Here is a 56,173-nt window from a genome sequence, read left to right on the forward strand (position 1 = left end):
GACGATGCGGTCGGTTTCCTCGCCCAGCGCGGTCAGCATCAATACCGGCACGTTGCGCCATTTGCCGGCGCGCAGGTCGCGGCACAGCGTCAGGCCGTCTTCGCCGGGCAGCATGCGGTCCAGGATGATCAGGTCGACCGGACCCTGTTCCAGGATAGCGCGCATCTGGCGCCCGCTGGCGGCCACCGAGGCCAGCATGCCGTTCTTTTCCAGATAGGCCGCCACCAGGGTGCGGATTTCGCGGTCGTCGTCGACGATCAGCACATGGTCATTGGTTTCCATCGACATATCATAACTCACGGCGTTTGCTCCATGAACGGCTGCTGGAAATCAGATTGCACTGGGCCAGCGGCTTGCTTAATTCGGCGCACAAACCGCCGCCCAGTATGGCGAGAATCGCGAGCAGGCGTTTCATGCGGGCTCCCTCATCAAGGTGATCAAAAAAGTGTGCGACATGGTCTTGTCCTGATAGTCAATGGCGTAGTTATAGCCGATGCCGCGAGCGCTTTGTATCACCGTGTATCTGGACCCGTCCCTGATACAAAAGATTGCAGTTTTTTATATTCAAATGGACACAAAGCGGATACATCGGCGGGTTGTAATGCTCACATCTTCTTTTCCGGAGCTGTGCCATGCTGATGCATAACCTGATCGAAGCGCCGCTAGCGTTGCTGGCCGGCGTCTTCACCATCGCCTCGCCCTGCGTGCTGCCGATCCTGCCGATCCTGCTCGGCACGGCTGTCGCGCAATCGAGCCGCAAGCGGCCGCTGTTCGTGGTGGCCGGCTTTGTGCTGGCCTTCGCCGCGCTGGGCATGCTGCTCGGCGTGGTGTCGAGCACGGTCGAACTGGCCCAGGACGCGCTGCGCAATACCGCGCTGGCCCTGCTGGCGCTGTCCGGCCTGTTCCAGTTATGGCCGCGTCCCTACCGCTGGCTGGCCGCCCGTTTCGAAGGCCCGCTGCAGCGCATAGGCGCATTCGGCGGCAACGCCGGTTCGGGCAATGCCGGCGGCTTCGTGCTCGGCGTGTCGCTGGGCGCCGTGTGGACCCCGTGCGCCGGGCCGGTGCTGGCGTCTATCCTGTCGCTGGTGGCCCGCGCGCAAGACGTGCAATGGTCGGCCCTGCTGCTGATCCTGTATGCGCTGGGCGCCGGCGTCCCGATGCTGGCCATCGCCTACGGCGGCCAGTTCATGCGCGGCCGGGTGCGCCAGCTGGCGCGCCACACGGTCCGCTTGCAGCAAGTGTTCGGCGCGCTGGTGCTGCTGACCGCTTGCGCGATTTATTTTCATTACGATGTCCAGGCCTATGCCTGGCTGACGGATTTCTCGATTAACCTGAAAGGTCTTTGATATGCACTCCCCACTGAAAAAACTGCTGTCCGCCGCCGCCGTCTCGCTCACCGTCTTGTTCGGCGCCTTGCTGGCTTCCGGGCCGGGCCATGCCGACGCGCTGGCCAAGCCGATCCCGGCGCCGGCCTTCACCGGCCTCGACACCTGGCTCAATTCGGCGCCGCTGACCATCGAACAATTGCGCGGCAAGGTGGTGCTGGTCGATTTCTGGACCTACACCTGCATCAATTGCATCCACACGCTGCCGTATGTCAAAGCCTGGTACGACAAATACAAGGACCAGGGCCTGGTGGTGGTCGGCGTGCATACCCCGGAATATCCGTTCGAGCGCTCCACCGCGAACGTCAAGGATGCGCTGAAGCGCTTCGATATCCGCTATCCGGTCGCGCAAGACAACCGTTATGCGACATGGGAGGCATACAACAACCAGTTCTGGCCGGCGTTTTACCTGATCGACAAGAGCGGCCGTATCGTCTACACCCATTTTGGCGAAGGCAAGTATGATGAAACCGAGGCCACCATCCGTCGCCTGCTGGCGCAGCCAGGTTGAATCGACACATGCCAGAATCGACACATTCCAGATACATCAGACCCTTACGATGGGGCCATCTGTTGTCAACTTTATCAAGGAGCTTGTATGTCTGAAGTCAATCTGAAGCGCCGGCGCCTGCTGGGCAGCGCCAGCGCCGGGATCGCCGCCACCGGACTGGTCCTGATGGGCATGCAGGCCGGCCCGGCCCGCGCCGCCATGACGCCGGCCGATGGGCCTGACCCGCTGGCGCCGCTGAAATACATCGACGCCGGCGTGCTCAACGTCGCCTACTACGAGGCCGGTCCGGCCGACGGTCCGGCGGTGCTGCTGCTGCATGGCTTTCCCTACGATATGCACTCGTATGTCGACGTCGCGCCGATCCTGGCGGCGCGCGGCTGCCGCGTCATCGTGCCGCATTTGCGCGGCCACGGCGAAACCCGTTTCCTCGATCCGGCCACGCCGCGCAGCGGCCAGCAGGCGGCCGTCGCGGCCGACATGCTCGAATTGATGAATGCGCTGAAGATCGAGCGCGCGGTGGTGGCCGGCTACGACTGGGGCGCGCGCACCGCCTGCGCGATGGCGGCGCTGTGGCCGCAGCGCTGCATCGGCATCGTCTCGGTGAACGGCTACCTGGTGCAGGACATCGCCCATGCGGCGCAGCCGATCCCGGCCAGGATCGAGGCCGGCCTGTGGTACCAGTATTATTTTGCGACCGAACGCGGTCGCACGGCGCTGCAAGCCAACCGGCGCGATATCGCGCGCGTGATCTGGAGCTACAACTCGCCGTCGTGGCACTACGACGAAGCGACCTTCCAGCGCAGCATGGCCTCGCTCGACAATCCCGATTATGTCGCTGTGGTGATCCATAATTACCGCTTCCGCCTGGGTTTGCTGCCCGGTTATCCGGAATACCAGGATCTGGAGCGCGTGCTGGCCACGCTGCCGGTGATCACGGTGCCGGCGGTGACGCTGGACGGCCAGGCCGACGGCGTGGTGCCGGCCAACGACGGCACCGGGTATGCGGCAAAATTCAGCGGACCACGCACGCATCACATCGTGCCGGACGCCGGCCATAACCTGCCGCAGGAAGCGCCGCAGGCGTTTGCCGACGCGGTGCTGGAATTGCTGCCGGCGCGGCGCTGAGATGAAAGCATCGTGGATGCTTGGCGCCGTGCTGCTGGTCGCCGCCGCGTCGAGCGGCACGGCGTGGGCGCAGTCGGCTGCCGCGCCGGCCGCCAGGCCGTTCGCCTGCGCCGACGCGCTGTGCGGCGCCGGCGGCCATTTGCGCGGTATCGACCTGGGCGATCTGCGGCCGGCCGCCAGGCCGGCGCAGCAATTCAAGCGTACCGGTGGCGGCCAGCCGGCGCCGTCAATGAGCTTGCGCGACCATGCCGAAACCTTCGATTGCCCGGTCAGCTTTGCCTTTGGCGGCGAGCTGGGCGCGAAGGGGAGCAAGGCCGCGAAAGTGCTGGGCCAGACAACGACCTGGCCATAGCCGGCTTGGCTTGAATTGGGCTTAATTAAGCGGTATCCAGGTATACGACTTGCCTGTCTTGCGCAGATGCCCAATGCCGGGGAAGGGAATATGCGCCGCCGCGATCAGCGCGCCGCTTTTTTCCGCCGCCGAGAATATGCGGTCGCGGCTGGCGCTGGCGGCCTTGGAATCGGTATCGGCGCTGATCGTCACTTCGGGATGCGGGAATTGCACCGGGCCGACATGGATTGTGTCGCCGACGATGTACATCGTCGCGCCGTCGCTTTCGACCACATACACGGTGTGGCCGGGCGTATGGCCGTAGGCCGCGTCCGCTCGCACGCCCGGGTAAAACTCGGTGCTGCCCTGGAATGGCAGGAACCGCGAGGCGGCGGCATATGGCGGAAACGCGATGCCGGCCTGTTCAAACCACGGTTGCATCTCCTTGGCCACCGATGCCGCGTTGGCCGGGTTGAGCCAGTAATCCGCGTCATGCTGGTCGACGTGGATTTTCGCGTTAGGAAAACGCATTTTTCCGTCGGCGATCAAGCCGCCGAAATGGTCCGGATGCAGGTGCGTGATAAAAATATCATCGACCTGTTCCGGCTTGTAGCCGGACGCTTCCAGGTTGGCGACGAAGCGGCCCAGCGTCGGCCCGACGAAGGCGCCGGCCCCGGCGTCGATCAGGATCAGCTTGTCGCCGGTGTTCACCACATACGCGTTAAACGACATGTCATACGGCAGCTTGATAAACGACCGGGCCAGTTCGCGGCGGGTCTTTTCGGGCGCTTGCGATAAAAAGGCGTCGACCGGCAGCGCCAGCGTACCGTCGCTGATCGCGGTAATTTCGAAGCTGCCCAGCATGGTACGGTAAAAACCGGGAGCGGCCGTCTTTGCCATCGGCGCCGCCGCCGATGCCGGATGGGGGGCCAGGACGCCTGACAGCAGGGTCGACAACAGCAGCATCAGCGCCGCTACCTTACTTTTTTTAGTGTTGTGCATGGGGACTTTATTTTCAGTGATGGGCCGGCGCCGATCGCCGGGTCCAGGATGGAATTCAGGTCCCAGTGTCGGCCATGCAGGGCAGGATGACAATCATATAAAATGCATTTCAGGCATACAAAAAAGCATGAGTGAACATGGACTGGGATGACGTGAGAATATTTTTGGCAATCGCCAGGAATGGATCGCTGGGCGGCGCCGCGCGGCAACTGGGCCAGACCCAGCCGACCATGGGCCGCCGCCTGAGTGCGCTGGAAGACGAGGTCGGGCACAAACTGTTCCAGCGCACGGCGCACGGTTTCATGCTGAGCGACGAGGGCGCGTCGGTGTTCAATCATGCCGAGCGCGCCGAAGAGGAAATGCTGCGCTTCGAACGGGTGCTGGCCGGCGCCGACGACCAGGTCAGCGGCTTGTTGCGGGTGTCGTCGTCCGACTGGTTCGGCACCTACATGCTGACGCCGATCCTGGTGGAACTCGGCATGCTGCATCCGCAGGTCGTGACCGAACTGCTGACCGATACGCGGCTGTACAACTTGTCCCGGCGCGAGGCCGATATCGCATTCCGCATCGTGCCGTTTACCGAGCAGGACGTGGTGTCGAAACGCCTGCTGACGATGCCGTACGGACTGTATGCAAAAAAGGGATCGGCGCCGCGCATCGCCGCCGATGGCGAGGGCGCGCGCGTGGTCACCATGCATCTGGCGTTCGAGGACTTGCCGGATGCCAGATGGCTGCGTGAAACGCTGCCCAGGGCGACCATCGCATTTCGCAGCAATAACCGTCTATCGCAGGCACAACTGTGCGCGCAGGGCGGCTGCCTGGCGGTCTTGCCGAAACCGCTGGCAACCGCGCTGGGCACGCTGGAAGAAGTGCCGATGCCTGTTGCGCCGCCGAGCCGCGATACCTATGTCGGCTATCACCGCGACTTGCGCAGCGTCGCGCGCCTGCGCGCGCTGCTCGACCTGGTGTTTGCGCGCTTGCATAATTGACGGGCATCGGCGCATGGCGTGATACCGGCGCCAATTTAAGCATAGCTTAATTTAAATCGCTTGCTATTTAATAGTTCTCTATGTATAGTGCGCTCATCAATCGCACACTACCCATTAATATTGAACTGAACCACTCACTTGACAAGGACCCGACCATGAAACAACTGCACCAATTTGCCCTCGCCGCCGCCGCGGCCCTGACCCTGAATGGCGCCGCGATGCTGCCGTCCCAGGCCGCCGAAGCCGCCGCCAAGCCGACCATCGTGCTGGTGCACGGCGCGTTTGCCGATTCGTCGAGCTGGGATGGCGTGACCGCCAAGTTGCTGGCCGATGGCTACAGCGTGGTCGGCGCCGCCAATCCGCTGCGCAGCGTCAAGGGCGACGCGGTGACCGTGTCGGGCATCGTGAAAGGCATCAAAGGCCCGGTCGTGCTGGTTGGCCACTCGTACGGCGGCTCGGTCATTTCGGCGGCGGCGAACGGCAATGGCAACGTCAAGAGCCTGGTGTATGTCGCCGCGTTTGCGCCGGAAGCCGGTGAAAATGCGATCGGACTGTCCGGCCGCTTCCCGGGCAGCACGCTGGGACCGACGCTGGCGCCGCCCGTGATCCTGGCCGACGGCAGCAAGGACCTGTATATCCAGCAAGCGCAATTTCCGCAGCAATTCGCCGCCGACGTGCCGCTGGCGCAGGCGCAGCTGATGGCCGCCGGACAGCGCCCGATCGCCGAAGCCGCGCTGACCGAAGCGGCCGGCGCGCCAGCCTGGAAAACCGTGCCCTCCTATTTTGTGTATGGCAGCGCGGACAAGAACATTCCCGCCGCGGCGCTCGGTTTCATGGCGCAGCGCGCCAAGTCGGTCAAGACACTGGTGATTCCCGGTGCTTCGCACGTGGTGATGACGTCGCATCCAGCCGAAGTGGCCGGCCTGATCGAAGAAGCCGCCAAGGCCCGATAAACCCGACAGGCGGCACTGATAATTAGTGCGCTAAACAATAGCCAATTATTCAAAATGAACAGGAATACCATCATGAGCAACGATCTTCACAACGCCGCCCCGCTCAACCGCGCGCGCCGTTCGGCGCTGTTCGGCGGCGCCGGCCTGGCTGCCGTGGCGGCGGCCATCGCCGCGCCGCTGGCCGGCCTGAGCGGTTCGGCGCAAGCCGCATCGTCGTACGACCATCTGCCCGAGGCGCCGCTGCGCAAGACCGCCAGCACCTTCACCACCCGCGACGGGGTGGACATTTATTACAAGGATTGGGGCCATGGCCAGCCCATCGTGTTTTGCCACGGCTGGCCGCTCAATTCGGATAGCTGGGAATCGCAAATGTTCCATCTGGCTAATAACGGTTTCCGCGTCATCGCCCATGACCGGCGCGGCCACGGCCGTTCCAGCCAGCCGTGGGACGGCAACGACATGGACCATTACGCCGACGACCTGGCCCAATTGATCGACGTGCTGAACTTGAAGAACGTCATCCTGCTCGGTTTCTCGACCGGCGGCGGCGAAGTGGCGCGTTATGTCGGCCGCCACGGCACCAGACGGGTCGCCAAGCTGGGCCTGATTTCCGCCGTGCCGCCGCTGATGCTGAAAACCGCCGACAATCCGGACGGCTTGCCGCTGTCGGTGTTCGACGGCATCCGCGCCGCGTCGCAGGCGAATCGTTCGCAGCTCTACCTGGACCTCGCCTCCGGTCCGTTCTACGGCTACAACCGCCCCGGCGCCAAGCCGTCGCAAGGCATCATCCAGTCGTGGTGGATGCAGGGCATGATGGGCGGCCACAAGAATACCTATGACTCGATCAAGGCATTCTCGGAAACCGACTTCCGCGCCGACTTGCAGAAATTCGACAAGCCGACGCTGATCATCCACGGCGACGACGACCAGATCGTGCCGATCGGCGCGGCCGGCAAGGCGTCCGCCGCGATCGTCAAGCACGCCAGGCTGCTGGTGTATGCGGGCGCGCCGCACGGCCTGACCGATACCCACAAGGACAAGGTCAACGCCGACCTGCTGGCGTTCGCCAGGTCTTGAGCGCAGGCCGGCCCGATGCAAAAGGGCGCTGATACACTGGCGTTTGCCGTACAGTGTGGTATCCGGGAGTAATCGGCCCGGATTGAATCAGCGTACCCTTACACCTAGCCGATGGCCTACATGTTTTCCAGATCAAGCTCCTCCAACTCCTCATTCTCCGCTGGCGCGCTGCTGCGCGCCATCCTGCTGTCGCTGCTGCTGGCGCTGTCGTTTGCGCCCGGCGCGGCCTGGTCGCAGATCGACGCCGCCAGCGCCGACGCCACGCTCGATGGCTTGCGCAAGCAAATCACCGCCATCCAGACCGCGCTCAAGGGCGACGACGATCTCGACGAAGCGACGCTGACGCGCATGAAGGCCGATGCGCTGGCGGCCGGCGCCGACGCGTCCAAGGTGGCCACCGCACTGGCGCCGCTGCTGGCCAGCGTGCAGGCGCGGCTGGCCGAGCTGGGCACGCCCGCCGCCGGCATCAAGGAAGCGCCCGACGTGGCGGCCCAGCGCGCCCAGCTGGACCGCGACGGCGGCGCGCTCGACACCCAGGTCAAACTGGCGCGGCTGCTGGCGGTCGAAGCCGACCAGGCCACCGAACAGGTGGCCACGGTGCGCCGCGCCCAATTGCAGGCGCGCCTCGGCGAACGCACCGCGTCGATCCTGGCCGGCTCGTTCTGGACCCAGCTGCATGCGGAATTGCCGCAAAACGTGCAGCGCCTGCGCAACCTGGGGAGCGAGATCGGCAATTCGGCGCGCAACACGCCGTGGCAAGTGTGGACCGGCCTGGCGCTGGCGATGCTGGCGCTGGGCCTGGCCGGCATGCGCGCCGAGCGCTACCTGCTGCTGCTGACCTCGACCCGCGTGCCGCACGGCCGCCTGCGGCGCTCGCTGCATGCGCTGGTGGTGATCTTGCTGGCGCTGGCCGTGCCGGCGCTGATCGCCGAATTGCTGGCGCTCGGCGTGCGCTGGGACACCACGCTGTCCGACAAGACCTCGGCCTTCCTCAGCGGCGCGGTCGGCATCATCTGCTTCGCCGGCTATATCGCCGGCCTGGGCCATGCGCTGCTGTCGCCGAAGCGGCCGTCGTGGCGGCTGCTGCCGCTGGCCGATGCGCTGGCGCACCGCATGCGCCAGTTCCCCGCCGTGTTCGCGGTGGTGGTGGTGCTGGTCTGGACCGCCGAGCGCATGTCGGCGGTGGTCAACGCCGGCCTGTCGACGGCGGTGGCGGTCAATTGCATCGTCGCGCTGGTGTTGAGCGTCACCGTGGCGCTCGGCCTGCTGCGCGCCGAGCGCTGCTGGCGCCAGGTGCGCGCCGCCGACCCGCAGTCGCCGTCGACGCCGTTCTGGCTGCGCTGCGTGGTGGTGGTGCTGTGGCTGGTGCTGGCGACTTCCCTGATCAGCCTGCTGGTTGGCTATGTCGCATTCGGCAGTTTCATCGCCAAGCAAGTCAGCTGGGTGCTGGTGGTGGTGTGCAGCACCTATCTGCTGACGGTGCTGGTGGACGATCTCTGCATGCTGCTGTCGTCGACCGCGCCCGACCCGGACGCCGCCAATCCGGTGCTGGCCACGCCGAAGGCGCGCGACCAGGCGGCGGTGCTGCTGTCCGGCGTCGGCCGCGCCATCGTCGTGATGCTGGCGGCGATGATCTTGCTGGCGCCGTTCGGCGAAGGGCCGGGCGAATTGTTCCACCGGGTCGGCCAGATCCAGGATGGCCTGGCGGTCGGCGAAATCAAGATCCGCCCGGCCGCCGTGATCCAGGCGCTGAGCGTGCTGGTGCTGGGTTTCCTCGGCCTGGGCCTGTTCAAGCGCTGGCTGAAAACCAGCTACCTGCCGACCACCAACCTCGACGCCGGCATGCAAGTGTCGGCGCTGACGCTGTTCGGCTACGCCGGCGGCATCATCGCCGTGGCGATGGCGCTGTCGGCCGCCGGCATCGGCCTGGAACGCATCGCATGGGTCGCCAGCGCGCTGTCGGTCGGTATCGGTTTCGGCTTGCAGGCGGTGGTGCAAAACTTCGTGTCGGGCCTGATCCTGCTGGCCGAGCGGCCGGTCAAGGTCGGCGACTGGGTCTCGCTGGGCGGGGTCGAGGGCGATATCCGGCGCATCAACGTGCGCGCCACCGAAATCCAGATGGGCGACCGTTCGACGGTGATCGTGCCGAACTCGGAATTCATCACCAAGACGGTGCGCAACGTGACCCACGCCAGCCCGCTGGGGCTGGTGCAGATCAAGTTGCCGCTGCCGCTGTCGACCGACGCCGAACAGGCCCGCGCGCTGATCCTGGCGGCCTTCGTCGACAGCGCCGACGTGCTCGATACGCCGGCGCCGAACGTGCAGCTGGACGGCATCGACAACGGCTTCCTGATGTTCAACGCGACCGGTTTTGTGCCGTCGCCGCGGCTGGCCTACGGCGTGCGCAGCAGCTTGCTGTTCGACTTGCTGAAACGCTTGCGCGCGGCCGACATGCCGATTTCGAAACCGAGCACGATGATCCTCAGCAGCGCGCCGGCGCCGGCCGCCCAGCCGGCCATGCCGGGCCTGGTGGCCGCGGCGGCGCCGCCCGGCACGGCTTGAGAGGCGGCAAACTGCAACGCCGCCATCGGCGTTGTGTCAGGCGCTCCCGCTGCAGCCGGGATTGCAGGCGCGCAGGTTGTCGCTCAAATAGTCGATGAACGCCATCGCCCTGCGGCTGGGATTTTCCTTCGGATAGACGGCGTACAGGTCGATGTGGCTGGAGACAAAATCTTCCAGCGCCGTTTCCAGCCTGCCGTCGGCCAGTTCGGCGCGGATGTCCCATTCATTCTTCAGCATCACCCCTTTTCCGCCGATCGCCCACTGGCGCAGCACGGCGCCGTCGCTGGCGTTGCGGTCGCCGCCGACCTTGACCGGCGTGCGCTTGCCGTCGACCACGAACGGCCATGCCGACAGCGGCGCGCTATGCCGCGTCAGCACCAGGCAGTTATGGCTGGCCAGTTCGGATGGATGGCGCGGCTTGCCATGCTCGCGCCAATAGGACGGCGCGGCGCACACCAGGTGCCTGCCGCGCACCAGCAAGCGGGCCTTCAGGTTCGAATCCTGCAGCGGCCCGCTGCGGACCGCGATATCGAGCTGCTGCTCCAGCAGGTTTTCCAGCGAATCGCTGAGCACCAGGCCGATCTTGACGCCGGGATGCAGCAGCATGAAACGGTCGATCAGCGGCAGCAGGCTGTTGCGCCCGAAATCGTTGCTGGCGGCGATGCGTATCGGTCCCTGCAGCACGCCGTCCTGGGCAATCTCGCCCAGCGTCGCTTCCCACGCGTCGAGCATCCTGCGCGCGCCGGCCAGCAGCAGGTCGCCTTCATGCGTCAGCGCCAGCCTGCGCGTCGAGCGCGTGACGAGGCGCACGCCGACCTCGTTTTCAAGCTGCTGCAGCGCCAGCGTGACGGTCGACGTCGCCTTGCCACGCAAGCGGGCCGCCGCCGAAAAGCTGCCGGTGTCGGTGATATCGATCAGCAGGTGCAAGGTAGCCAGTGTGTCCATTATTCATGATAGTCGAAAGATGATTTCACATTCTAGTGGATTATCAACGAGATTGTTGAGGACTAGGATGAAGCCATAGTTCAGGGACTGGTTTTTCTTTCTTCCCTCGTTTAACCGACAGGAATCATCATGCATATCAATTTGAGCGGCAAGACCGCCATCGTCACCGGCTCCACCCGCGGCATCGGCCGCGCCATCGCACTGGGCCTGGCCGGCGCCGGCGCCAGCGTGGTCGTCACGGGCCGCCAGCAGGCCGACGTCGAGCGCGCGGTGGCCGGCATCCGCCAGGCGGTGCCCGGCGCCGACGTGCGCGGCGTGGCCGCCGACCTCGGCACCGCGGCCGGCTTCCAGCTGCTGCAGGATGCCGAGCCGCGCGCCGACATCCTGGTCAACAATATCGGCATCTTCGGACCGCAGCCGTTCGCCGACATCGCCGACCAGGAATGGACCCGCTTCTTCGAGCTGAACATCATGTCCGGCGTGCGCGCCAGCCGCGCCTACCTGCCCGGCATGCAGCGGCGGGACTGGGGCCGCATCGTCTTCATCTCGTCCGAATCAGCGTTGAACATCCCGGCCGACATGATCCATTACGGCTTCACCAAGACCGGCAACCTGGCCATTTCGCGCGGCCTGGCCAAGAGCCTGGCCGGCACCGGCATCACCGTCAACGCGGTATTGCCGGGACCGACCTTGTCCGAAGGCGTGCACCACATGGTGGCGCCCGGCGCCGACCACGCCACCGCCGTCGGCGTGGCCAATGCCTTCGTCAGGGAACACCGCAGTTCGTCGATCCTCCAGCGCGTCGCCACGCCGGAAGAAGTGGCGAACATGGTGGTCTACGTGTGCTCGCCGCAAGCATCGGCCACCACCGGCGCCGCGCTGCGCGTCGATGGCGGCGTGGTCGACAGCATCGCCTGATGCGGTTTTCATTTCCTCTCACTCTTTGAAAGACACAATAATGAGCAATCTGATCAACAAGCTGGAATGGCGCTACGCCACTAAAAAATTCGACCCGAGCAAGGTCGTGCCGCGCGAAAAGCTCGACCGCATCCTGGAAGCGGTGCGCCTGTCGGCCAGTTCCAGCGGCTTGCAGCCATACGAAGTGCTGGTGGTGACCAATCCGGCGATTCGCGCACAGATCAAGCCGATCGCCAACCACCAGTCGCAAATCACCGACAGCAGCTATCTGCTGGTGTTCGCCGCGTGGGACGACGTGACGGCCGGGCGCATCAACATGATGTTCGACCTGATCAACAAGGAGCGCGGCCTGGCCGCCGATGCATCGCAAGACTACCGGCAATACCTGCTGACGACCTACGCCGCGGCGGGCGCCGAAGCGAACTTCCAGCACGCGGCCGGCCAGGCCTATATCGGTCTCGGCTCGGGGCTGATCGCCGCCGCGTTCGAAGAAGTCGACTCGACGCCGATGGGCGGTTTCGATCCGGCCGCGCTGGACCGTATCCTCGGCCTGCGCGAAAAAAACCTGCGCAGCGTGGCGCTGCTGGCGGTCGGCTACCGTGAAACGGGCGCCGACTGGCTGGAGCCGCTGAAAAAAGTGCGCCGCAGCCGCGAGGACTTCATCACGGAAGTGAACTAGGCAGTAGCCGGGCCAGCCGCCTGCACGGCGGCTGGCCTGTCTGTGGCATCGGCGCCCATGTCGGCCGATTGCGGCCTTGGGCGCCGCGATTTCAGCGATAATAGGCGGCTTGCCAGAACGGCATAGGCAAGCACGCCAGGTCAGCCATCGTCACGAAAGCCCGCCTTTGTCATCACGGGATGCCGCATCCCCCCTATTTTGCACACATCGTGGTCGCTCGTTATTACCGAGAACTGTTGAACTTCCTGGCCCGCGCGCTGAATGACCGCGACGCCGCCGCCGACCTGGCGCAGGAGAGCTACGCCCGGGTATTGGAAGTGCAGCGGTCGGGCGCCGCCATCGCCGAACCGCGCGCGCTGCTGTACCGCACCGCGCGCAACCTGGTGATCGACCGCCACCGGCGCAACGCAGTGCGCGGCGCGGCGCACCACGCCGAGGCCGGGCCGGCGGATCGGCAGATCGATGCGCTGGCCGCGCCCAGCGCGTCGGAACCGGAAGCCGTCGCCGCGTCGGCGCAGGCGGTCGAGGCGATCCTGGCCGCCATCGGCGCATTGCCGCTGCGTTGCCGCCAGGCGTTCATCCTGCATAAATTCGACGGCCTGTCGCAAGCCGAGGTGGCGCGCAGCATGGGCATTTCCATCAAAATGGTCGAACGCCATATCAAGCTGGGGCTGGAGGCATGCCGCCGCTGCCGCGACCGGCTCGACGGCGCGGCCCAGGAATGACTGCCATGAATTCACTCCCATCCCGATCCGCCGACAGCCAGGCGCTGGACTGGTTCGTGCGCCGCGGCGCCGGCCTGGACGCCGCCGAGGAGGCGTTATTCCAGGATTGGCTGGCCGCCGATGCCACGCACCAGGCCGCGTTGGCCCGCCGCCAGCACGACTGGGATGCGCTCGACGCCTTGCCGGCCGCTGGCGTCGAGCGCCTGCGGCGCCAGCTGGCCGCCGACCTGCGTGCTGAAAAACCTGAGGTAGCGTCGTCGCGGCGCGCGTGGTTCGGCATGCTGGCCGGCCTGGCCCCCCGCGCCGCGCTGGTCCTGGCGGTCCTGTGCGCGGCTGGCGGCGGCTACCTGGCCTGGGATTACCAGCAAGGCCAGCCGCTCTACACCGGACAGTTTGCCACCCGGCGCGGCGAACAGCTCGATGTCGCGCTGCCGGACGGCAGCCGCTTGCGGCTCGACACCGGCACCCACATCGCGGTGGCGCTGTACCGCCAGCGCCGCGAAGTGCGGCTGGCCGAAGGCCAGGCCGTCTTCCAGGTGCGGGGCGACCGCACGCGTCCGTTCGAAGTGCTGGCCGGGCCGCTGCGCGTGACGGTGGTCGGCACCAGGTTTGCGGTGCGCCACACGCCGGCGATGGCCGGCGCGGATGGCGTGCGGGTGGCGGTCGAACATGGCCGGGTGCGGGTCGCGGCTCCCGCTACGGCCCCCGCCACGGCGGTCATCGCACTGGGCGCCGGCCAGCAAGTCGTCAGCGACGCCGCCGGCAAGCTCGGTCCGGTGACGGCGCTCGGTGCGGCCGGCATCGCGCCGTGGCGCGACGGCCGCGTCAGCTTCGACAACCAGCCGTTGTCGGTCGTGCTGGCCGAATTCGAACGCTATGGCGCCAGCGGCGTGACGCTGGCCGACCCGCGCACGGCGGCGTTGCGCATCACCGGCACGTTCGACCCGCGCCGGCCCGATAATTTCTTGCGCATCGTGCCGCAAGTGCTGCCGGTGCGGCTGCGCCGGCAAAACGGCGTGACCGAGATCGCCGCCATGCGCTAGCCGTCGGCGTCAAAACTCATTGCTGCGAGGGGTAGGGTTTTTGCGCTGCCGTGCGTCTACCTGAGAAGGATTCCCATTTACACCTTCCCGGAGATTGTACGCATGCCCCGTTTTTCCTTGCATCCCGCCCCACTCGCCATCCGCATGGCCATCGCGCTCGCTTCCGGCGCCGTCACGGCGCAGGCCGAAGGGCCGGCCCGGCCGGTCGCGATCCAGCTGGAGCGCCAGCCGCTGGCCCAGGCGCTCAATGCGCTGGCCCTGCAAACCCGGCTCGAACTGATCGTCCAGCCGGCACTGGTGGCCGGGCGCATGGCGCCGGCGGTGGCGGGCCAGATGACGCCGCGCCAGGCGCTCGGGCGCCTGCTCGACGGCAGCGGCCTGGTGGCGCGCCTCGACGGCACGGCGGTGACGGTGCAGGCGGCGCCGCCGCCTTCGGCCGACGTGACCATGGCGCCGGTGACCGTGACGGCGCTGGGCGAGCGCAGCGCCGTCACCGAACAGACCGGTTCTTATACCAGCCGCGAACTGAGCATCGGCAAGCTGCGCTTATCGGTACGCGAAACGCCGCAATCGGTCAGCGCGGTGACGCAGCAGCAAATGGAAGACCAGCACCTGGTCACGCTGGAACAAGTGCTGGGCCAAGCCACCGGCGTCACCAGGACCACCCGCAATTTCGGCGACCACCGCTTTTCGGTGCGCGGCTTCGTGATCCAGGATGACAACCAGCTGGTCGACGGCGTGCCCGGCATGCTGTATTCGGCCACCGGCTGGCTGCCGGTCGACATGGCGATCTACGACCGGGTCGAGGTATTGCGCGGCGCCGGCGGCCTGATCGTCGGCGCCGGCGATCCCAGCGGCGCGGTGAACCTGGTGCGCAAGCGTCCGCGCGCGCAGGCGCATGCCGACGTCAGCGTGTCGGCCGGCTCGTGGCACAATTACCGCACCGAGCTCGACGCCGGCATGCCGCTCAATGCCGAAGGCACGCTGCGCGGCCGGGTGGTGGCCGGGTATGAGGACCGCCGGTATTTTTATGACCTGGCCCATGCGCGCCAGCCGCTGCTGTACGGCGTGGTCGAGGCCGACCTGGGCCGCGACACCAGGCTGACCATCGGTGCGCGCCACCAGGAAAAGGATATCGGCGCGTATTGGCTGTTCGGCCTGCCGCGCTACAGCGACGGCGGCGCGCTCGATGTGCCCCGTTCGACATCGCTGGCGCAAGACTGGAACCGCCACGATGCGAGCGTCAACGAAGTCTTCGGCGAACTGGAACGGCGTTTCGGCGACGACTGGAAAGCCAGGCTGACCGTCAACCGCAGCAACGGCGGCTTCGACCAGAAGCTGGCGCTGGCGCGCGGCGTGGTCGAGCGCGGCACGTTGGCCGGCCCGCGCCTGTACAGCCTGTACTTCAAGAACCTGGACGTGGTCACCACCGGCATCGACGCCAGCCTGGCCGGCAGCTTCCAGGCGCTGGGCGGCACGCACCAGTTTTTAGCGGGCGCCAACTGGTCGCGCCGCAGCGAGGATGACAAGGGCGCGGCGATCGATGACGGCAGCCCGATCGACCCGTTCCATCCCGACCATTTCGCGGTCGCCGAACCGGTCCGTCCAGCCTGGACCTCGGCGCTCGACGTGCGCGACCAGCGCGCCGGCCTGTACGCCAGCGCGCGGCTGGAACTGGCGCAGCCGCTGCACCTGCTGCTGGGCGGGCGGGTCAGCTGGCTCAACTATCGTTCGGCCGACCGGATCAGCGGCGACCAGGTCGCCGGCTATGACCAGAACCGCGAGTTCACGCCGTACGCCGGGCTGGTCTACGACGTGGGCCGCTTGTGGTCGTGGTATGCCAGTTATGCCGACACCTTTCAGCCGCAAAGCAAGTACTTCACGGCCGGCGGCCAGCCGCTGAAACCGGCCATCGGCGCCAACTATGAAACCGGCCTGAAGGGCGAACTGTATGACGGCCGCCTGAACGCCACGCTGGCGCTGTTCCAGGTCAGGAAGACCGGCAATGCGGAACTGGATGTCGCCAACGACGGCCCGTGCGACCGCAACGCCGACGGCAACTGCTACCGCAATGCCAGCACCTTGCAAAGCAAGGGGGTTGAGGCGGAAGTCAGCGGCGAAGCCTGGCCGGGCCTGCAACTGACGGCCGGCTATACCTATGTGACCAGCCGCGCCGACGACGGCAGCAGCATCAGCGCCGAAACGCCGCGCCACCTGCTGCGCATGGCGGGCAATTACCGCCTGCCGGGCCGGTGGCGCCAGTGGAGTCTCGGCGGCGGCGTGGCGGCGCAAACCGGCTACGCCACCCAGGCGCCGGACAACGATGCGGTGCGCATCGCCGATGGCGGGCGGGCCGTGTGGGACTTGCATGCCGCGTACATCATCGACCGCAGCTGGACCGTGGCGCTGAATGTCGCCAACGCGTTCGACAAAAACTACTGGGCCAACCTGGGCGAACTGCGGCGCGGTAATTATTACGGCGAACCGCGCAACGTGACGCTGACGCTGCGCGCCGCGTTTTAAGTCATCCTCGGGCCGCGGCCTGAACGGCGCGCGGATGGTCGGCGATTGTGGATTATCATGGCCGCTGCCCTCTTTGGAAGGAGTCGATATGCCGCCGAATACGCTGATCAATGCTGACTTTTCGCAACGTGCCGTGCTGCACCGCGAGCAACAACAATGGGTCGCCTCGCCGCAACAGGGAGTGCGGCGGATTTTCCTCGACCGCGTCGGCGCCGAAAAGGCGCGCGCGACCAGCATCGTGTCGTATGCGCCCGGCTCGATGTTTCCGCTGCACGGCCATCCGGGCGGCGAGGAAATCCTGGTGCTGGACGGCCTGTTTTCGGACGCCAGCGGCGACTTTTCCGGCGGCTGGTATTTGCGCAACCCGCCCGGCTCCCATCACGCCCCCAGCAGCGCGCCCGGCGCCACGCTGTTCGTCAAGCTGCGGCAGATGCCGGACCAGGAACGGCAGGCGGTGCGCATCGATAGCGGCGCGGCCGCGTGGCAGCCGCGCGGCGCCGGCCGGTCATGCTTGCCGCTGTATCACGGTGCGGCGGAACACGTCGAACTGCTGCGCTTGCAGCCCGATGCCGTGGCCGAAGCCGAGCTGTTCGATGGCGGCGCGGAATACCTGGTGCTGAACGGACAAATGACGGACGACGACGGCACATATGGCGCCGGCGCGTGGCTGCGCCTGCCGCCCGGCGCGCGCCAGCAAGTGCGCAGCGGCGCAGAGGGCGTGCTGTTTTACCGTAAGACCGGGCACCTGGCCGTGGCCATCGGATAGTCATCCGTGGAGTTGGCGGGAATACGTCCGGCCAGCTACAGGCCTGCGATCCAGCCAAGTTCAAGCCCAGCCGCTTTGCCGCCAGTTTCCGGCCAGCATGCCGGCGAACGCCGCCGGTTGCGGCAAGCCCTGGCAGACCAGCAGCGACGGCTCGACGGCGGCCGACCCCTCGGTCCACCAGATGCTGCGTCCGTCCAGCGCGGCCCGCGCCAGTTGCCGCGCCAGCCCGCCGTCGATGCCGGATAGCGGCAGCCGCGCGCCGTGCGGTCCGCGGCTGCCGGGCGCGGGATGATCCGCCAACGCCGGCCCGGCCAGCAGCGCGGCATCGAAAGACTCCAGCACGAAATCGTCGCGCAGCGACGACAGCGCCAGTTCCTCGATGCGGCCGAACCACGCGTGGCCGCTGTCGATCCAGTCGAGCAGCGCGCCGCCTGCCGCGCCGCAGGCGATGGTCAGCGGAAAATAGCGTCCGACCCGGTCGACGCTGGGCATCAGCACGCCGGCCCAGGCCCGCTCGCCGCATACGCCCGGCGCCAGCACGAAACGCCACACGGGACTGTTCAGATAGGTATCGAGCCAGCGCGGCCCGAGGCTGTCGCGGCTGGCCCGCATCGCCGCCTGCAGCCAGCCGTCCCACGCATCGAGCAGCATCGGCGGCAGGCGCCGCGAGACAAAGTCGCCATGCGTCAGCACCTTGCCGAAAAAGCCGGGCGCCCGGTCCTCGTGCCTGTCGCACGGCGTGTTCATTCGATACATGATGATTCAGGTTGAAGCTCGAGGTCCGGCCGTTTTTGATGATACGGATTGTAAACCAAGATATCCGCAGGCGGCGCGCGTCCATCCGGGCCGATGCCGCGTATCTCTTGCATGGCCGGGGCGGCATGTCGCCGCCCCGGCCCTCCAAGCATGGGAGCCAGTTTGACAATCCAGATATATCCGCCGCAGTCCAGCCGTTTGCGGATCGGGCCGGCTTGCGGCGTCAGCGACGCGGGCGCGGTACGCAAGCACAATGAAGACTGCTTCCTGATCGATGAAGGACTCGGCCTGGCGGTGGTCGCCGATGGCATGGGCGGCCACGCTTCCGGCGAGGTGGCCAGCGCCGCCGCGCTGGTGGCGCTGGCCGACTATTTGCGCCAGGCGCTGGCCGCCGGCGCTGGCGGCGGCTTGCCCGACGCCGACCCGGACGCGACCCGCGCCGACGAGCAGTTGCGCGGCGCCGGCCTGCTGTTCGACGCGGTCGATCACGCCAACAGCCGGCTGTACCGCGACAACCGGGCGCGCGGCATGCCCGACGGTGCCGGCATGGGCACCACGCTGACCGGTTTCTGGAGTCCGCCGGGACTGGACGGCTTCATCCTGTTCCATATCGGCGACAGCCGTTTATACCGCTGGCGCGGCGGCGAGCTGGCCTTGCTGACGCGCGACCAGACCTCGTATCAGCTGGCGCTGGAATCGGGCGCGCTGGAGCATTTGCCGCCGCAAAACCTGCTGCTGCAGGCGGTCGGCCCGGCGTCGGCGGTGGTTCCCGAGGTGCGCATGCATACCGTCTGCGACGGCGACTTGCTGCTGCTGTGCAGCGACGGCTTGCATGGCTGCGTGCCGCATATCGAGATCGAACAGGCGCTGGCGCAGGCCGGGTCCGGCCCGCTGGAGCCGGCCTGCGCCGCGCTGGTGGCGCTGGCCAAGCGGCACGGCAGCCGCGACAACATCACCGCGCTGCTGCTGCGCTGCGAGCAGCGGCCCCTTTAACGTCTACAGGCTGGCCGGGCAGCGGAACTGTTCCAGCGCATCGCGCTGGAATGGGTTGACCACGCTGCTGGCGGTCAGTTCATAGACCGCCTTGCGGCCTTCCAGGTCGAACGTCACGCGGTATTTTTCGCCTTGCGGGCCGGGCGTCAGCACGGCCTTGTCCATCATGCGGAACCAGGCCCACGGGCCTTCGGCGGCCAGCTCGGCTTGCAGCGCCGGTATCGCTTCCAATTTGATCCGTCCGCCATCCTTGCCGCTCGGCAGGATCACCGCACTGCCTTGCAGCGGGCCGCCCTGCACCAAGGTCACCGGCTGGCCGTCGATGGTCAGCACGATCTTGCTCAAGGCCGCATCGGCGCTGACCGGTTTCAAGTCGAAGCGCAGCGACGGCTGGCGGCCGCCGGCGGCAAACATCATGTCGCGCAGCCGCGCGCCGCGCTGGAACTGGTCCAGCGTTTCCTGGCTGATGCCGAGCGCGGCAGCGCCGCCGCCGCTGCGCCAGCGCCATTGCGCACCGCTCATGTCGACATACGAGGCCAGGTTCCTGGTGAAGAAATCGTCCATCGCGCCGCCCTGGCCGAAGAACTTGCCGAAGTCCTCGGGCGTGATTTCCCTGGCCGCGCCGCGCACCAGCGGATAACGGCCGGCGATCGCCGCGCCGCAAAACTGCGCGCCCGAGCCGGCCCACAGCGCGCTCAGGCGGGCCCGTTCATTGCCCAGCGTCAGGCTGTTGCCGGCGCTTTCGACGTATTGCAGGATGCCGGACAGCGGCGCCGGCTTGCCATCCGCTGCGCGTTTCAGGCGCACCAGCGCATCGCCGGGCGGCGCCACCGCGCCGCTGCGGCGCGCGCTGTCGGCCGCGTCGAAGAACAGCGCGGCGTCCTTCAGCATGGCCAGCGTGGCGTCCAGCGGCAGCGCTGCGCCGGCCGCGCCGGTCGCCAGTTTATGCAGGTCGGCGAAGTGCAGCGTCACCGGGTTGTCGCTGCCCGGGCTGGGCGGCGCCGCCGTCTCGGTGCCGCCCAGCGCCGATTCGAGTTTTTTCCGGGCCTGGTCCAGCCGGCCCTTGACCAGCTCGCCGACCGACGCATCGGCCGCCGTGTCGCCGGCCTGGTCCAGCGTGGTTTCGCGCGACGCCGTCGCCAGCAGCGTGCGCAGCGGCGAGTCGGGCGCGCCCAGCGCATTGCTGATGCGCGCCGCCTGGTCCAGCGTGCCGAACGGCTGCACCTTGATATCGCCGAGCAGCGTGTCCCACTGCTGGATGTAGTCGGCGAAATACAGTTGCAGCACCGCCCCCTTCAATTGATTCTTGTCGTCGCCGGCGGGATTGCTGCCGGCCGCTTCTTCCTGGCGGTCCAGGATCCAGTTGTCGCGCGCCACGTCGGCGGCGGCCTGGCCGCTGCGTTCCAGCAGCTTGCGGTAGCCGGCCACGCTGTACAGGCCGGGCAGGCCGCGCGTCAGCGATTCGCCGCTGCGCCGCGCCAGCAGCGACGACACGTCGCGGCCGGCGGCGCCGTTGATGCTGACGTCAGGCAGGCGCGCCGCCGCCACTTCGCGCTTCAGGCGGTTGTACACGCGCAGCGGCAGCGGCATCAGCGCCAGCGTCTGGCGCACCTGGGCGATCAGCGCCGGGTCCAGCTGCGCGCCGCTCAATTCCGGGTCTTCCAGCAGCGCCGCGACGTGGCCGGCCAGCTGGCGCCGCTGTTCCGCGCTGGCGCCGTCGAGGTTGCGGCTCCAGTCCAGGTCCAGCCACGCCTGCACCGATTCGGCGTCGAAGAATTTGCGGTCGCCGAGCATCAGGTACACCCGCAGCGTTTCATACAGCAAGTCCTGGTTGTTGGCGTCGCCGCGCCGCAGCACCGCTTCCATGCGCAGCACGATGCGCGGCAACAGCATTTCGCGCAGCAGCCGGTGGTACAGCGTTTGCGCGCCGGAGCCCAGTTTATCGCCCTGGTACAGGCCGAAGCGGTTCAGCAGCGCCACGCCGTCGTCGCGCTGCGCATACCCGGCCGGCAGGTTGCGGGCCGCGGCCAGCGGCGGCAGCAGCGCCAGCACGCCGTCCTGCGGCGACGTGGCGGCCACCAGGCGTTCGATATCGCGAGTGCGCCCGGCCACGTCGCCGACCATGTCCTGGTTGCGCGAATGGCTGACCAGCAGCGCGATGACGGTCAGCACCAGCGCCACGCCGATCGCCGCCGTGGCGCCCCAGTTGATCCACTGGCGGCGCCGTTCGGCCTGGCGGTTCAAGCCGCCCAGGTCGGCTTCCTTGAAGATCACGTCGCGCAGCAAACGGGTCAGGAAGTAGCTGCGGCCGCTGGCCGCATGCGGCGCCAGCACGTTGCGGTCCAGCCCGAAGGCGCCGGCCAGCGCGCCCATCACGCGGTCGATCGGTCGGCCATCCTGGGTGCCGCTGGTGAAATACACGCCGCGCAGCAGCGCCGCATCGGCGTACACGCTGGACTGGAAGATCTCGGCCAGCATGCTTTCCAGGCCGTCGCGGATGGCGGCGAATTGCTGCGGGAAGCTGTACAGCAAGCCGCGCCGCTGCAAGTCGCGCTCCTGTTCCATGCGGGCCAGCAGGCGCACCTGCAACTGGTGTTCCAGCGCCGCGAATTCAGCCGGGAAGGCGCCCAGTCCGGAAGCGGCCTGGCCGGCGTCGAGCGGGAACGTCATGCCCCACACCTGGCCGCGTTCGTCGCGTCCCATGCCGTCGAAGAATTCGGAAAAACCGGCCAGCAGATCGCACTTGGTGACCATCACATAGATCGGGAAGCCGATGCCCAGCCGTTCGTGCAATTCACGCAGCCGCTCGCGCACCGCCAGCGCCTGCGTCTTGCGGCCCGATTCGCCCAGTTGCAGCAAGTCGGACACGCTCAGCGTGACGATCACGCCGTTGATCGGACGCCGCCCGCGGTGCTTCTTCAGCAAGTCGAGGAAACCGCCCCAGGCGGCGCGGTCCACTTCGGTGTAGCTGTCCTGCGTGGTATAGCGGCCGGCCGTGTCGAGCAGCACCGCCTCGTCGGTGAACCACCAGTCGCAATTGCGGGTGCCGCCGATGCCGCCGACGGCGCCCGGCCCAAGCGCGCCGGCCAGCGGGAATTGCAGGCCGGACTGGGTCAGCGCGGTGGTCTTGCCGCTGCCCGGCGCGCCGATGAACATATACCACGGCAGCTGGTACATATAGCGGCTGCCGGTGCGCAATCCGGGTTGCGCCTTGCGCAGCACCGCCATCGCCTGCCGCATGCGCTCGGCCAGCGCGGCCAGTTCGGCCGCCGATTCCTGCGCGCCGGGCGCCGGCGGCTGGTTCCGGGCGGCCACGCCGTCCATCAACTGGCGCGAGGCGCGCACGCCGGCCAGCCATTTCCAGCCGAACCAGCCGGCCCAGGCCAGCAGCATCAGGATGACCAGCCGCCAGCGCGAACGGGCCGAGGCGAAGGGCTCGGCGCCGTCGAAGGCCAGCAACGGCGCTTCATACCAGACCAGCAGCGACAGCAGCAGCACGCCGCACAGCGCCAGCACGGCGGGCTTGCGCAGCCAGGGAATAAATCGTTTCATAAGCACCTGCAAAGACAGCGTTGGATCGGATCGAGTTTCATGCGGAGACTCCCTTTATTGCGGCGCCGGCGGCGTCAGCAGCACGATGTCGACGCGCCGGTTGCGCGCGCGGCCCAGCGCCGTGTCGTTCGGCGCCAGCGGCTCGCCGTCGCCGCGCCCTTCGGCCGTGTAGCGGCCGGCCGGGCCGGCGCGCTGCGCCAGCATCCGCAGCACCGCCGCCGCGCGCGCCTTCGACAGGTCGAAGTTCGACGGGAAGCGCGCCGACAGTCCCGGACGGGTATTGTCGGTATGGCCGATCACGCTGACCTTGCCCGGCATCGGCACCAGCGCATCGCCGATGCGCAGCAGCAGCGCATCAAAATGGCTGTCCGGCTCCGCGCTGCCGGAGGCGAACAGGCCGTCGCCTTTCAAGGTGACGATGGAACGGTCGGCGGTTTCGTCGACACTGACCAGGCCGGCGGCGATTTCCGGGGCCAGGAAGCGCGCCAGCCGGTCCGGCGCCGGGCGCGCGATGGCGGCGCGGGCCGGCAGCGCGGCCGGCGCCGCGTGAATCCGCAGCAGCGCCGCGTAGACCGGGTCGGAGGCGCGGTTCAGGCCGATGCTCAGCACCAGGTGCAGCACCAGCAGGATCACGCCGGCGGCGGCCGCCAGCACCCACAGCGGCACCAGCCGCAGCATCGAGCGGGGCGCCGACGCCGCGCCGCGCCAGTGCGGCGACAGGTCGGGCTCATAGGTGCCGCGCTGCTGCGCAATCAGGTATTGCAGCCGTTCGCGCAGCAGCGCCAATTGTTCGTGGCCGCCTTCGAGCACGCGGTAGCGGCCCTGCAGGCCCAGCGACAGGCACAGGTACATCAATTCCAGCAAGTCCAGGTTGGCGCGCGCATCCTGGCTCAGGCGCTGCAGCACCAGGAAGAATTTCTCGCCGCCCCACGCCTCGTTATGAAAGGTCACCAGCAGGCTGCGCGAGCCCCACACGCTGCCGCCCCACGGCGTGCTGGACACGGTTTCGTCGAGCAGCGTGCACAGCGCATAGCGCGCGGCGGCGATCGCCAGCGTGTCGATGCGCGCCGCGCGCGCCTCGGCCTCGAAGGCATGGATGGCGCGCTGCAGGCGTTCGCGCAATTGTTCCAGGTCGGGCTGGGTGACGGTCAGGCGCAGCGGCACGATCAGGTCCAGCAGCGGATTGGCGGCGCGCACCAGCGGATTGAGGCCGCTGCCGTGCAGCTGCACCGGGCCCGGGTCGACCGGATTCAGGTTGGCAGCGGCCGGCGCGGCAGATGCGGGCGGGCGCCGCCCGGCCGGGCTGGGCACCAGGATGGTGCGGTCCGGGTCTTGCTCCTGGTCCTGGAACGGATGGGATGGTTCGGTCATGGCTTACTTCCTGATGGCCCAGAACTGCATGTGCAATCCGGGGAATTGACCGGCCACGTGCAGCGCGAAAGCCGGAGAGTGATTGAGCTGCTGCCAGTACGCGCTGGCCCGGTCCAGTTCGAAATAGGTGTAGCCGGCGTGGAACGGCAACTGGCGCGGCGCCACCGGCAACGGGCGCAGGCCGATGCCCGGCAACTGCAGGTTGACCATGTCGCCGATCTGGCTGACCGAGCCGATCTTGACTTGCGGCGGGAAGCCGCTGCGCAGCGCCTCGGCCGGCATTTGCGCATGCACCGCCAGCACGAAGGCGGCGCTCTTCAGCAGTTCCGGATCGGGCAGCACGCCGACCCGGATGCCGAACTGGCGGTCTTCCAGCGGGATCGCAATCGCCTGGCTATCCATCACCGCCGACAGCGACTTGCGCAAGTCCAGCATCAGTGGCTGGAAGCTGTCGGCCAGCTGGGTGTGGCGGTACGGCGGATACGGCGCCGGCCGCTTGCCGGCCTGGGTGAATGTCGCCAGTTCGCCGGCCAGGGCCAGCATCGCTTCATACAATTGCTGCGGATGCAGGCCGGCCAGCACGGCCAGGTGGGCGAACAGCGGTTCGCTGCGGTTGATCAATTGCAGCAGCAGGAAGTCGGCGATTTCTGCGGCGCCGGCCGCTTCCGGCTGGCCGAGGCGCGCCGCCAGCGCATCGCCGCGCTGGTGCAGCAGCCCGACCACTTCAGCGGCAAAGCTTTCCAGTTTCGGCGCCGCGTGGAGGTCCAGGCACGGCGGGCAAAAATCGGCGTCCAGCACCAGCATATTGTCGGCGCGGCGCTCGATGATGCGCGCCACCGCCAGCGTGGCGTAGGCGTTCGCGACCTCGCTTTCGAGCGCCAGCTTCAGGCGCAGCTTGCCGATTTCCAGCAGCGCGCTGGCCTCGCCGCCATTGCTGTCCCAGCTTTCGATTTCGGCGCTGCCGTGGCGCGCGAACTGCTCGTCGCCGGCATGGCCGGCCATGGCCACTTCCGGCACGCCCGGACGGCGCAGCGGCAGCGCCAGCATCACCAGCACGTTGCGCGCGTCGGCCGGCACGTCCAGCGGCAGCGGCAAGGCGTCGTCCAGCGGCAGCGCCAGCGGCGTGCCGTCGGGCAGCACGGCGCTGCATTCGAGCAGAGAAAGCTTACCCTGCGCCAGCAATTGCTGGTCGATGCGCAGCCGCGAAAAGCCCCAGCCGTACGGGCGCAGCGTATTGACGCGCGCTTCCAGCTGGGTTTGCAGGTAGCGGTCGTGCTGCTGCAGGTGCTGCGGTTGCAGCAGCATCCCTTCGGACCAGACTATTTTGTTATTCCAGGACATAGATACCTCGTTGATCTTGATGAAGGGCGACCGGCTCAGGCGGCGCCGCGCAAGCGCGCGACCTGCTCCGCATAAGCGGCGGAAAACTTTTCGCCGAACAGGCGCTGGAAGTCGTCGTCGGCTTCGCGCGCGACCACGCCGTACAGTTCGACCAGCCGATCCCACAGGCGCGACTTGCGGCTGGCGCCGAGCAGCTTGTCGAGCCGCGACGGCTGGCTCAGGCCGGCGTCGATGGCGGCCGGGTCGAAGCGCAGCAGCACCGCGTTGAGCGCGGCGCGCATGCCGGCGATGACCGCCACTTCATGCGCCCGCAAGTCGTCGAACGCGTGCCGCATCGCATCGAGCGGCTCCAGGTAGCCGTTCATCGCGCCGGTCAGCATCTGCGTCAGCGCGCCGTCGGCGGCCGGGAAGAATTTCAGCGGATTATTCGAGCGCACCGCGATCATCGTCATGTCGATGCGGCTTTCCTTCTTGGTCAGCGCACGTGCCAGCAAGATGTCCATGGTGCCGGCGGTCGCTTCGCGCAGCAGCGCGCCGACCAGCCGCGCCACGTCGGCGGCCGGCCGATCGATGCGCAGGCCGGACAAGCCCAGCCCTTCCAGCAGCGCCTGCAGCACCGGATCGGCGGCGCCGGGGACTGGTGCAGAAACAGGCGCAGACGCGGGAACAGGAGCAGGAGCGGGCGCAGGGACAGCGGCAGGCACCACAAGCGGGGCCGCAACCGGGACCGCGACCGGGACCGGCGCGGGAGCGGCCGGCATCGGCGGCGCCACGGCCGGCGCCGCAAAACCATCGGCCATCGGATCGTAGCCGGCCGGGATCGCGATCATGGCCGGCGCTGCCACTGCCACTGCCGCTGCAACCGGCGGCAGGCTGAAGGCCTGCTTTTCCGGCGCCACATGGTCGCTGTACGCGCCATGGAAGGCCGGCGCCGGCGCGACCAGGCCGAGCGGATCGTCGACCATCGCCGGATGGGCCTGGTGCGCGTGGTCCACGCTGTTGAGTATGCTGGCCAGGTCGTCCGGCCATGCCGGCGCGGCCGGCGCGTAAGCCGGCGCGGCAATCGCGGGCGCGATCACGGGAGCGATGACGAGCGGCGCCTCTTGCCAGATGTCGGCCAGCAGCAGGTATTCGCCGACCAGGATGCGGTGGCCGTGTTCCAGGCGGACTTCGCGGCCGCCGCCCAGCGGGCGTTCATTGACGACGCTGGGATTGCCGCCGGTATCGGTCAGGTAATAGCCGCCGTCGCGAAAGGCGATGCGCGCATGCACGCGCGAGATGTATTTGCTGTCGTCTTCCAGCACCAGCTGGTTTTCCGGCGCGCGTCCCAGGCTGCCGCCCTGCTCCGAAAAGCTGCACTCGACGGCTTGCGCCAAAGGCTGGTTGCGGTAAGTCTGTATGCGCAAAGTGAGCGGCATCGTATGGTGTCCTTGCTGTCAGTGTCGGCCGGCGCACATGCGCCGGCGCTGTCGTTTATCGTTGTCGATCGTCGCTTATGGTTTTCCTTCGTCGGCCTCGTCCGGCGCCTGCGGCGCCACCGGCATCAGCGGCGGCACGATGATGGCGTCGCCGGCGTGCGGGATCACCAGCGGCATCGCCGACATGATCACGCCGGCCGGGCCGACGATCACGTAGGCGGCGCCGGCCTTCAGCGCGATCGTCGCGCCGGCCTCGATGATGACGCTCATGCCGGCCTTGATGGTGACCGCCATGCCCGCTTCGACGCCGTATGCGGTGGCCGCCTTGGCCTGCATCGCCATGCCGGCGTCGAGCGACACCGTGCCGCCGACTTTTTCGCTGCGCCCGCCGCCGATGCTGGCGTGCACATCGCCGCCGGTGCGCTCCAGCCGGTCGCCCTTGACCACCTGGTGGCGCTGGTGGCCGACCCACTCGCGCGAGTCGTGGCGCACCCGGTTGTCCTGGTTCTTGCCGGCGTGGATGAACAGCTGTTCGCTGCCCTGCTTGTCCTCGAAGCGCAGTTCGTTGAAGGTGCCGCCGCCCTTCGATGCATTGCTGCGCATGGTCGAGCGGGTCGCATGTTCCGGCAGCGCGTACGGCGGCATGGTGTCGGCGTTGTAGACGCTGCCGGTCACCAGCGGCTGGTCCGGATCGCCTTCGAGGAAGCTGACGATCACTTCCTGGCCGATGCGCGGAATGAACATGCTGCCCCAGCGCTTGCCGGCCCAGCCCTGCGCCACGCGCACCCAGCACGAGCTGGTTTCATCTTCATGGCCGACCCGGTCCCAGTGGAACTGCACCTTGATGCGGCCGTATTTGTCGGTCCAGATTTCCTCGCCGGCCTTGCCGACCACCATCGCGGTTTGCGGCCCGTGCACCAGCGGCTTGCGCGTCAGCGGCGCGCTGCGCCAGGCGTACTGGCGGTCGATGGCGCTGAAGCTGCACGTCATCACCGGTTGCGGCGCCGGTTTCGGCGTGCCGGGCGGCGGCGCCGGCTGGTATTCCTCGGCGTGCAGCGTGTAGTGCGCGGAGACGATCAGATGCTGGCGGTTCTGGTCGCCGCGCGGATGCTCGGTCAGCGCGAACAGGCCGCCCGGGAACAGGCCGCGCGCGCCGGTCTCGGCGCGCACCTGGCGATAATGCGCGTGATAGCTTTCGATCAGGGTGCGGGCCTGGGTTTCGCCCGCGCCGCGCGCCGTGTATTTTCCCGGATAGTCGAACATTTCGTGGCTGGACTCGGCATAGCCGCGCGGCAGCGACGATTTCACCAGCAGCGCCGCGCTGGACGGCCGTTCGAAGTCGAACGCCTGCAAGGCGCAGGCGCCCGGCTGCACTTCGCCCTCGACCCGCCACTGCCAGATCGATTCGCTCTCGCGCATGGTCGGGTCGTCGGTCGGGCCGAACGGCACGCTGGCATAGCCCGGCACGTCGTGGTGCGCGCCGTAGGAATCGGCCAGCACCATCGTGTGGCGGCCGGACGCGCACTTGAAGTAGTAATAAATGCCCTCGTCTTCCATCAGCCGGCTGACGAAATTGAAGTCGGTTTCGCGGTATTGCACGCAATAGGCCAGCGGCTGGTAGCTGCCGCTCAGCGCCGACGTATCGACGTCGGCGCTGGCGTAGCGCTCGAACACGCTCTTGATAATTTGCGGCACGCTCTGGTCCTGGTAAATCCTGCAGTCGGACGCGCGCGTCAGGAACCACAGCCACGGCCGCAGCACGATGTCGTAGCGCCAGTAGCGGCCGAAGCGGCCGGTCAGCGCGAACCGCGCGGCATAGCCGTGGAAAAAGCGCTGGCCGCCGCGCGGCAGTTCGACCGACAGCGTCATCGGCGTGCCCAGCAAATCGTCGATCTGCAAGTCGGCGCGTTCGCTGAGCGCCTCGATGCGGTATTCGCTGAGCTGCGACAAGCCTTCGTCGCCTTCCATGCCGCGCACCAGCAGCGTGTCCGTGCCGAGCACGCAATGCAGCGCCAGTTCGCGCTGGTTCTGGGTCAGTGACATGGCGGTATTTACTCCCCGGCGGCGCTGGCGAAGTCGTACACGAACTCGCTGTCGGCGACGTCCACATGCACGCTGGCGATGGTCTGGCCGGCCACCATGCGGCGCAGGAATTCGCCGCTGATGGCCGGCAGCACGGTGTTGGTCAGGATTGCGTCGATCATGCGGCCGCCGCTTTCCAGCTCGGTGCAGCGGCTGCCGATCAGGCCGACCACCGCGTCGCTCCACGTGAACGGCGCCTTGTGCGCCTGCTCCATGCGGCGCGCGATGCGTTTCAATTGCAGTTCGATGATGGACGCCAGCATGCTGTCGCTGAGCGGGTAGTACGGCACCACCACCACCCGGCCCAGCAGCGCCGGCGGGAACACTTGCAGCAGCGGCGCGCGCAAGGCGGCGGCCATGCTGTCCGGCTCGGGAATCCGCGCCGGATCGCGGCACAGCGCGCCGATGGTGTCGGTGCCGGCGTTGGTGGTCAGCAGGATCAGCGTGTTCTTGAAGTCGATCACGCGCCCTTCGCCGTCTTCCATCCAGCCCTTGTCGAACACCTGGAAAAACAGTTCGTGCACGTCCGGGTGGGCTTTTTCGACCTCGTCCAGCAGCACCACGCTGTACGGACGGCGCCGTACCGCCTCGGTCAGCACGCCGCCTTCGCCATAACCGACATAACCCGGCGGCGCGCCCTTCAACGTCGAGACGCTGTGCGCTTCCTGGTATTCGCTCATGTTGATGGTGATGATGTTCTGCTCGCCGCCGTACAGGCTTTCGGCCAGCGCCAGCGCGGTCTCGGTCTTGCCGACGCCCGAGGTGCCGGCCAGCATGAACACGCCGACCGGCCGCGATGGATTGTCGAGTCCGGCGCGCGAGGTCTGGATGCGCCGCGCGATGGTGTCGAGCGCGTGGCGCTGGCCGATGATGCGCTGGCCCAGCGTGTCGGCCAGGCGCAGCACATTGTCGAGTTCATTCCTGACCATGCGGCCGACCGGGATGCCGGTCCAGTCCTGCACCACCGCCGCCACCGCCTGGGCGTCGACGCTGGCCAGTATCAGCGGGGTTTCGCCCTGCAGTTCGGCCAGTCCGTTTTGCAGCGCCTTCAATTCCTGCAGCGCGTCCCAGTCGGCGCCGTCCTGCCGCAGGCTGGTGCGCAATTTCAGTATCCGCGCCACCAGTTTCTGTTCGGCGAACCAGCGCGCTTCCAGCGTGTCGAGGCGCTCTTTTTCCAGCGCCAGCGCATCCAGCGCCGCCGCTTCGCGCGCCTGCGTATTGACCCCGACCGCCGCTTCGCGCTCGATGATGTCGAGTTCGGTGTCCAGCGCGGCGATGCGCTGGCGCGCGTCGTCCACCGCGGCCGGCGTCGCATGCTGGCTGACCGCGACGCGGGCGCAGGCGGTGTCGAGCAGGCTGACCGCCTTGTCCGGCAACTGGCGCGCCGGGATGTAGCGCTGCGACAGGCGCACCGCCGCTTCCAGCGCCTCGTCCAGCACCTGCACCCGGTGGTGGTTTTCCATCGTGACGGTCATGCCGCGCATCATGCGCAGCGCCTTCGCTTCGTCCGGTTCGGCCACTTGCACCACCTGAAAGCGGCGCGTCAGGGCAGGGTCTTTTTCGATGTGCTTCTTGTATTCGGCCCAGGTGGTGGCGGCGACGGTGCGCAGCGTGCCGCGCGCCAGCGCCGGTTTCAGCAGGTTGGCGGCGTCGCCGGTGCCGGCCGCGCCGCCGGCGCCGACCAGCGTGTGCGCCTCGTCGATGAACAGGATCACCGGTTTTTCCGAGGCCTGCACTTCTTCGATCACCTGGCGCAAGCGGTTTTCGAATTCGCCCTTGACGCTGGCGCCGGCCTGCAGCAGGCCGATGTCGAGCGTGCGCAAGACCACGCTGCGCAAGGCCGGCGGTACGTCGCCGGCGACGATGCGGTGCGCAAAGCCTTCCACCACGGCGGTCTTGCCGACGCCGGCCTCGCCGGTCAGGATCGGGTTGTTCTGGCGGCGCCGCATCAGGATGTCGATCAGCTGGCGGATTTCCTCGTCGCGGCCGACGATAGTATCGAGCTTGCCGCTGCGCGCCTGTTCGGTCAGGTCGACGGTATAACGCTGCAGCGCTTCCTGGCGCGACGGCGCGCCGCCGGCCGGCGCAGTTTCAGCCGCGGCGCTGGCGCCAGGTGCGGCTTCCGGCGAACCTTCCAGCAGCTTGCCGAAGTCTTCCGCCAGCAAGTCCGGCTTGACCCGCTCGAACTGGCGCGATATCGCGAACAGCGTGTTGCGCAGCGTCGCGGTTTTCAGCACACCCAGCAGCAAATGGCCGCTGCGCACTTCGGATGCGCCGAACATCAGCGTGGCGTAGACCCAGCCCCGCTCGACGGCTTCCTCGACTTGCGACGACAGGTCGCTGACCGAGCCGGCGCCGCGCGGCAGGCGGTCCAGCGCCGCCGTCAGGTCATGCGCCAGCGCCGCCGGATCGACGCCGAAATGGTTCACGATGCGCATCAGGTCGCTGTCCTGCAATTGCAGCAGCTGGTGCAGCCAGTGCACCAGTTCGACATACGGATTGCCGCGTAATTTGCAAAAGACGGTGCTGCTTTCGATGGCCTGGTAGCACAGGCGGTCGAGTTTGCCGAACAAGGCGATGCGGCTAATGTCAGCCATATGCTGCTCCTTCATGAAAGGTGTGGTCAGAGAGGTGGTCAGGGGTAGTCGGGGCACTCAGTTTGGCCGGCGTGAAGCACAATTGTTCGTCGTCCTGTGCCGGCGCTGCGCTGCTGACCCAGCTGGTCCAGCCGAGCCGGGAAGCGCGTCCCAGCCGCAGGCCCGGCACTTGTTCGCGCTGCATCACCAGCCGCACGTCCCAGTCCAGCGCCAGGCCGCAGTAATTGCGCACCCAGTCGATCAGCCGCTGCATGTTGGCGCCGCCGGGCAGCATCTGGTGCGCCTGCTCCAGCGTCAGCGGGCCGAACACGATGCGGAATTTGTGCTGCCGGTTCCACACCTTGGTCCCCAGCAGCGTGCCCTGGCCCAGCACCTGGGCCTGCGGCCCGCTGCGCAACCGGCACAGGCCGTCCGGCGGCAAGCGCATCCAGTGGCCGACGAATTGTTCGAGGCGCACCGGCAGCTTGAAAAAATCGCCGAGGATGGCGGCCAGGCCGTCGGCGTTGCGCGGATGCGGCGCCATGCGGCCGGCGTAATGCAGCTTGGCGAAATCGGGCACCGTATCGCGCTCGCGCAGCGACGCCATGCCGATGCCGATCAGCGCGCCGAGCCGTGCCGAAAAGCGGTCGTCGCCGGGCCGGTCCAGGCTCAGCGCCGGCTGGGCGTTGGCCCAGCCGCGGTAAAACAGGCTGATCATGCGGTGCTGGAACAGGTCCAGGAAATGCGCGATGGTGCTATCGCCGGCATTGCGCTGGCGGTCGCGCACGTATTCGGTCAGGTGCAGCGGCAGCACGCCATTGGCGCCCAGCAGCCCGAAAAAATTCACCAGCAGCCGCGGCGCCCTGCCATCCGCATCGGTATCGGCGGCGCGCCGCAGGCCGGCCAGCATCGCGCCCTCGAACGCCAGCGACGGCTGCTGGCCGAAACGCACCGGCTCGTGCTGCGGACGCAGCGCCTCGCCGATGCGCGGCAGTTCCGGATGGGCGCATTCGAGCAGGCGCAGTGCGACGTAGAAATCGTAGGCCGCCGGCGTCGCTTCCAGGCTGTCGAGCAGCGCTACAGGATCTCGCATCGCCCCACCCTTGCCGGCCAGCGCATGACGGCGCCGCGCGCCGTGGTGTGCAGCGTCGTTTCGGTGAACGAATTGAGGCTGACGTATTTGGCGAAAAAGCTTTCCAGCACGGCGCCCAGCAAGAACGCGCCGCTGCCTTCGAAGGCGGCGTCGTCCAGCGTCAGCGCCACTTGCAGGCCGCGTCCGTAGCATACCGGGCCGGGCAGCGGCAGCCGCCGCGTCACCGCGCCGGCCGTCACCGAACGCACGCCGTCGACCTGGCGCAGCGCGCCGCTGTCGTGGGCCGGACAATACAGGCGCAGCAAGTCGCGCAGCGCGGCCGCGCCCTGGGCGCTGTCCTGGTCCGTCAGCGACAGGTAATTCAGCGACAGGTGGCTGACCAGGCGCCACGCGGTTTCGCCTTCGGCGTGCGAGGCGGCCGGCACGGTCGGGCCGGCCACGCAGCGCACCGCGCGCAGCGGCGCGCCGGATTCGAGGATGAAGTCGGTCTTGCCGCTGCCCAGCGGCATGCTCAGCACCAGGTCGCGGTTGCTGCACAGCGTGTCGACGCCGAGCTGGCGCAAGTCGCCGCGGTACGGCGCTTCCCGCGGGTCGACCAGCGACAGGAACACTTCGCTGCCGATGTAGCTGGAGCGCGGTCCCTGGCGGCGCTGCCGCTCGGACAGCCGGCGCACTTCGCGCCGCACCTGGTAGTACGCCGGCGGCGCGCCGCCGGCCAGGTCGTTGGCGGTATAGAACGGCGCGAAGCGCTGTTCCGCGTCGGCCCCGCTGCCGTAGCCGGTGACGCCCTGCACCTGGTAGATTTCATAATCCATCGGCCGGCTGCGGTCCGGCACCAGGTGATGGTCGGCCTGGCCGGCCGTCAGGTTGATGCGGTCGGCGCGTTTCGGGAACAGGTTGATCGCCGGCGTGCAGTGCAGCGCGAAGTTGGCCGCGCCCAGCGCCTGTTCCAGCGCCGGCTCGAAGCGGTTGAACAGCACCACGATATCGAGCTCGCCGCCGGCGCAGCGGCCGGCCGCATGGGCCAGTCCGCCCAGTTCGACGAACAGGTAGCGCTGCGGTAGCGCAAAATATTCCTGCAACAGGCGGTAGCCCTGGAACGAGCGCGGGCCGGCCGGCAGCAGCGCCTCGTCGTCGCTGAACCCACGCTGGCGGATCTGGCTGCGCGGCAGGATTTCATGCCAGGCCGGCGTGGCCTCGGCCGGCATCACCACCATGCCGGCCGCGTGCGCCAGCAATTGTTCCAGCAGCCGGGTCGGCAGCGCGTCGCTGCCGCGCAGGTGCAGCGCCAGGCGGTCCAGCGCGATCGCGTTGAAGGCCAGCCCGGCGCCGGCCTTCAGGCGCAGGCGCAGGCCGGCCTTGAGCGGTCCGAGGCGCGACACGGCGATGCCGTTCAGGTTGCCGCTGTAGGCGAAATACGACGCTTCCGTCAATTCGAGCGGCAGCAGCGTGACCTGGTGCGCGGTGCGGAATTCGCACGAAGTCTGGTCGCCCTTGCCGAGCAGGCTGCGCAGCGAACTGCCGCGCTCGACCTGGTAGCCGCGCGCCAGGCCGGGATTGTCCATGTCCGGCTGCAATTGCACGATCGCCATCGACGGCGTCGGCGCCAGGTATTGCGGGTACACCAGTTCCAGCAAGTGGTTGGTCAGGCGCGGGAATTCGGCGTCGATCTTCAGTTGCACGCGCGCCGCCAGGAAGCTGAAGCCCTCCAGCAGGCGTTCGACGTAGGGATCGGCGCAGGCATAGGTTTCCAGCCCGAGGCGGCCGGCGATCTTGGGGAAGTCGCGCGCGAATTCGCCGCCCATTTCCCGCAAATGCTGCAATTCCTGCTCGTAGTAGCGCAGCAGCCTGGTGTCCATCAGGTGGTCCTCGATTCAATGTCGTACAGGGTGACCTGGCCCATTTCCAGGTCCAGCTCGGTCTTCAAATACAGCCGTTCCGGCAGCGGCTGGCCCCACAGCTCGCCGTGGATCTCGAACGCCAGCTGGTTCGGGTTGGCCGACCGGTCGCCCGGTGCCACCGCTTTCACGCTGACGCTGTCGCGCAGGATGCGCGGCTCGAAATCCCAGATCGCCTGGCGGATGCGGCGTTCCAGTTCGGCCAGCTGCAAGCCCGACGCGGTGCGCCCGGCCAGGTCCGGCAAGCCGAAATTGAGCACCGAGCGCGCCGCCAGCGGGCTGTCGGCCAGCTCTTGCAGCGCGCCCAGGCAGGTGGTGTTGAACAGCCAGCCCAGGTCGCGCAGCACCGCCTTGCGCAAGCCGCGCATCGACAGCACGCGCTTGTCGCGCGGCTCTTGCGGGCTGCCGGCCTCGTCGTCGGTGAGCCGGTCCAGCAGCGACGGTTGCAGCCTCTCCTTGCTGGTCAGCTCGACCATCAGTACTTGGCGTTCGCCTCAAGGTCCCATTTCTTCGGCGTGCCCGGGGTGACGCTGGCGCCGTTGAACGAGTCGTACTGGTAGCTGATCTTGGTGAAGTTGATCGAGAAGGTTTCCGATGGGCGTTCGCCGGCGCTTTTCAGGTCGTACGAGCTGACGATGGCCGCTTCCAGTTCGATCTTCAGGTAGACCTGGCCCTTGCTGCTGGTGCCGCCGGTCTGGATGAAGTGGATCTCGGCCTTGCCCAGGCTCTTGCCGCAAATCGCCTGCATGAACAGGTCGGACGAGGCGATGTCGGTGGCCTTGGACAAGCGGATTTCGGAAAACGACGGGTTGCTGGTGTCGCGGTCGGTGCCGCCGCCGCTGGTCGAAATGGCGCGGCCGACGCCGAATTCGATCGAGTCGATGGTGATCCAGTCGGTGTGGGCGTCGAGGATGGCGGTGCCCTTGATTTTGGTGGCGAAGTTCAGCAAGATCATGTGTAGTTCCTTTTCATGTGGAGGGGAGCGTGCTTACAAGCTACTTACAACGTAATGCGGCGCATCAGGCCTTGGCCGACGGCAGTTTCGACACCAGCCGCAGCGACACCGTCAAGCCTTCCAGCTGGTAATGCGGACGCAGGTAGAACTTGGCGCCGTAGTAGCCGGGATTGCCTTCGATTTCCTCGACCACCACTTCGGCGCCGGCCAGCGGCTTGCGCGCCTTGTCGGCGTCGGTGGCGGTGGCCGGGTTGTTTTCGACATAGCGCGCGACCCAGTTGTTGAGCCAGATTTCCATGTCGCTGCGTTCCTTGAACGAGCCGATCTTGTCGCGCACGATGCACTTCAGGTAATGCGCAAAACGGCAGGTCGCGAACAGGTACGGCAGGCGCGCGGCCAGGTTGGCGTTGGCGGTGGCGTCCGGATCGTCGTACTCGGCCGGCTTGTGCATCGACTGGGCGCCGATGAAGGCGGCGAAGTCGCTGTTCTTCTTGTGCACCAGCGGCATGAAGCCGTTCTTGGCCAGCTCCGCCTCGCGCCGGTCGGAAATCGCGATCTCGGTCGGGCAGGTCATGTCGACGCCGCCGTCATCGGTCGGGAAGGTGTGCACCGGCAGGTTTTCGACCGCGCCGCCGGATTCGATGCCGCGGATTTGCGAGCACCAGCCATAGTTCTTGAACGAGCGGTTGATGTTGACCGCCATCGCGTAGGCCGCGTTGGCCCAGGTGAAGTTGGCGCTGTTCGGCGCGCTGGTGTCTTCCTCGAAATCGAATTCCTCGACCGGGTTGGAGCGCGCGCCGTACGGTGCGCGCGCCAGGAAGCGCGGCATCGCCAGGCCGACGTAGCGTGCATCGTCCGACTCGCGGAACGAGCGCCACGCGGCGTGTTCCGGGGTCTGGAAAATCTTGGTCAGGTCGCGCGGGTTGGCCAGCTCCTGCCAGCTGTCCATCAGCATCACGGCCGGGTCGGCGGCGGTGATCAGCGGCGCGTGCGAGGCGGCGCTCACTTGCGCCATCTGGGTCAGCAGGTCGACGTCGGGTGCGCTGTTGTCGAAGTAATAGTCGGCCACCAGCGAACCGTAAGGCTCGCCGCCGAACTGGCCGTATTCTTCTTCATACAGCTTCTTGAACACCGGGCTTTGATCCCAGGCGACGCCCTTGAATTTTTTCAGCGTCCTGTGCAGCTCGTTCTTCGAGATGTTCATCACGCGTATCTTCAGCATCTCGTCGGTTTCGGTATTGTTGACGAGGTAATGCAAGCCGCGCCACGCGCCTTCGACCGCCTGGAATTCCTTGTGGTGCAAGATCACGTTGACTTGTTCGGACAGTTTCTTGTCGATTTGCGCAATCATGCGTTCGATCGTGCCGAGCACGTCGTCGGACAGCAGCGCGGTGTCTTGCAGCGCCTGCTGGGCCAGCGTGCGCACCGCGTTCTCGACCGCGTCGCGCGCCTTGTCGGACTTCGGCTTGAACTGTTTTTGCAGCAGGCTGGCGAAATCGCCGGCCTCGCCGGTCGCCTCGATGCCGGGCAGCGCGGCCGCCTGGTTGAGCGTGGAAGTGGCATTGCTCATGGATCGTTACCTTTCTGGAGTGGGTGGTGCTTATTCGGTCTCTGGCGCGGCGCGCGGGGCCGGCGCGGCGCTCAGCGCGCGCATCAGTTCCGGCTGTTGCAGCAGCCTGGCGATCAATTCCTCGGCGCCGGTCTTGCCATCCATATAGGTCAGCAGATTCGACAACTGGCTGCGCGCTTCCAGCAGCTGGCGCAGCGGCTCGACCTTGCGCGCCACCGCCGCCGGCGAAAAGTCGTCCATGCTTTCGAACGTGATGTCCAGCGCCAGGTTGCCTTCGCCGGTCAGCGTGTTCGGCACCATCGTGGCAAAGCGCGGCTTGACCGATTTCAGGCGCTCGTCGAAATTGTCGACGTCGATTTCCAGCAGCTTGCGTTCGGCCACCGGCGCCAGCGCTTCGGCCGGCTTGCCGGACAGGTCGGACAGCACGCCCATCACGAACGGCAGCTGGACCGATTTTTGCGCGCCATAGACTTCGACGTCGTATTCGATCTGGACGCGCGGCGCGCGATTGCGGGCGATAAATTTCTGACTGCTTTCTTTTGCCATGGCTAACCTCGTAGTGGTTGGGTGATGGTGGATACGCGCCAGTCCGGATGAATCCGGACGGCGCCGTTTTCACGTCTATCTTGCAGAGTTACGCGAGCACGCGGCGATTGGATGCATGCTTTTTGTATGGATCATGCTGCGGCGCGATCAACTGTCGGCGGGCGGGCCGCTGAGCTGATAAAACTGTTGCAGGCCTTCCGGCGCCAGGTCTTGCAGCAGTTCGATGAAGTTCTTGGTGGCCAGCCGCTGGACCCGGCGCAGCAGCATCGGGATCGGGCTCGACGGTTCGTTGCGCTGGTAGTACTGGCAGATTTTTTCCAGCAGCAGCACCACGTCTTCGCGGCTGGCGATCTGCACCGCGCCGGGCGTGGCGCCAGGCTGCCGCGGCAGGCCCGGCGCGGTGCCGGCGCCCGATGGCGGGTCCGCTTCGGCGGCCGCCGGAGCCGGGCCGAGGCCACGGCTGGCCAGTTGCGCGGCGATAAAATCGCGGATGCGCTGCAGCATCCGCGTCAATGGATCGAGGTCCAGCGCATGGGCCGCGCCGACCCGCTGCGTCAAGTTGCGCTCGATGTCGGCGGCGGCGGCGCAAGCCGTTTGCAGCGTGCCGTGCAGCGCCGCCAGCGCGGCGCCGTCGGCTTCGACGAAGGCGGCCGATACCGATGCCGGCGATGGCGCGATCGTGCCGGGCGGCGCTTCCAGTTCGCCGCTGCCGATGTCGATGTCGCGCATGCTGAAGTTGCCGTGCGCGCGCGAACTGACCAGCAGCGCCGCGCGCACCTCGGGCAGCAGCATGGCCGGACTGGCCAGCGCCGCCAGCACGTTGACGCGCGGTAGCGGATCGTTGCCGTCGTCGGGATCGAGTTGCGGATGCACGCTGTCCCAGCGCTGTTGCAGCAGCTGGTCGATCAATTGCAGGCCGGCCGCGAAGCCGTTCCAGCCATGCTGTTTCAGCAGCGCGCGGCACAGCACCACGGCGATCCGCAAGTCGCGGCTGCGCTGCGTCAGTTGCAGCGCCAGGTCGAGCACGCGCTGCCAGTCGGGCGGCGTGGCGGGCACGATCTCGGCGCCGTAATGGGTTTCCGGCTTGCCCTTCAATTCGCGTTCCAGCGCCAGGTAATCCGGGTCGTATTCGAGGTCCGGACCGCAGGGCTGTTGCGGGTTGACCTCGCCGAGCAGGCCGGCCACGTCGATGACCGCATCCAGTTGTGTGTTTTTCATTGCCGCGTTTGCTCCAGATCGATGACGCCAACTGGCGTTTCCCGGAGTTACGCGCGGGTGCCGGAATTGGATGCGCGGCACAGGCGTTTGAACGCGATAAAAATTCACTCAGGAAAAATTTTTTTCATAGGAGTAACACGGTTGAACACCACATGAAAGCGGCCCTATTTTGATGTAGGGTTATAATTCTCACTAATTATCACGGTCATTTCTTCAGCGTATATGTAGTCATTATCCCGTGATTAATGTTAATTTTTTGCTAAATATTGGCTATAACGACCTATGCAAACCCATACACCGGAAAACCAGCGCCTGGTTGACCTGCTCGCACGAGTTGCGCTGAAAGACCATGCATCATTCCAGCAGCTCTACAGCCTGACCTGCGACCATTTGTACGGCGTCTCGGTGCGCATCGTGCGCAAGCGCGAGCTGGCCGACGAAATCCTGCAAGAGGCTTACATCAATGTATGGGAACAGGCCGGCAGTTATGCCGCGACGTTGTCGACCCCGATGACGTGGCTGATTACGGTGGTGCGCAACAAGGCGCTAGACCGTTTACGCAAAGACAAGTTAGAATTCGAACGCAGCACCCCGCTCGATGCGGAAATGCAGGAGCAGCACGCCGGCGAGCATGCCGAAGGCGCCGACCCTCACCAACTATTTGCTGCCGCCACCGAGAAGATCGATTTGAACAAATGCCTGTCCTTGCTGGAAGCGCCGCACCGCCAATCGCTGGCGCTGGCGTATTACAGCGGCATGTCGCACGCCGAGGTGGCTTGTCATTTGCAGGTGCCGCTCGGCACGGCGAAGGCGTGGCTCCGACGCGGCCTGGAAAAGCTGAAGAAGTGTTACGACGAACTGTACCAGGAGCAGCGGCGTGAAGGAGGCCGACTATGAACTACGAGCGCCAGGAACTGCTGGACAGACTGGCAGGCATGTATGTGCTCGGCACCATGAACGCTACGGCACGGCGTCGTTTCGGCCGGCTCTTGAAGGAATCGACCGCGGCCCAACGCGCCGTCGCGGCGTGGAATGACAGCCTTGCGCCGCTGCACCAGGTAGTGCCGCCGTTGAAGGCGCCACCGCACATCTGGGAACGCATTTCTGAAAAAACCAGGCCGCGTACGCAGCCGGAAGTGGCGACGGCCGGCTGGTTCGAGCGCTGCCGCATGCTGTTGTATGGCGCGGCCCCGGCCGCGCTGGCTTGCTGCATCGGGATCGTCGGTACCAGCCTGCTGGCGACCCAGTATCCCGGCGTCATCGGCTTGCAGGAGCGCAACGTCAATATGCCGGCCAGCTATGTCGGTTTGCTGACCGATGGCGCCGACAATGTCGCGCTGACGGTCAGCTCGCTACGGCGCGGCAAGGTGGTGACGCTGAAGGTGGTCCGGCCGCTGGCCGTCCCGCCCGGCATGGTGGCCCGCTTGTGGGCCTTGCCGAGCAACCGTGCGCCGGTGGCGCTGGCCAATGTGCCGGACAGCGGCAGCGCCAAGGTCATCCTCGACGTGCCGTCCGAAACCATGTTCGCCGACGTGCCGCGACTGGCGCTGAGCTATGAATCGGACCCTGATACCACCGCCCCGAGCGGACCGTTCGTGTTGCTCGGACACTGCGTCAAATACTGGTAGCCGATTGCTGGCCGTGGTCTCGCCACGGCCAACCAGGTCAGCTGGTGCTGACTGTTCCGCCGTACCTCCTCAGCTTATTTTTTCAACTCGACTACGCCGCATGCCAGGCGCTTGCCCGAATTGCCGGTAGGCTGGGTCTTCAAGTCATCCTCGATCGCGTGCAGGATCACGCTGCGGCCGGCCAGCGCCTCGGGCGAGGCCGGGTCCAGCGTCAGCTGGGTCAGCGGAATGTCGATGCTGAAATCGATATTGCCATTGGCATCCGCCGTGACGTTGCCGAAATCGCCGACGTGGTGATGTTCGGCGTGCGGGCCGCCATGCTCGGCGCCGGTCGGGTTGAAATGGCCGCCGGCGCTGCTGCCGTCGTCCGCGCTGCAATCGCCGTGTTCATGCACATGGAAACCGTGCGGGCCGGGCGGCACGCCTTGCGCGTGCAGGGAAACGCTCAGGTGGTCGGCTTGCTGCACCACCGTCAACAGGCCGTTGGCGGTATTGCCGGCGGTCGGGCGCAATTGCGCCTGCGCGGCCGGCTGGCTGGCCGGCCGCGTGGCGGCGGTGCTGGCGCAGGCGCTCAGGGCGAAGGCGCTGATGACGAGTAGCGCTGGGGTGGTAAATTTCATGGTCTCTCCTTGGAAATCCGGCGCGCGGCCGGCATGGCTGAAGTTATTGGTCGGGTGATTGCTTCGGCATTACCTGAACAGGTACGCGGCGCCGGGTATTTTGGATGCCGCACCGTTTACTTATCCAGACCTTTACGCATCCGGACCGGCCGCGCCGCCGTAGTTCCGGTGATCCCTCGCATAGCCTGCATGCGCGGCAAACAGCGTGTGTTTTTCTTGCGTCCAAACGGACGGCGGCCGCGTATCTCCCGGTAAGCGCAATGTACGCGCATCCATACTTGGTATAAAAACATGAAGAAATCACGCTGGCGGTTTGCCATGGCAGTTTTGCTGTTGCCCGCCTTATCGGCCCTGGCGCAGAATCCGGCATTGATTTCGCACGCCGAACAGCCGGCCCGGCTGGTGCGCAAGACCAGCGTGTTCGATGCCCCGGCCGGCGTGGCGCTGCAAGCCGGCGACATCGTCGAATCCGGCGCCACCGGCCTGCAAATCGAAATCCCCGGCGGGCCGATGGTCGCGCTCGGCCCGGCCAGCGGCATTTATATCGACAGCGCCAGCGGCGCGCTGGGGGTCAGCCTGCTGCGCGGCTGGCTCAAGGTGGCGCAGGACAAGCCCGGCGCCGGCCGCGCCAGCGTGTCGGCCAGCCTGGTCGAGGTGCGCACCAGCGGCGGCACCGGCATCGTCCATGCGGCCCCGGACGGCACCGAGCTGTTTGTCGAACAGGGCACGCTGATGGCGGCCCCGGTGGCGCCGGAAAAAGACAAGGACAAACCCGGCCCGGCGCTGGCCGAGCAGGCATTCCGGCGCGACCAGTATGCCTTGTGGCGCGACGCCCGTTCCGGCCCGGCCCTGCCGCCGGTACTGGCGGCGCGTCCGCCGAAACAGTTTGTTTCGCAAATGCCGCCGGCCTTCTTCGATCCGCTGGTGGCGGTGGCCGCGCGCATCCGTCCGGCCCAGCCGGTATTGCAGCATGAAGTCAGCGCGCAGGAGGTGGCCGGCTGGAACGATGCCGCACCGGCGGCGCTGCGCAAGCGCCTGGTGGCCCGTTTTGCGGCGCGCCTGAGCGACGCGGCATTCCGCAAGGACGCCGAAACGCTGTTTGGCGCCCATCCCGACTGGCAGCAGGTGTTGCAGGCGCAACGCACCGAGCGCAAGGTCAAGGCATATTCCGCCACCAACGTCATCTTTTGAAGCCATGAAAAAACTGTCCCTTGCCGCCAAATTCAACCTGGTGTTCCTGCTCGTGTCGGCGGCCGGCTTTGTCGGCGCCAGCATGGTCACCGATGCGCTGCTGGCGCGTAATGCGCGCGAAGAAACGCTGGAAAACGCGCGCCTGCTGATGAGCGCCTCGTCGGCGGCCGGCAAGTACGCGGCCGCGCATATCGTGCCGCTGCTGGAAAACCGCATGAAGTTCGAATTCCTGCCGGAGTCGGTGCCGACCTTCGCCGCCATCGAACACTTGAACGAGTTGCTGAAGTCGTATCCGAACTACAGCTACAAGTATGCGACGCTGAACCCGACCAATCCGCGCAACCGCGCCAATGCATGGGAAACGCCGCTGGTGCAAACCTTGCGCACCCATGCCGGCACCCCGGAACTGGTCGGCGAGCGCAGCACGCCGGCCGGTCCGTCGCTGTACATCGCGCGGCCGATCCGCATCAGCAACGAAGCCTGCCTGGCGTGCCACAGCGTGCCGGAAGCGGCGCCCAAGACCATGCTCGACATTTACGGCCGCGAGCACGGTTTCGGCTGGAAGCTCAATGAAGTGGTCGGCGCGCAGGTGGTGTCGGTGCCGATGGCGGTGCCGCTGGCGCGCGCCAAGCTGCTGTTGCACAGCTATATGTGGTCGATGCTGGGCATCTTCGCCTTCCTGTTCGTCGCCCTGAACCTGATGGTGCACTGGTTCGTCACGCGCCGCATCAAGCAAATGTCGCGCGTCGCCGACGCGGTCAGCCTGGGCCGGTTCGACGCGGCCGAACTCGACATGCGCGGCGGCGACGAGCTGTCGCAACTGGCGCGCTCGTTCAGCCGCATGCGCACCAGCCTGGCCAGCGCGATGAAAATGCTGGATGAGTAACCGCGTCGCGATGCGGGAAAACATCGGCAAATACCGCCTGGAGAGCGTGCTCGGCAAGGGCGCGATGGGCGTCGTCTATCGTGCGTTCGATCCGCTGATCGAACGCACGGTGGCGCTGAAGACCATCCGCAAGGATGCCGCCGAGGATGTGCAGCACCAGGAAATGATCGACCGCTTCCGCAAGGAGGCGCAGGCGGCCGGCCGCCTGATGCACCCGAATATCGTGGCGATCCACGAGTATGGCGAAGACGACGAGGTGGCGTTCATCGCGATGGAATTCATCGAAGGCACGCCGCTGTCGGCGCTGCTGGGCGAGCAGCCGGCGGCCATGGCCAGCACGCTGGGCTGGATGCGCGACTTGCTCGACGCCCTGGCGTATTCCCACGAACAGGGCGTGGTGCACCGCGATATCAAGCCGGCCAACCTGCTGGTGACGCGCGACGGCCGCATCAAGATCAGCGATTTCGGCATCGCCCGCATCGAATCGTCGACGCTGACCCAGACCGGCGCGATGCTGGGCACGCCCAGCTATATGTCGCCGGAACAGTTCCGCTGCGAAGCGGTCGACGGCCGCAGCGACCTGTTCTCGGCCGGCATCGTGCTGTACCAGCTATTGACCGGCAAGCGGCCGTTTTCCGGTTCCGCCTCGACCGTGATGCAGCAAATCCTGAACCACACGCCGCCGCAGCCGTCGATGTTCAATGCCGCGCTGCCGGCCGGCTTCGACAGCATCGTCATGCGCGCGCTGGCGAAGCAGCCGGCCGAACGTTTTTCATCGGCGCGCGCCTTTTTGCAGGCGCTGCTGGCGACCCAGCAGGGCCAGGCCATCGCCGACGCCGACAGCGACGCCACCATCCTGGCCACGCCGGCGGCGGCGCAGCTATTCACGGCGACGCTGGGCGGGCCGGCCGACCAGTCGTCGGCGGCGACCGGCACGGCCGACCTGGCGCCATGGAAAAGGACGGTGTTCCCGTCGCTGGAATTGATCCTGGCGCAGCAGATCGGGCCGATGGCCAGGCTGCTGCTGAAGAAAATCGGCGCCATGGCCGATGATTTCGATGCGCTGTGCCAGCAATTGCTGCCGCACATACCGTCGCCGGCCGGGCGCGCCCGGTTCGAGGAACAACTGGCCGATATCCGCTTGTTGCTGGCCCCACCGCCCGCGCCGGAGCCGGTGCCGGACAGCGCGGTCAAGGAGGCGACGCTGGCGCTGCCGGTGGCCGATGTCACGGCGCTCACGGCGGCGGAGGCGGGCGCGACACTCAGGATGCCGCCAGCGCCGTTATTGGCGCCGAGACTGACGCCGGAATTCAGCGCCGCCATCGTGCCGCGGCTGGCGGCGTGGATCGGGCCGATCGCCAGCATCGTCGCCAAGCGCGCCGCGCGGGAATGCGGCGAAGACGGCGACCTTGACGCGTTCCTGCAATTGCTGGCGCTGCACATCGACAGCGACGCGGAGCGCCAGCGTTTTATCGGCGAAGCGCGCAGCGTCGCCGCAAGCTGATCCGACCCTATTGCACCGAACGCAGGTAGGCCAGCAAGTTGGCGATTTTCTCGTCGCTGGTCATGCCCCAGAAGCGCATCTTGTTGCCCGGCACCACGTCGCCCGGGGACTTCAGGAAGGCCGCCAGGGTTTGCTCGGTCCACACGATGCTGGCGTTTTTCATCGCCGGCGAATAATGAAAATCCGCCGTGGTCCCGGCCTTGCGGCCAAATACGCCATGCAGGTGCGGGCCGAAACCGGCCCGCGCCGAACGCCCGACCTGATGGCAGGATGCGCATGTGGCGAAGGCGCGCTTGCCGGCCTCCAGGTCGGGCGCGGCTTGCGCCGCCGGTTGGCCGGCCATGGCCAGGACCAGCAATGCGGATAGCTTGATTTGCATGTCATGAAAAGATGTCAAATACGCGATTGTAGCCGTATTGATAAATCCAGCGACCGCATTTGTCCGCCGCTCCAGGCCGGCAGATGCGTTTTTAATTGAATTTCAGGCTGCCGGAATCGCTGTCTGAATCCGGCGCCGCCCGGTAAAACTGACGGAGTGGCAAACCATGTTCGCTGCGAATGCCGTTTTCCGAAAGAGGTTCTTTGGAAAATTTACCGGTGCCGACCGCGCGGTCTTCTTCTTCGGCCGCAGGGGTGGACGGATCATAACGGTCGCTCGTTCCTCCCGTAAACGTACCCTTCATCATGCGGTAGCCATGCACCAGTTCATGCGCCAGCGATGCAAAAGACAGTGAGGTGTCATCGATCAGTTTCGGCCGCCCGCTCGCATCGATCTTCACGCTCTGGCGGGGATTCCAGTCGATGCTGGCGCTGGTGCCCTCGCCTTTTCTGCCCAATGATTGTTTCGAGGCCAGCTGGATGGCCTTGGCATTATGCGCGGCATGAAATTCATTTTTCGATACCTGATGCGCTTCGGCTTGTTTTTCGGTTAAGACCGGACGCGCAGCCGAGTTAACACTGACGACAACGACTTTCAGGGCCTTGCCATTGGTGCTCAGTTTTTGTATTTCATCTAAAAGACTGGCGCCATTTTTTTTGCTCGCAATTTTTTCGATGGCATATTCAGCCGCACGGTATTGGTCTTCCGTTCTGGCTTCGATATGGATGTATGGTGCGATAACGCTTGCTTGTATATGGCTCATATTTTTTCCTTTTATTGATTAAACAGGGGTTTTTGAAGCATGGTTGGAATAGATTCTCCGAAGCGTAAAATCTTCCCTGGATTTACTGCCGCCGGGCCTGCTATTTTCTTTACCCACCCATTTTTTGATGGTGTCGGAGTAATATGAAAATTTTTGAAATGAACTGATTAAGGCGTCGTTATGAAGATGCGCTAATAATTGTTTACTCCATATCACAATTTCTGACGATTCGACGGCTACGCCGATGGTGATCTGCGGATGATCATCGATATTCAAGTTGGCTTGTAACAATTCCAATGGAAAGTTCTTACTGTAGTTGTTTGGAAGTTTTAGGGTGCAACTGAATGCCAGATATTCTTCAGCAATCAGTTGGAAGTTGATTTTTATGTCCGATTGCAGAGTGGCTTCATAACTTTGAATCAGGTTCTTCTCGGGAATTCCCGCATTCAGGAATTTGAAAAGAGGAATTAACTTATTATGCAGATCAATTTTCTCGTTCATGATGTATTTAATAATTGATGAAATATTACATTTATTGATATTGTTGAAAGTAAAAACAATATTAATTGTCAGTAAATCACATTTAATTTTTGCAATTTCCAGATCAAATGTTTGTTTTTGAGCAATTTCAACATTTGATGAGGTGAAATTAAGTGGTTATACATTAAAGATAGTTCCGGATTAGTCGGAATCAATAATTGAAGATTTAAGTTGGTTAATTTGTATGATTCTAATTTTTCCGACTTAAGGCCACCTCTAATAAAGCAGACACTGCCGCTAGGTGCATGAATTGGCGCAGCAGGATCAGTGTGCCAGCGTCTGGTGTCAGCGTTTATCATGGTGTGATAAAGGATGAACCACATGAACCATGACAACCCGTATTTTCTTGAAGTGATCGACACCCATGTACTGATCCGTCAATGGCTGGGCGGTGAGAGCAGCGACCCGCAAGTGTGCGCTGCGTTGCTGGCCCGGTTCTCGCCGGACTATTCGATGGTGGGCACCGGCGGCCAGCGACTCGATTTTATGAAGCTGAGCGGCTTTTTCCGTAGCGCGGCGGGCAGCAGGCCGGGATTGGAAATTGGGTTGAGCGATTTGACGCTGCTGCAGCAAAGTGCCTCGGGCGCGGTAGTGGCTTACCGCGAAAGCCAGTCACTGCCCGGCGGCGACCTCACCGCGCGGTTGTCGACCGTGGTGTTCGACCGCGATGGCGCCGGCAAGCTGTTGTGGCGCCATTTGCACGAGACCTGGATCGCCTGATATCAACGCGACGCCTGCACAAACTCGATGAACGCCTTCAGCGCAGCCGGCACTTGGCGCCGGCTCGGGTAATACAGGTACAGGCCCGGATAGTGCGGGCACCAGTCCTCCAGCACTTGCACCAGGCGGCCGCTGGCCACGTGTTCGGCGGCCATGTGCTCGAACACGAACGCCAGTCCGGCGCCATGCAGCGCCGCATCGACCATCATGCGCACGTCGTGCAGGGTCAGCGGGCCATCGACCTGGGTTTCCAGCTTGATGCCGTCGCGCTCCAGTTCCCAGCGGTACAGCACGCCGCTGGGAAAACGGTGGCGTATGCAGGGCAAACCCGGCAAGTCGTGCGGATGTGCCGGCACGCCATGCTCGGCCAGGAATGCCGGCGTGGCGACCACCACCGAACGCATCGACCGGCCGAGCGGGATCGCCACCATGTCCGCTTCGATCCGTTCGCCGAAACGCACGCCGGCGTCGAAACCGCTGGACACCACATCGACCAGCGCATCGTTGTCGTCGATCTCGACCCTGATTTCCGGATACAGTTTTAAAAAGCGCGCCACCAGCGGCAGCAGCACCAGTTGCGTGGCCGAGCGCCCGGCATTGATGCGCAGCGAACCGGACGGCTTGCCGCGAAAATGGTTCAAGTCTTCCAGCGCATCGTCGATGTCGCGGAAGGCCGGCGCGATGCGCGACAGCAGCCGTTCGCCGGCTTCGGTCAGCCCTACGCTGCGGGTGGTGCGGTTCAGCAGGCGCAGGCCCAGCTGTTCTTCCAGGCCGCGCAGCGAATGGCTCAGCGCGGATGGCGACACACCCAGTTCGATCGCGGCGCGGCTGAAGCTGCGGTGCTGGGCGATGCTGAGGAATTGCGCCAGTTCGGCGGGCGTGATGCGTTTCATTGGTGAATATGGCTCATAAGCCCTTATCAAATTATTGGTATTATCACATTAATTGCGACATCGTACATTAACGTCCACGTCCGACGCCTTTTGCGCAGGACACCATACCGGGACCGTTGATGAAGAAACCAAGCATAGGCTGGCTGCGCAATCCGTGGCTGATGATCGCGGTGCTGCTGCTGGCCATGCTGGCGGTCGCGATCGGCAAGCGCCTGCAGGCGGCGGCGCCGCTTATCGCTCCAGCGGCGGCGCCGATGAAGGTCGGCGCCGCCACCGTGGCCTTGCGCGATGCGCGCATCTGGGACGCCTTTTCCGGCCGGCTGGAAGCGGTCGAGCGGGTCGAGCTGCGTTCGCGCGTGGCCGGCGCCATCGCGGCGATCCATTTTAATGAAGGCAAGTGGGTGCGGCAGGGCGAGCTGCTGGTCAGCATCGACCCGGCGCCGTACGCCGCCGAGGTGGCGCGCCTGAAGGCGCAAGCCGGCGCCGCCGAATCGAACGCCAGCCATGCGCATACCGAGCTGGAGCGCTCGCGTTTGCTGTGGTCGTCGCAGGCGATCGCCCGGCGCGACGTCGATGAAAGCGAACGCGCCGCGCGCGAAGCCGACGCCAGCCTGGCCGCCGCCCGCGCCGCGTTGCAGCGCGCGTCGCTGGATTTGGAGCACGCCAGCATCCGCGCGCCGGTGGCGGGCCGGGTCGGCCGGCGCGAAGTCACGCCCGGCAACCTGGTGGACGCCGGCCCCGACAGCCCGGTGCTGACCACGCTGGTGTCGGTCGATCCGGTGTACGCCAGTTTCGACGCCGGCGAGCAGGTGGTGCAACGCGCGCTGGCCGGCATCGGGCCGCAAGGCAATGTGGCGGCGGTGCCGGTGCAAATGGAAATCGATAACGGGAGCGGCCTGCAAACCCGCCAGGGCCATCTGCAACTGGTGGATAACCAGGTCGATGCGCGCAGCGGCACGATCCGCGTGCGCGCGGTGTTTCCGAATCCGGACGGCGCCCTGATGCCGGGCCAGTTCGTGCGCCTGCGGCTGGGCCAGGCCAGCAGCGCCAGCGTGCTGCTGATCGACGAGCGCGCCATCGGCACCGACCAGGACCGCCGCTACGTGATGGTGCTGGATGCGCAAAACAAGGCGTCGCACCGCGACATCACGCTCGGCGGCATGGCCGACGGCATGCGCATCGTCAGGTCCGGCCTGGTTGCCGGCGAACGGGTGGTGGTCGATGGCTTTGAACGCGTCAAGCCGGGCGCGATCGTCAGTCCGGTTGCCGCAGTGAGCGCGACAGTGGCGGCACGATGAATATTTCGTCCTATTTTATCGACCGGCCGATCTTCGCCGGCGTGCTGTCGACGCTGGTCCTGGTGGCCGGCCTGGTGGCGATCCCGATGCTGCCGGTGTCGGAATATCCGGAAGTGGTGCCGCCGACGGTGATCGTCACCGCGCGCTTTCCCGGCGCCAGCCCGGAAGTGATCGCGCAAACGGTGGCGATGCCGCTGGAAGAATCGATCAACGGCGTCGAAGACATGCTGTACATGAGCAGCCAGGCCACCACCGACGGCTTGCTGACGCTGACCGTCACCTTCAAGCTGGGCATGGACCCCAACCTGGCCCAGCAACTGGTGCAGAACCGCGTGTCGCAAGCCGAATCGCGGCTGCCGCAAGACGTGCAGCGGCTCGGCGTCAATACCGTCAAGAGCACGCCCGACCTGACGCTGGTGGTGCACCTGTATTCGCCGGGCGGGCGCTACGACATGGCTTACCTGAGCAATTACGCGGTGCTGCATGTGCGCGACCGCCTGGCCCGGCTGAACGGGGTCGGCAATGTGCAGGTGCGCGGCGGCGGCGAATATGCGATGCGGTTGTGGCTGGACCCGCAAAAGCTGGCCGAGCGGGGCCTGGCCGCCAGCGACGTGGTGGCGGCGGTGCGCCAGGAAAACGTGTCGGCGGCGGCCGGCATCATCGGCGGTGCGCCGAGCGGCAGCGACGTGAATACGCAAATGTCGATCAGCATCCAGGGTCGCCTGGAAGATGAGGAACAGTTCGGCAATATCGTCGTGCGCACCGGGCCGGACGGCGCCGTGACGACCTTGCGCGACGTCTCGCGCATCGAACTGGGCAGCGCCGAATATGCGGCCCGCGCGCTGCTCGACGATCAGCCGGCGGCGGCGCTGTTCGTGTTGCAGGCGCCCGGCTCCAATACGGTCGAGATCGGCAACCAGGTAAGACGGACCATGCTGGAATTGAAGAAGGACATGCCGGACGGCGTCGATTACCGCATCGTGTTCGATCCGACCCAGTTCGTCACGACGTCGATCCGTTCGGTGATCTCGACGCTGCTCGAAGCGGTGGCGCTGGTGGTGCTGGTGGTGATCCTGTTCCTGCAAACCTGGCGCGCCTCGCTGATCCCGCTGCTGGCGGTGCCGGTGTCGGTGATCGGCACGTTCGCGGTGATGCTGGCCTGCGGTTTTTCGATCAATACGCTGACGCTGTTCGGGCTGGTGCTGGCGATCGGCATCGTGGTCGACGACGCCATCGTGGTGGTCGAAAACGTCGAGCGCTACATCGCCGCCGGCCTCAGTCCGCGGGACGCCAGCTACCAGGCGATGCGCGAAGTGTCGGGGCCGATCATCGCCATCGCGCTGGTGCTGTCGGCGGTGTTCGTGCCGCTGGCGTTCAGCAGCGGCCTGACCGGCCAGTTCTACCGCCAGTTCGCGCTGACGATCGCGATTTCGACGGTGATTTCCGCCTTCAATTCGCTGACGCTGTCGCCGGCGCTGGCGGCCTTGCTGCTGCAAGAGCACGGCGCGCCGAAAGACCGTGTGACGCGGGCCATGGACTGGCTGTTCGGGCGCTTTTTCGGCGCCTTCAACCGGCTGTTCCAGCGCGGTTCGCAAGCGTATGGCGGCGGCGTGGTGCGGGTGCTGGGCCGCAAGGGCCTGATGCTGCTGGTGTACCTGGTGCTGGCCGGTGTGACGGTGCTGCTGTTCAAGACCGTGCCGTCCGGCTTCGTGCCGGCGCAAGACCGCACCTATGTGCTGGCGGTGGTGCAATTGCCCGATGGCGCGACGCTGGACCGCACCGAAAAAGTGGTGCGCAAGGTCAGCGACATCGCCTTGCGGCACCCGGACGTGCTGGCGTCGCTGGCCTACCCCGGCATGTCGGTGAATGGTTTTACCAATAGTTCCAACGCCGGCATCGCCTTCATCAACTTGAAGCCGTTTGCCGAACGCAAGGGCGAGCAGCATGGCGCGCGCGCCATCAGCGCCGAACTGACGCGCCGTTTTAGCGCCGCGATACCGGAAGCACGGGTGGTGATTTTCAGCCCGCCGCCGGTACGCGGCCTGGGTTCCACCGGCGGTTTCCGGCTGCAGCTGGAAGACCGCGGCGCACTGGGCTATCCGGCGCTGGACGCGGCGGCGAAGAGTTTTATCGCCGCCGCGTCCAGGGCGCCGGAATTGAGCGGCATGTATTCCAGCTTCCAGGTCAACGTGCCGCAATTGCACGCCGAAGTGGACCGGGTCAAGGCGCGCCAGCTGGGCGTGCCGGTCAGCGACATTTTCAGCACCCTGCAGATTTACCTGGGCAGCCTGTATGTCAACGACTTCACGCGCTTCGGCCGCACCTACACGGTGCGCGCCCAGGCCGATGCGGCGTTCCGCGGCCATGCCGAGGATGTCGCCGCGCTGAAGGTGCGTTCATCCAGCGGCGCGATGATTCCGCTGTCGGCGCTGCTGACGCTGCATCCCGGTTTCGGCCCGGAGCGGGTGATCCGCTACAACGGTTATCCGAGCGCCGACATCAGCGGCGCGGCGGCGGCCGGTTACTCCAGCGGCCAGGCGCGCGAAGCGGTGGAGCGCATCGCCGCGCAAACCCTGCCGGCCGGCATCGGCTATGAATGGACCGACCTGACTTACCAGGAAATTTTGGCTGGCAACTCCGCCTTGCTGCTGTTCCCGCTGGCGGTGCTGCTGGTGTTCCTGGTGCTGGCGGCGCTGTATGAAAGCCTGGTGCTGCCGTTCTCGATCATCCTGATCGTGCCGATGGCGCTGCTGTCGGCGCTGGCCGGGGTGTGGTTGACGCGCGGCGACAACAACGTGTTCACCCAGATCGGGCTGATGGTGCTGGTCGGGCTGTCGGCCAAGAACGCGATCCTGATCGTCGAATTCGCCCGCGAACTGGAATTCGGCGGCCGCACGCCATGGCAGGCGGCGCTCGAGTCGTGCCGCCTGCGGCTGCGGCCGATCCTGATGACGTCGATCGCTTTCATCATGGGCGTGCTGCCGCTGGTCGAGTCCAGCGGCGCCGGCTCGGAAGTGCGCCATGTGATGGGCGTGACGGTATTTTCCGGCATGCTCGGCGTGACTTTTTTCGGCTTGTTTTTCACCCCGGTTTTTTATGTGCTGCTGCGCGCCCTCGGCGGCAACCGGCCATTGCGGCGCGACCGCGCGGCCAGCACGGCAATTTCAATCAAGGAGCTTCAGCATGACTAGCATGAACAATTTTATCTATCACCGCGCCACCCGTTTGCTGTTCGGCGAAGGCCAGATCGCCGCCATCGCCGATGAGATCCCGGCCGGCGCCCGCTTGATGATCACGTACGGCGGCGGCAGCATCCAGCGCAACGGCGTGCTGGAACAGGTGCACAAGGCGCTGGCCGGCCGTTTTTATGTCGAGTTCGGCGGCATCGAGCCGAATCCGGCCTATGAAACGCTGATCCAGGCGGTCGAATTGGCGCGCGCCGAAAACATCGATTTCATCCTCGCCGTCGGCGGCGGTTCGGTGGTCGACGGCAGCAAGTTCATCGCCGGCGCGCTGCGCTACGCCGGCGAGCCGTGGGATATCCTGGCCAGCCGCACACGGCTGGTGTTCGACGCGGTGCCGTTCGGCTGCGTGCTGACGCTGCCGGCCACCGGTTCGGAATTCAATGCGGGCGCGGTGATCAGCCGCCGTGCGACCGGCGACAAGCTGGACTTCCATTCGCCCAACGTAATCCCGCGCTTTTCGGTGCTCGACCCGGCCACCACCTATTCGCTGCCGGTGCGCCAGGTGTCGAACGGCGTGGTCGACGCGTTTGTCCACACCACCGAGCAATACCTGACCTATCCGGTCGGCGCCAAGGTGCAGGACCGCTTTGCCGAGGGCTTGCTGCTGACGCTGATCGAAGACGGCCCGCGCGCCTTGTCGGAGCCACGCAATTACGCGGTGCGCGCCAACCTGATGTGGGCCGCCACGATGGCGCTGGGCGGCACCATCGGCGCCGGCGTGCCGCAGGATTGGGCCAGCCACATGATCGGCCATGAATTGACCGCGATGCACGGCATCGACCATGCGCAAAGCCTGGCCGTGGTGCTGCCGTCGCTGCTGCGCCACAAGCGCCATGCCAAGCACGCCAAGCTGCTGCAATACGCCGAGCGCGTGTGGGGCATCACCGGCGGCAGCGAAGAGGAGCGGGTCGAAGCGGGCATCCGCGCCACCGAGGCCTTCTTCGAGCAGATGCAAATGCCGACCCGGTTTTCCGGTTACGGCATCGATGGCAGTCAGTTTCCGGCGCTGCTCGCCAAACTCGAAGAACATGGCATGACGGCGCTGGGAGAACGGCGCGATATCCACCTGGACGATTGCCAGGCCATCCTGCAGGCCGCGCTGTAAAAATTGCTACTCTTCGAAGCGCGGCCGTTCGCGGCGCAGGATGCGCAGCAGGCTGTCCATATGCGCCCGGCCGCTGGCCGGGTCGCCTGCGCGCATCTGGCGGTGCGCCAGCAGCGCCACTTCCGGGGCGATCCGCACCAGCTCCCGGCCGGTGCTCATGGCCCTGATCTGCACTTCGGCGGCCCGTTCCAGGTAGTATAAATCGTCCCACGCCTCGGCGATGCTGGGGCCGGTCACCATCACGCCGTGGTTTTTCATGAACACGATATCGGCGTCGCCCAGCGCCTGCGCGATGCGTTCCCCCTCGCGATTGTCCAGCGCCAGCCCGTTGTATTGGCGGTCGACCGCGATGCGACCGTAAAACTTCAGCGCGGTCTGGCCCAGCCATAAGAATGGCTCGTCTTCGATCATGCTCAGCGCGGTGGCGTTCGGCATATGGGTATGCAGCGCCGCGTTGACCGCCGGTTTCAGCTGGTGCAGCCGGGCGTGGATATAAAACGCGGTCGCTTCCGGCCGGCCCTCGCCGGCCAGCACATGGCCGTCGAAATCGCAGACCAGCAATTGGCTGGCGGTGAGTTCCTCGAACGCGTAGCCATACGGATTGACCAGGAACAGGTCGGGATGGCCCGGCACCAGCGCCGAAAAGTGGTTGCAGATACCTTCGGCATAACCGTGCCGCGCCGCCATCTGGAAGCAGGCCGCCAGTTCGATGCGGGCTTGCTGGATCGCGTCGCTGTCCAGGCGCCGGGCCGGGATGGCCGATGCCGGGGTATCGATGGTGTAGGTGTGCGCCATGTCGGCTCTCCTCGAATCGGGTGCTTATTCGGGCTGGGCCATCCAGCCCAGCGTGGCGAACAGCCGCGGCACCTGGTCCAGCGTGGCCAGCGTGGCGTCGGGCCGGTAGTCCGGCAGCGTCTGGCGGCCGGTGCCGCGGTCGATCCACACGCAGCGGAAACCCAGTTCGCGCGCCGCCGCGTGGTCCAGGTGCGGGCTGGCGCAAATGTGCACCACCTCGTCCTTGCCGACGCCCAGCCGGGACCAGGCGTGCTCGAAAATCCGCCGCGACGGTTTGTATGCCTGCGCCTGCTGGGCGCTGATGACACGGTCGATATGGCCGCCCAGTTGCGCCACGTTGCCGGCGATGATGTCGTCGTCGGTATTCGAAATGATGCACAGCTTGAAGCCGGCCTGTTTCAGCAAGCGCAGCGTCTCGACCACTTCCGGGAACGGCGGCATCGCCGAGATATTGTCGGTCAGGGTGCGGATATCGCTGTCGTCGTTCGGCAAGCCCAATGCATTCAAGGCCATCTGCAAACCCTGGCCGGCCACCGAGCGGAACGAGCGGTGCGGCACCGATTTTTCCAGCGCGTGTTCATGTTCGTCGTACAGGCCGATCAATTGCGCCTGTACGTCGCCGTCGGCCGGCACGTCCTTGCCGCGCAGGATAGTGCTGACCGCCGCCTGCAAGCCTTCGTCCCATTGTATCAGCGTGCCGTAGCAATCGAAGGTGAGCCAGGTGGGACGGGGAGTCGGGTTCAGGGACATCGGAGCGCCTTTAAAGTCATGAGAATATGGCAATCCTATAATGAGTTGAGCATATTTGGAAATTAAATTAAACTGAGTATGTCATTCTATTTTTAAATATGGAACCGTGCCGATGCTGGACCTGGAATTGTTGAACACCCTGGTGTGCGTGATCGAGGAAGGCAGTTTTACGCGCGCCGGCGAGCGGGTGCACCGTACCCAGTCGACCGTCAGCCAGCAAATCCGCAAGCTGGAGCAAAACCTCGGCCGCACCTTGCTGCTGCGCGACAAGAGCGGCAGCCATGTGACGCCGACCGAACATGGCGAATTGCTGGTGGCGTATGCGCGCAGCTTGCTGGCGCTGGCCCAGGAAGCCGAGGAAGCGCTGTCGGTCCAGTTGCCGCTGATGCCGGTGCGGTTGGGGATACCGGAAGATTTCGACGCCGCCACTATTTCAGAGTTGTTATCCGGCTTCATGCGGCTGGAGCCCGGCGTGCGGCTGGCCACCGTCAGCGGCATGAGCACCGACTTGCGCCGCAAGATGACGGACGGCGAACTCGATATCGCGCTGGTCAAGCGCGAACCGGGCAGCGGCGACGCGGTCGCGCACTGGCCCGAGCCGCTGGTCTGGGCCGCCGGCGCGCACACCGCATTGCCGGATGGCGCGGTGCCGCTGGCGCTGTTTCCGCAAGGCTGCGTGTACCGCGCCCGCGCGATCCGCACGCTGGACAAGGCCGGCCGCCGCTGGCGGGTCGCGTTCGGCAGCCACAGCCTGATGGGCATCCAGGCCGCCGTCGCCGCGGGATTGGGGATCTCGGTCTTGCCGGCCAGCGCCCTGCTGCCGGGCCACCGGGTGCTGGGTGCGGCCGACGGTTTCCCCGAGCTGGCGCCGACCGAGCTGGCGCTGCTGAAAGCGCCGGCGCCGCCGGGCGCGGCGCAGCGCAAGCTGCTCGATTACCTGGGCCAGGCGATCA

At 66.1% G+C, this 56,173-nt stretch carries 50 protein-coding genes (2 of these 50 cut by a window edge); 25 read left to right on the forward strand and 25 right to left on the reverse strand.

From position 1 onward, the window contains the following. A protein-coding gene (locus GJA_RS24885) for a response regulator (protein ID WP_038501065.1) crosses the window boundary here: on the reverse strand, positions 1-282 show its 5' portion. 459 nt of this gene lie to the left of the window's left edge; only the first 282 of its 741 coding nucleotides appear in the window; it begins with the start codon at positions 280-282; its stop codon lies off the left edge, out of view. A gap of 7 nt (positions 283-289) precedes the next feature. Beyond that, complete coding sequence (locus GJA_RS28555; RefSeq protein ID WP_277914411.1) at positions 290-415, reverse strand: hypothetical protein; 126 nt, start codon at positions 413-415, stop codon at positions 290-292. A 223-nt stretch (positions 416-638) separates the two neighbouring features. Here GJA_RS28555 and GJA_RS24890 point away from each other — a divergent pair, with 223 nt between their 5' ends. The 4 genes from GJA_RS24890 (at position 639) to GJA_RS24905 (ending at position 3,373) form a co-directional block, all read left to right on the forward strand. Continuing rightward, on the forward strand, positions 639-1,346 hold the full coding sequence (locus GJA_RS24890; RefSeq protein WP_038501068.1) for a cytochrome c biogenesis CcdA family protein: 708 nt from the start codon (positions 639-641) through the stop codon (positions 1,344-1,346). A 1-nt stretch (position 1,347) separates the two neighbouring features. Beyond that, positions 1,348-1,896, forward strand: coding sequence for a thioredoxin family protein (locus GJA_RS24895; protein WP_038497747.1), 549 nt, complete (start codon positions 1,348-1,350; stop codon positions 1,894-1,896). Between the two features lie 87 nt (positions 1,897-1,983). Further along, positions 1,984-3,021: an alpha/beta fold hydrolase gene (locus GJA_RS24900; RefSeq protein WP_081905566.1), complete on the forward strand. Its 1,038-nt coding sequence runs from the start codon at positions 1,984-1,986 to the stop codon at positions 3,019-3,021. A 1-nt stretch (position 3,022) separates the two neighbouring features. Beyond that, positions 3,023-3,373, forward strand: coding sequence for a hypothetical protein (locus tag GJA_RS24905; RefSeq protein WP_038497750.1), 351 nt, complete (start codon positions 3,023-3,025; stop codon positions 3,371-3,373). Positions 3,374-3,394: 21 nt separating this feature from the next. On the opposite strand, the gene GJA_RS24910 is transcribed toward GJA_RS24905, so the two are convergent. Further along, positions 3,395-4,354 carry an MBL fold metallo-hydrolase gene (locus GJA_RS24910; RefSeq protein ID WP_038497753.1) on the reverse strand — a complete coding sequence of 320 codons (960 nt, stop codon included), beginning with the start codon at positions 4,352-4,354 and terminating at the stop codon, positions 3,395-3,397. 152 nt (positions 4,355-4,506) lie between these two features. Here GJA_RS24910 and GJA_RS24915 point away from each other — a divergent pair, with 152 nt between their 5' ends. The 4 genes from GJA_RS24915 (at position 4,507) to GJA_RS24930 (ending at position 9,935) form a co-directional block, all read left to right on the forward strand. After that, on the forward strand, positions 4,507-5,343 hold the full coding sequence (locus GJA_RS24915) for a LysR family transcriptional regulator (protein ID WP_339325673.1): 837 nt from the start codon (positions 4,507-4,509) through the stop codon (positions 5,341-5,343). 155 nt (positions 5,344-5,498) lie between these two features. After that, complete coding sequence (locus tag GJA_RS24920; protein ID WP_038497758.1) at positions 5,499-6,296, forward strand: alpha/beta fold hydrolase; 798 nt, start codon at positions 5,499-5,501, stop codon at positions 6,294-6,296. A 72-nt stretch (positions 6,297-6,368) separates the two neighbouring features. Beyond that, positions 6,369-7,373, forward strand: a complete 1,005-nt coding sequence (locus GJA_RS24925) for an alpha/beta fold hydrolase (RefSeq protein WP_038497761.1) — start codon at positions 6,369-6,371, stop codon at positions 7,371-7,373. A gap of 120 nt (positions 7,374-7,493) precedes the next feature. Continuing rightward, a complete protein-coding gene (locus GJA_RS24930; RefSeq protein ID WP_038501074.1) occupies positions 7,494-9,935 on the forward strand; it encodes a DUF3772 domain-containing protein in 2,442 nt (813 codons plus the stop codon). Positions 9,936-9,971: 36 nt separating this feature from the next. Here the strand turns inward: GJA_RS24930 and GJA_RS24935 are convergent, their stop codons facing one another. Then, positions 9,972-10,880 carry a LysR family transcriptional regulator gene (locus tag GJA_RS24935; protein WP_038497764.1) on the reverse strand — a complete coding sequence of 303 codons (909 nt, stop codon included), beginning with the start codon at positions 10,878-10,880 and terminating at the stop codon, positions 9,972-9,974. 129 nt (positions 10,881-11,009) lie between these two features. Between GJA_RS24935 and GJA_RS24940 the strand changes: the two genes are divergently transcribed. From GJA_RS24940 to GJA_RS24965, 6 genes are all read left to right on the forward strand, one after another. Further along, positions 11,010-11,798: an SDR family NAD(P)-dependent oxidoreductase gene (locus tag GJA_RS24940; protein ID WP_038497767.1), complete on the forward strand. Its 789-nt coding sequence runs from the start codon at positions 11,010-11,012 to the stop codon at positions 11,796-11,798. A 40-nt stretch (positions 11,799-11,838) separates the two neighbouring features. Continuing rightward, positions 11,839-12,477, forward strand: a complete 639-nt coding sequence (locus GJA_RS24945; RefSeq protein WP_038497770.1) for an NAD(P)H-dependent oxidoreductase — start codon at positions 11,839-11,841, stop codon at positions 12,475-12,477. Positions 12,478-12,656: 179 nt separating this feature from the next. Beyond that, positions 12,657-13,202 (forward strand): sigma-70 family RNA polymerase sigma factor, encoded by a 546-nt coding sequence (locus GJA_RS24950; RefSeq protein ID WP_081905567.1) that lies wholly within the window; start codon positions 12,657-12,659, stop codon positions 13,200-13,202. Positions 13,203-13,207: 5 nt separating this feature from the next. After that, entirely contained in the window at positions 13,208-14,245 is a 1,038-nt protein-coding gene (locus tag GJA_RS24955; RefSeq protein ID WP_242404626.1) for a FecR family protein, read from the forward strand. A gap of 102 nt (positions 14,246-14,347) precedes the next feature. Beyond that, positions 14,348-16,768 (forward strand): TonB-dependent siderophore receptor, encoded by a 2,421-nt coding sequence (locus tag GJA_RS24960; protein ID WP_038497774.1) that lies wholly within the window; start codon positions 14,348-14,350, stop codon positions 16,766-16,768. An 88-nt stretch (positions 16,769-16,856) separates the two neighbouring features. Then, the gene (locus tag GJA_RS24965) at positions 16,857-17,534 is read left to right on the forward strand and encodes a cupin domain-containing protein (protein ID WP_038497777.1); all 678 of its coding nucleotides are present in this window, start codon (positions 16,857-16,859) and stop codon (positions 17,532-17,534) included. Positions 17,535-17,594: 60 nt separating this feature from the next. Here GJA_RS24965 and tagF read toward each other — a convergent pair whose 3' ends face one another. Next, a complete protein-coding gene (tagF, locus tag GJA_RS24970) occupies positions 17,595-18,290 on the reverse strand; it encodes a type VI secretion system-associated protein TagF (RefSeq protein ID WP_197539813.1) in 696 nt (231 codons plus the stop codon). A 162-nt stretch (positions 18,291-18,452) separates the two neighbouring features. Between tagF and GJA_RS24975 the strand changes: the two genes are divergently transcribed. Further along, entirely contained in the window at positions 18,453-19,283 is an 831-nt protein-coding gene (locus GJA_RS24975; RefSeq protein ID WP_051781309.1) for a PP2C family protein-serine/threonine phosphatase, read from the forward strand. A gap of 3 nt (positions 19,284-19,286) precedes the next feature. On the opposite strand, the gene tssM is transcribed toward GJA_RS24975, so the two are convergent. From tssM to tssA, 13 genes are all read right to left on the reverse strand, one after another. Beyond that, positions 19,287-22,835 carry a type VI secretion system membrane subunit TssM gene (tssM, locus tag GJA_RS24980; RefSeq protein WP_038497784.1) on the reverse strand — a complete coding sequence of 1,183 codons (3,549 nt, stop codon included), beginning with the start codon at positions 22,833-22,835 and terminating at the stop codon, positions 19,287-19,289. A 54-nt stretch (positions 22,836-22,889) separates the two neighbouring features. Next, positions 22,890-24,206 (reverse strand): type IVB secretion system protein IcmH/DotU, encoded by a 1,317-nt coding sequence (icmH, locus tag GJA_RS24985; RefSeq protein ID WP_038497788.1) that lies wholly within the window; start codon positions 24,204-24,206, stop codon positions 22,890-22,892. Positions 24,207-24,209: 3 nt separating this feature from the next. Further along, a complete protein-coding gene (gene tssK / locus GJA_RS24990) occupies positions 24,210-25,547 on the reverse strand; it encodes a type VI secretion system baseplate subunit TssK (RefSeq protein ID WP_038497791.1) in 1,338 nt (445 codons plus the stop codon). A 35-nt stretch (positions 25,548-25,582) separates the two neighbouring features. Beyond that, positions 25,583-26,965 (reverse strand): type VI secretion system-associated FHA domain protein TagH, encoded by a 1,383-nt coding sequence (tagH, locus tag GJA_RS24995; protein ID WP_038497794.1) that lies wholly within the window; start codon positions 26,963-26,965, stop codon positions 25,583-25,585. A gap of 75 nt (positions 26,966-27,040) precedes the next feature. Further along, positions 27,041-29,008, reverse strand: a complete 1,968-nt coding sequence (locus tag GJA_RS25000) for a type VI secretion system Vgr family protein (protein ID WP_051781310.1) — start codon at positions 29,006-29,008, stop codon at positions 27,041-27,043. A gap of 8 nt (positions 29,009-29,016) precedes the next feature. Then, positions 29,017-31,644, reverse strand: a complete 2,628-nt coding sequence (gene tssH, locus GJA_RS25005; RefSeq protein WP_038497797.1) for a type VI secretion system ATPase TssH — start codon at positions 31,642-31,644, stop codon at positions 29,017-29,019. Continuing rightward, positions 31,637-32,716, reverse strand: a complete 1,080-nt coding sequence (gene tssG / locus GJA_RS25010; RefSeq protein WP_197539814.1) for a type VI secretion system baseplate subunit TssG — start codon at positions 32,714-32,716, stop codon at positions 31,637-31,639. The genes tssH and tssG overlap by 8 nt, the downstream gene beginning before the upstream one ends. Continuing rightward, entirely contained in the window at positions 32,701-34,575 is a 1,875-nt protein-coding gene (gene tssF / locus GJA_RS25015; RefSeq protein ID WP_038497800.1) for a type VI secretion system baseplate subunit TssF, read from the reverse strand. Before tssF ends, tssG begins: the two co-directional genes overlap by 16 nt. Continuing rightward, positions 34,575-35,090: a type VI secretion system baseplate subunit TssE gene (gene tssE / locus GJA_RS25020; protein WP_038497802.1), complete on the reverse strand. Its 516-nt coding sequence runs from the start codon at positions 35,088-35,090 to the stop codon at positions 34,575-34,577. The genes tssF and tssE overlap by 1 nt, the downstream gene beginning before the upstream one ends. Continuing rightward, positions 35,090-35,569 (reverse strand): Hcp family type VI secretion system effector, encoded by a 480-nt coding sequence (locus GJA_RS25025; protein WP_038497806.1) that lies wholly within the window; start codon positions 35,567-35,569, stop codon positions 35,090-35,092. Before GJA_RS25025 ends, tssE begins: the two co-directional genes overlap by 1 nt. Before the next feature lie 64 nt (positions 35,570-35,633). After that, entirely contained in the window at positions 35,634-37,139 is a 1,506-nt protein-coding gene (gene tssC, locus GJA_RS25030) for a type VI secretion system contractile sheath large subunit (RefSeq protein ID WP_051781311.1), read from the reverse strand. Positions 37,140-37,169: 30 nt separating this feature from the next. Next, positions 37,170-37,685, reverse strand: coding sequence for a type VI secretion system contractile sheath small subunit (gene tssB / locus GJA_RS25035; protein ID WP_038497810.1), 516 nt, complete (start codon positions 37,683-37,685; stop codon positions 37,170-37,172). A 147-nt stretch (positions 37,686-37,832) separates the two neighbouring features. Continuing rightward, a complete protein-coding gene (tssA, locus tag GJA_RS25040; RefSeq protein ID WP_038497814.1) occupies positions 37,833-38,903 on the reverse strand; it encodes a type VI secretion system protein TssA in 1,071 nt (356 codons plus the stop codon). A gap of 282 nt (positions 38,904-39,185) precedes the next feature. Between tssA and GJA_RS25045 the strand changes: the two genes are divergently transcribed. Both GJA_RS25045 and GJA_RS25050 read left to right on the forward strand, forming a co-directional pair. Beyond that, positions 39,186-39,800 (forward strand): sigma-70 family RNA polymerase sigma factor, encoded by a 615-nt coding sequence (locus GJA_RS25045; protein ID WP_051781312.1) that lies wholly within the window; start codon positions 39,186-39,188, stop codon positions 39,798-39,800. Beyond that, a complete protein-coding gene (locus GJA_RS25050; protein WP_038497817.1) occupies positions 39,797-40,531 on the forward strand; it encodes an anti-sigma factor in 735 nt (244 codons plus the stop codon). The genes GJA_RS25045 and GJA_RS25050 overlap by 4 nt, the downstream gene beginning before the upstream one ends. A 74-nt stretch (positions 40,532-40,605) precedes the next feature. On the opposite strand, the gene GJA_RS25055 is transcribed toward GJA_RS25050, so the two are convergent. Continuing rightward, positions 40,606-41,151, reverse strand: coding sequence for a superoxide dismutase family protein (locus tag GJA_RS25055; protein ID WP_051781313.1), 546 nt, complete (start codon positions 41,149-41,151; stop codon positions 40,606-40,608). A 318-nt stretch (positions 41,152-41,469) separates the two neighbouring features. Here GJA_RS25055 and GJA_RS25060 point away from each other — a divergent pair, with 318 nt between their 5' ends. The 3 genes from GJA_RS25060 to GJA_RS25070 are packed head-to-tail and all read left to right on the forward strand — an operon-like array spanning position 41,470 to position 44,732. Beyond that, positions 41,470-42,342 (forward strand): hypothetical protein, encoded by an 873-nt coding sequence (locus GJA_RS25060; protein WP_038497819.1) that lies wholly within the window; start codon positions 41,470-41,472, stop codon positions 42,340-42,342. A 4-nt stretch (positions 42,343-42,346) separates the two neighbouring features. After that, positions 42,347-43,228, forward strand: a complete 882-nt coding sequence (locus GJA_RS25065; RefSeq protein ID WP_038497822.1) for a Tll0287-like domain-containing protein — start codon at positions 42,347-42,349, stop codon at positions 43,226-43,228. Next, entirely contained in the window at positions 43,221-44,732 is a 1,512-nt protein-coding gene (locus tag GJA_RS25070) for a serine/threonine-protein kinase (RefSeq protein WP_197539815.1), read from the forward strand. The genes GJA_RS25065 and GJA_RS25070 overlap by 8 nt, the downstream gene beginning before the upstream one ends. A 7-nt stretch (positions 44,733-44,739) precedes the next feature. Here GJA_RS25070 and GJA_RS25075 read toward each other — a convergent pair whose 3' ends face one another. The 3 genes from GJA_RS25075 to GJA_RS25085 form a co-directional block, all read right to left on the reverse strand. Further along, entirely contained in the window at positions 44,740-45,111 is a 372-nt protein-coding gene (locus GJA_RS25075; protein WP_081905570.1) for a c-type cytochrome, read from the reverse strand. Between the two features lie 91 nt (positions 45,112-45,202). Beyond that, positions 45,203-45,874: a XopG/HopH/AvrPtoH family type III secretion system effector gene (gene xopG, locus GJA_RS25080; protein ID WP_051781314.1), complete on the reverse strand. Its 672-nt coding sequence runs from the start codon at positions 45,872-45,874 to the stop codon at positions 45,203-45,205. 18 nt (positions 45,875-45,892) lie between these two features. Continuing rightward, a complete protein-coding gene (locus tag GJA_RS25085) occupies positions 45,893-46,375 on the reverse strand; it encodes a CesT family type III secretion system chaperone (protein WP_038497824.1) in 483 nt (160 codons plus the stop codon). 360 nt (positions 46,376-46,735) lie between these two features. Here GJA_RS25085 and GJA_RS25090 point away from each other — a divergent pair, with 360 nt between their 5' ends. Then, entirely contained in the window at positions 46,736-47,134 is a 399-nt protein-coding gene (locus tag GJA_RS25090) for a hypothetical protein (protein WP_038497827.1), read from the forward strand. A gap of 2 nt (positions 47,135-47,136) precedes the next feature. Here the strand turns inward: GJA_RS25090 and GJA_RS25095 are convergent, their stop codons facing one another. After that, positions 47,137-48,027 (reverse strand): LysR family transcriptional regulator, encoded by an 891-nt coding sequence (locus tag GJA_RS25095; RefSeq protein ID WP_038497830.1) that lies wholly within the window; start codon positions 48,025-48,027, stop codon positions 47,137-47,139. Between the two features lie 119 nt (positions 48,028-48,146). On the opposite strand from GJA_RS25095, the gene GJA_RS25100 reads away from it, so the two are divergent. From GJA_RS25100 to GJA_RS25110, 3 genes are read left to right on the forward strand one after another with little or no spacing between them, the layout of a single operon-like run. Then, complete coding sequence (locus tag GJA_RS25100) at positions 48,147-49,325, forward strand: efflux RND transporter periplasmic adaptor subunit (RefSeq protein ID WP_051781315.1); 1,179 nt, start codon at positions 48,147-48,149, stop codon at positions 49,323-49,325. Continuing rightward, entirely contained in the window at positions 49,322-52,516 is a 3,195-nt protein-coding gene (locus GJA_RS25105; RefSeq protein ID WP_051781316.1) for an efflux RND transporter permease subunit, read from the forward strand. Before GJA_RS25100 ends, GJA_RS25105 begins: the two co-directional genes overlap by 4 nt. Then, on the forward strand, positions 52,509-53,675 hold the full coding sequence (locus GJA_RS25110; RefSeq protein WP_242404627.1) for an iron-containing alcohol dehydrogenase: 1,167 nt from the start codon (positions 52,509-52,511) through the stop codon (positions 53,673-53,675). The genes GJA_RS25105 and GJA_RS25110 overlap by 8 nt, the downstream gene beginning before the upstream one ends. 6 nt (positions 53,676-53,681) lie before the next feature. On the opposite strand, the gene GJA_RS25115 is transcribed toward GJA_RS25110, so the two are convergent. Continuing rightward, a complete protein-coding gene (locus tag GJA_RS25115) occupies positions 53,682-54,470 on the reverse strand; it encodes an aldolase (protein ID WP_038497836.1) in 789 nt (262 codons plus the stop codon). Positions 54,471-54,494: 24 nt separating this feature from the next. Further along, positions 54,495-55,220 carry a haloacid dehalogenase type II gene (locus tag GJA_RS25120; protein WP_038497839.1) on the reverse strand — a complete coding sequence of 242 codons (726 nt, stop codon included), beginning with the start codon at positions 55,218-55,220 and terminating at the stop codon, positions 54,495-54,497. Positions 55,221-55,332: 112 nt separating this feature from the next. Here GJA_RS25120 and GJA_RS25125 point away from each other — a divergent pair, with 112 nt between their 5' ends. Then, positions 55,333-56,173 carry the 5' portion of a LysR substrate-binding domain-containing protein gene (locus GJA_RS25125; protein ID WP_038497842.1) on the forward strand. Its footprint extends 41 nt past the window's final position, so the window shows 841 of its 882 coding nt (coding positions 1-841); the start codon lies at positions 55,333-55,335; its stop codon lies beyond the right edge, outside the window.

The organism is Janthinobacterium agaricidamnosum NBRC 102515 = DSM 9628 (assembly GCF_000723165.1).
Taxonomy (GTDB): domain Bacteria; phylum Pseudomonadota; class Gammaproteobacteria; order Burkholderiales; family Burkholderiaceae_D; genus Janthinobacterium; species Janthinobacterium agaricidamnosum.

Bases quoted from the DNA above. Each gene is read 5' to 3' on its own strand.
- GJA_RS28555 (WP_277914411.1), bottom strand. From the start codon at position 415: ATGAAACGCCTGCTCGCGATTCTCGCCATACTGGGCGGCGGTTTGTGC.
- GJA_RS24890 (WP_038501068.1), top strand. From the start codon at position 639: ATGCATAACCTGATCGAAGCGCCGCTAGCGTTGCTGGCCGGCGTCTTC.
- GJA_RS24895 (WP_038497747.1), top strand. From the start codon at position 1,348: ATGCACTCCCCACTGAAAAAACTGCTGTCCGCCGCCGCCGTCTCGCTC.
- GJA_RS24900 (WP_081905566.1), top strand. From the start codon at position 1,984: ATGTCTGAAGTCAATCTGAAGCGCCGGCGCCTGCTGGGCAGCGCCAGC.
- GJA_RS24905 (WP_038497750.1), top strand. From the start codon at position 3,023: ATGAAAGCATCGTGGATGCTTGGCGCCGTGCTGCTGGTCGCCGCCGCG.
- GJA_RS24910 (WP_038497753.1), bottom strand. From the start codon at position 4,354: ATGCACAACACTAAAAAAAGTAAGGTAGCGGCGCTGATGCTGCTGTTG.
- GJA_RS24920 (WP_038497758.1), top strand. From the start codon at position 5,499: ATGAAACAACTGCACCAATTTGCCCTCGCCGCCGCCGCGGCCCTGACC.
- GJA_RS24925 (WP_038497761.1), top strand. From the start codon at position 6,369: ATGAGCAACGATCTTCACAACGCCGCCCCGCTCAACCGCGCGCGCCGT.
- GJA_RS24930 (WP_038501074.1), top strand. From the start codon at position 7,494: ATGTTTTCCAGATCAAGCTCCTCCAACTCCTCATTCTCCGCTGGCGCG.
- GJA_RS24935 (WP_038497764.1), bottom strand. From the start codon at position 10,880: ATGGACACACTGGCTACCTTGCACCTGCTGATCGATATCACCGACACC.
- GJA_RS24940 (WP_038497767.1), top strand. From the start codon at position 11,010: ATGCATATCAATTTGAGCGGCAAGACCGCCATCGTCACCGGCTCCACC.
- GJA_RS24945 (WP_038497770.1), top strand. From the start codon at position 11,839: ATGAGCAATCTGATCAACAAGCTGGAATGGCGCTACGCCACTAAAAAA.
- GJA_RS24950 (WP_081905567.1), top strand. From the start codon at position 12,657: ATGCCGCATCCCCCCTATTTTGCACACATCGTGGTCGCTCGTTATTAC.
- GJA_RS24955 (WP_242404626.1), top strand. From the start codon at position 13,208: ATGAATTCACTCCCATCCCGATCCGCCGACAGCCAGGCGCTGGACTGG.
- GJA_RS24960 (WP_038497774.1), top strand. From the start codon at position 14,348: ATGCCCCGTTTTTCCTTGCATCCCGCCCCACTCGCCATCCGCATGGCC.
- GJA_RS24965 (WP_038497777.1), top strand. From the start codon at position 16,857: ATGCCGCCGAATACGCTGATCAATGCTGACTTTTCGCAACGTGCCGTG.
- tagF (WP_197539813.1), bottom strand. From the start codon at position 18,290: ATGTATCGAATGAACACGCCGTGCGACAGGCACGAGGACCGGGCGCCC.
- tssM (WP_038497784.1), bottom strand. From the start codon at position 22,835: ATGAAACGATTTATTCCCTGGCTGCGCAAGCCCGCCGTGCTGGCGCTG.
- icmH (WP_038497788.1), bottom strand. From the start codon at position 24,206: ATGACCGAACCATCCCATCCGTTCCAGGACCAGGAGCAAGACCCGGAC.
- tssK (WP_038497791.1), bottom strand. From the start codon at position 25,547: ATGTCCTGGAATAACAAAATAGTCTGGTCCGAAGGGATGCTGCTGCAA.
- tagH (WP_038497794.1), bottom strand. From the start codon at position 26,965: ATGCCGCTCACTTTGCGCATACAGACTTACCGCAACCAGCCTTTGGCG.
- GJA_RS25000 (WP_051781310.1), bottom strand. From the start codon at position 29,008: ATGTCACTGACCCAGAACCAGCGCGAACTGGCGCTGCATTGCGTGCTC.
- tssH (WP_038497797.1), bottom strand. From the start codon at position 31,644: ATGGCTGACATTAGCCGCATCGCCTTGTTCGGCAAACTCGACCGCCTG.
- tssG (WP_197539814.1), bottom strand. From the start codon at position 32,716: ATGCGAGATCCTGTAGCGCTGCTCGACAGCCTGGAAGCGACGCCGGCG.
- tssF (WP_038497800.1), bottom strand. From the start codon at position 34,575: ATGGACACCAGGCTGCTGCGCTACTACGAGCAGGAATTGCAGCATTTG.
- tssE (WP_038497802.1), bottom strand. From the start codon at position 35,090: ATGGTCGAGCTGACCAGCAAGGAGAGGCTGCAACCGTCGCTGCTGGAC.
- GJA_RS25025 (WP_038497806.1), bottom strand. From the start codon at position 35,569: ATGATCTTGCTGAACTTCGCCACCAAAATCAAGGGCACCGCCATCCTC.
- tssC (WP_051781311.1), bottom strand. From the start codon at position 37,139: ATGAGCAATGCCACTTCCACGCTCAACCAGGCGGCCGCGCTGCCCGGC.
- tssB (WP_038497810.1), bottom strand. From the start codon at position 37,685: ATGGCAAAAGAAAGCAGTCAGAAATTTATCGCCCGCAATCGCGCGCCG.
- tssA (WP_038497814.1), bottom strand. From the start codon at position 38,903: ATGAAAAACACACAACTGGATGCGGTCATCGACGTGGCCGGCCTGCTC.
- GJA_RS25045 (WP_051781312.1), top strand. From the start codon at position 39,186: ATGCAAACCCATACACCGGAAAACCAGCGCCTGGTTGACCTGCTCGCA.
- GJA_RS25050 (WP_038497817.1), top strand. From the start codon at position 39,797: ATGAACTACGAGCGCCAGGAACTGCTGGACAGACTGGCAGGCATGTAT.
- GJA_RS25055 (WP_051781313.1), bottom strand. From the start codon at position 41,151: ATGAAATTTACCACCCCAGCGCTACTCGTCATCAGCGCCTTCGCCCTG.
- GJA_RS25060 (WP_038497819.1), top strand. From the start codon at position 41,470: ATGGCAGTTTTGCTGTTGCCCGCCTTATCGGCCCTGGCGCAGAATCCG.
- GJA_RS25065 (WP_038497822.1), top strand. From the start codon at position 42,347: ATGAAAAAACTGTCCCTTGCCGCCAAATTCAACCTGGTGTTCCTGCTC.
- GJA_RS25070 (WP_197539815.1), top strand. From the start codon at position 43,221: ATGAGTAACCGCGTCGCGATGCGGGAAAACATCGGCAAATACCGCCTG.
- GJA_RS25075 (WP_081905570.1), bottom strand. From the start codon at position 45,111: ATGCAAATCAAGCTATCCGCATTGCTGGTCCTGGCCATGGCCGGCCAA.
- xopG (WP_051781314.1), bottom strand. From the start codon at position 45,874: ATGAGCCATATACAAGCAAGCGTTATCGCACCATACATCCATATCGAA.
- GJA_RS25085 (WP_038497824.1), bottom strand. From the start codon at position 46,375: ATGAACGAGAAAATTGATCTGCATAATAAGTTAATTCCTCTTTTCAAA.
- GJA_RS25090 (WP_038497827.1), top strand. From the start codon at position 46,736: ATGAACCATGACAACCCGTATTTTCTTGAAGTGATCGACACCCATGTA.
- GJA_RS25095 (WP_038497830.1), bottom strand. From the start codon at position 48,027: ATGAAACGCATCACGCCCGCCGAACTGGCGCAATTCCTCAGCATCGCC.
- GJA_RS25100 (WP_051781315.1), top strand. From the start codon at position 48,147: ATGAAGAAACCAAGCATAGGCTGGCTGCGCAATCCGTGGCTGATGATC.
- GJA_RS25105 (WP_051781316.1), top strand. From the start codon at position 49,322: ATGAATATTTCGTCCTATTTTATCGACCGGCCGATCTTCGCCGGCGTG.
- GJA_RS25110 (WP_242404627.1), top strand. From the start codon at position 52,509: ATGACTAGCATGAACAATTTTATCTATCACCGCGCCACCCGTTTGCTG.
- GJA_RS25115 (WP_038497836.1), bottom strand. From the start codon at position 54,470: ATGGCGCACACCTACACCATCGATACCCCGGCATCGGCCATCCCGGCC.
- GJA_RS25120 (WP_038497839.1), bottom strand. From the start codon at position 55,220: ATGTCCCTGAACCCGACTCCCCGTCCCACCTGGCTCACCTTCGATTGC.